Here is a 57,671-nt window from a genome sequence, read left to right on the forward strand (position 1 = left end):
CCCGGCCCCGCGGCGGCGGGCGCCCCCGCCCGCCGCGGCCCGGGGGGGTCCGGACGGCGGCGGTCAGCCGGCCGTGCGGCCCGCGTCACAACGAGCAGTGCGGCCCGCGTCGCGACGAGCCGCGTGGGCCGTGAGCAGCCGCTCCCGGGCCTGGTCGTCCTCGGCGGCCTGCACCGCCGTCCAGGCCAGTGCGACGGATGCCTGGAGCAGTGCCCGGTCGGCGGCCGGGGTCACGCAGGCCCGGGCGAACTCCGGCTGGTGGTTGACCGCGCCGCCGCTGTCGATGCCGATGCTGGGGTGCACGCTGGGCAGGACCCGGCTGACGTTGCCCATGTCGGTGCTGCCGGTGGGCATCGCGCGCTCCTCCTCCGGGGACACCAGGGGGCGGCCCAGTTCGGTCGCCGCCGCCCGGTAGGCCGCCACCAGGAACGGGTCGTGGGCCAGTTCGGCGTACGCGGGTGTCGAGCGGACCTCGTGGGTGCAGCCGGTGGCGACGGCGCCGCCCTCGAAGCAGGCCCTGACGCGTGCTTCGAGGCGCCCCAGGGACTCCATGTCGCCGGCCCGCAGGTTGTACAGGGCGCTGGTGTGCGCGGGGACGACGTTGGGCACCTCGCCGCCCCGGGTCACGATGCCGTGCACCTGCTGCCGCGGCTCGAAGTGCTGGCGGCCCACGCCGACGGCGACCTCCGCCACGGTCAGGGCGTCGGCGGCGTTGACGCCCAGGTGCGGGGCGAGTGCGGAGTGCGACTCCCGTCCGGTGTAGCGGACTTCGAGCTCAACCAGGGCGAGGGGGCGGGGAGCGCAGTTGTCCTCGGGGGCCGGGTGGACGAGCATCGCCATCGACACCTCGTCGAAGACGCCGGCCTCCAGCATGGCGATCTTGCCGCCGCCCTCCTCCTCGGCCGGGGTGCCCAGCACCATGACGGTGATGCCGAGGTCGTCGGCCACGTCCCTCAGCGCCAGGGCCGCGCCCACCGACGAGGCGGCGATGATGTTGTGGCCGCAGGCGTGGCCGAGGCCCGGCAGCGCGTCGTACTCCGCGCACAGCCCGACCGTGAGCGGGCCGCTGCCGTAGCGGGCGGTGAACGCGGTGTCCAGGCCGCCGACGCCGGGCACCACCTCGAATCCCTCGTCCCGCAGCAGGCCGCTCACCTTGGCGGCGCTGCGGTGCTCCTTGAACGCGGTCTCCGGCTCGGCGTGAATACTCCTCGACAGCGCGATCAGTTCGTGTTCGGCGCGTTCGACGCTTTCACGACAACCACGCATGATCCGAGACGAGATTCGCATCTTCTCTTTCCCCTCCGCATGACCGGGATCTCCGTCGGCCGGATGGCCGGACAATTCCCTGGCCTTTTCCTTCCTACCGGAGTCTCCGACGAAAAGCGAGACCAGTCTGGAGAATTGACATGGCGTCACCGATAACGTCACCGACAACGTCACTGGCCTGGAACGTGCGGGCGGGTGACGGGGAACTCTCGGTCGAGACGATGCCCTGGTCGCTGCTGCGCGCGACCGGCTTCCCCGCCGGGCTCCTGGACGGGCTCGCGTCCGAGGAACTGCTCGGCACCGCCGCCGGGGTGCTCGCGGCGGAGCAGGCGGTCGCCGCCGAACGTACGCACTTCCTGGACGTGCTGTGGCCGGGGCTGCGGAAGGCCGTACGGACGGTCGAACCGCGCCAGCGGTCGCTGCGGGCCCTCCAGAGCTGCCGCCGGCTGGTGGACGGCGGCGCGCCCCTGGACGAGCGGTGCGCAGCGGTCCTCGCGGCGACCGGCGCACCGGACTGGGCTCCCCGCTGGAACGCCCTGGTCGCCGCGCTCGACGAGCGGCTGGCGGCGGCCGGAGCCGAGCTGGAGGCGGCCCTGCTGCGGGCCCGGCTGCACACCGCACGGGCCGCCGGCCGCGAGGACTTCGGGCACGCCGTGTTCGTGTCGAACCCCTCGTTCCACCACACCGCCCTGGAGACACCGCCGCTGACGCACCCGGGCTGGGCGCAGGCGCGGGGCGAGGGCGGCGCCCTGCCGCAGACCCTGCGCCGCCGGGTCGACACCCTGCACCGCTATCTGCGCCGGTTCGCCACCAAGTGCGAGACCGTCTCGTTCTTCGGCCCGGTGCTGTTCGGCCGCCTGGCGCCGGAGCAGGAGGAGACCCTGCTGGTCGGCGCGCCCGGCCGCGAGAGGGTCGTGGTGGAGGCGAGCGCCTGGCTGGTGGAGGAGCTGCGGGAGCAGGCCGCCCGCGAGGTGCCGTTGACGCGGCAGCGCGTGTGGCCCAGTCCGCTGTTCCGCCGGCCCGACTCGTCCCCGGTGCTGGAACGGGCCGTGGACGGGCGCAGGTTCAAGGTCGCGGGGCCCGCGCTGGCGCTGTGGAGTGCCGCCGCCGCGGCGCCGGGGAGCCGGCTCGACTCGCTCGTCAGCGCCGCCGGCCCCGTGCCGCCCCCGCATCGGGCGGGGGCGGACGACGCGTACGCCGCCGGGCTGGTGAAGACACTCGGACCGGCCCTGGTCGTCTCCCCCTGGCGGCTGCCGGCGACCGAACTGCACGCGCTGACCAGACTGGCGGCCGAGCACCCCACGGACACGGTCGTGAACCTGGCGGAGGTCCGCGACACGTACGCGCGGGCGCCTTGGCCCGAGCGGGCGGCGCACCTCCTCGCCGTGCGGGCGGCCCGCGCGGCGGACGGCGGGCGGGTCTCGCAGGACAGCGGACGGCACTACGCCGACCGCGAGCTGTTCCACGAGGACAGGTCGAGTCCGGTGAGCGAGCGGGTCGGCTTCGGGGCGCCGGTCGTGGAGCGCATCCGGGAGGTCACCGAGGCGGTGTTCCCGCTGGTGTTCCTCGCGGCGCTGCTGGCCAGGGAGGACGCCCGCGACGCCCTGCGCGCCGAGCTGGGGGGCGCCCCGGCGCCGCTCGCCGCACTGGCCGCACGGGAGATACCCGCTCGTTCACCGCGCCGCGACCGGCTGGACGCGGTGCTGCGCCGACTGGTCGGGCGGGCCGTGGAGGCCGCGGGAACAGCCGACGGCCGCCCCCCGGTCGTGGAGCTGAGCGGCAGCGAACTGGCCGAGGCGCTGGCGCCGCTGTGGGACACCGTGACGTACGGCCCCGACGACGCCTGCCTGCCGAGCCCCGACCTGATGGTGGCGGGCCCCGACCCGGCCACCGCCGACTGGGTGCTCTCGGAGCTGCACGACGACTGCAGCTCGATCTTCGGGGGGCTGGAGCGTCCGCTGCACAGCGACCCGGACGGGCTGTGGGCCGGCTTCACCGAGCGGGTGGCGCGAGCCGTGCCGCCCGGGACCGCCGCGACCATCGTCTCGCGCCGGCGCAGCGCCCATGTGACCCCCGAACTCCCCGGTGTCGCCATCGAACTGAGCGGCCTCTCGGGCAAGGACCGGGCCGACGTGGTGCCGATCGCGGACGCCGTCGTGCCCGCTTCGGCCGACGCGGTGGTGGTGGGCGGCCGGCGGCGGCTGCTCTACCCCGGTGACCTGTCGTCGACGCTGCACCGCGCGGTGTCCAGGCCCGCGCTGGTCCCGGTGCCGGTCGACCTCGGGGCGTACACCCCCAGGATCGTGGTGGACGGTGTCGTGGTCCAGCGTGCCCGCTGGCGGCTGAGCATTCCGGAAAGGGCTCCGGAGAAGGCCGCGGACACCGTCACCCAGTGGTTGTCCGTGCAGCGGCTCCGGGCCGCCCAGGGAATTCCGCGCCACGTCTACGTGAAGCATCCGGCCGAGCCCAAGCCGCTGTACGTCGATTTCGCCGATCCGCTGTCGGTGATCGATATCGCGCGACTTCCCGGAGGGGAAGTCGTCGTGTCCGAAATGCTGCCCACCCCGGACCAGTTGTGGTGGCGCGTGGCGGACGAAACGCATTGTGCCGAATTCCGTCTCGGCTGCATCGTGCGGCCGGTGACATCCGACAATCCGCCGACCCCGGAACAACAGGAAGAGAGCGCGTCATGACCGAGGACCTCCGCATCACCTCACTGGTGAGGGACGCTTACGACAAGGCCGCCGAGCAGTACGAGTCCGCAGGTCAGATGATCTTCCACCCGCTGGGGAAGATGATCGCCGACACCCTGGAGCTCTCGCCGGGCGAACGGGTGCTCGACATCGGCTGCGGGCGCGGCGCCTGCCTGTTCCCGATCGCCCACGCGGTGGGGCCGGAGGGCTTCGTGCTCGGCATCGACCAGGCCCAGGGCATGGTCGACGCCTGCACGGCCGACATCACGGCCCGCGGCGTCGCCGGCCGGGCCCGCGCGGAGCTGGGCAACGCCCAGGACTTCGCCTTCGCCGAGCCGTTCGACGCGGCGAGCGCCGGGATGGTCCTGTTCCTGCTGCCCGAGGCGGAGAAGGCCCTGTCCTGCGCCGCCGCGGCGCTGCGCCCCGGGGGCAGGTTCGCCGCGACCACCTTCCCCACCGAGAACGGCAGGCTGGCCGCCGGCTGGGAGTCCGCCGAGATCCTCTCCGGAGTGCTCGCCAAGTACCTCCCCGAGGGTGTGGACGACCCGTGGCAGGTGGTCCTGGGCCTCGGCGGCCCGCTGGCCAGTGAGGAGTCCACGGCCGCCGCCTTCCTGGCCGCCGGCTTCAGCGATGTACGGATCCGCCACGTCCCGGCGGACTCCCGCTTCGAGACCATCGACGACTACCTGGCGTGGACCAGGACCGTGACCACCCGCGTGCAGTGGGACCTGGTGCCCGCGGAGCGGGTGGCCGAAGCGACCGACGAGGCGCGCGAGGCGCTGCGGGTGCTCGCGGGGCCGGACGGCTCCCTGGAGTTCTCCTGCCCGACCAGGACCGTGCTGGCCGTCCGCTGACGGCACGACCGCAACCGTCTACCAAGCGCTGAACACAGAGCCGAGAGGTGCGATGACATGGCTCCTGACACGACCCCTTCGCTGATCCGTCCGCTGTCCGAACTGCTCGGCGGACACGCCGCCCGGATCGGGGACAAGGTGGCCTTCGCCGACGCCCGGCGGGGCGTCGGCTACCGGGAACTGGATCTGCGGACCTCTCGGCTCGCCGGCCGGCTCGCCGCGCTGGGACTGGAGAAGGGCGGCCGCGCCGCCGTCCTCATGGGCAACAGCGTGGAGATGGTGGAGAGTTGCCTCGCCGTCATCCGGGCAGGCGGCATCACCGTGCCGCTGAATCCGCAGGCGTCCGAGGCCGAACTGGTCCACTTCCTGCGGGACTCCGGGGCGTCGGTGGTGCTGTGCGACCCGGCGCGGCTCGACGTGCTGCTGCGCGCGGTGGCCTCGTCCGGCCCGTCCCGGCCCTCGATCGTGCTCACCGGCGACTCCCCCGGCGTCGCTGCGCACGACACCACCGGGTACGACACCACCTCGGACACCACCGGGTACGACATCACCGCGTACGAGACGCTCGCGGCCACCCCGTACGACGGGCCGGCGCCCGAGGAGAGCCCGCTCGACGCTCCGGCCTGGATGCTCTACACCTCGGGCACCACCGGCCGCCCCAAGGGAGTGCTCTACTCCCTGCGCAGCTCGCTGTGGCTGGTGGAGGCCTGCCACGTGGGTGTGCTCGGGATGACGCAGGACGACCGACTGCTGTGGCCGATGCCGCTGTTCCACGGCCTGGGCCAGAACCTGTGCGTCATGGCGGTCGTGGCCGTGGGCGCCGGCGCCCGGCTGATGAGCGGCTTCGCCCCCTCCGAGGTGCTGGACGCCCTGCGCGACGACGGGGTGACCTTCCTCGCCGGGGTGCCGACGACGTACCACTACCTGCTGGACCGTGCCCGCCAGGAGCACACCCGGCTGCCGTCGCTGCGGCTCGGGTTCGTCGCCGGTTCGGCCAGCGGCGCCTCCCTCGGCAGCCGTTTCGAGGAGGCGTTCGGGGTCCCGCTGGTGGACCAGTACGGATCGACCGAGACCGGCGCGATCACCTCGAACCGGCCGACGGGCGACCGGGTCGCCGGGGCGGCCGGGCCGCCCGTCCCGGGGGTGGACATCCGCCTGGTGGACGACGGTTCCGGCGCCGAGGTGCCCGACGGCGAACAGGGCGAGGTCTGGGTCAGCGGCCCCAACCTGATGCTGGGCTACCACGGACAGCCCGACGCCACGGCGCAGGTGCTGCGGGACGGCTGGTACCGCACGGGCGACCTGGCCCGCCGGGACGCCCTCGGACAGGTGACCCTGACCGGCCGTCTCAAGGAGCTGATCATCCGGGGCGGCGAGAACATCCACCCCGTGGAGATCGAGGACGTGGTGCGCACGGCGCCGGGCGTGGCCGACGCGGCGGTGGGCGGGGAACCCCACGAGGTGCTCGGCGAGGTGCCCGTCGCGTACGTGGTGCCCGGTCCCGAAGGCATCGACGTCCAGGCGCTGTTCGAGCACTGCCGGACGCGGCTGTCCTTCTTCAAGGTGCCGGAGAAGGTGTACGCCGTCGAGCACGTTCCGCGCACCGCGTCCGGGAAGGTCACCCGGCATCTGCTGGCGGACGCGGACCCCCGGTTGCTCGGTACAGCGTCCACCGGCGGGCCCGGGGAGCACGGGGGCCTCGGGGCCGAACCCGACCGGGGCGAGTGGGCGGGCCGTCTCGCGGCGCTCACAGCGGCCGAGCGGGCCCGGACGGTGCTGGACCTGGTCCGCACCGAGGTGGCGCTCGCGCTCGGCGTCGAAGCCGAACGAGTCGCTCCCACACGGCCGTTCGTGGACCTCGGCCTCGGCTCCCTCGCCGTCGTGGCGGTAGGGCAGCGGCTGTGCGCCCTGGTCGGGCTGCGGCTCCCGCCGACCGCGGTGTTCGACCACCCGACGCCCGCCGCGTTCGCGGACCGGCTGGTCGCGGAGCTGACGGGGCCGTCGGGGCCGTTGGAGCCGTCGGAGTCGACCGACACCCGCACGGCCGCCGAAGCGTTCCCGGCCGAGCGCACAGCCCCCGCGGGCCCCGACCCGGACGGCGCCGAGCCGATCGCCATCATCGGCATGGCCTGCCGCTTCCCCGGCGGGGTGGAGTCACCCGAGCAGCTGTGGGACCTCGTCGCCGCAGGCCGGGACGCCACCTCGGACTTCCCCGCCGACCGGGGCTGGGCACTGGACACCCTGTTCGACCCCGACCCCGACCACCCCGGCACCAGCTACGTCTCGCGCGGCGGCTTCCTGACCGACCCGTCCGCGTTCGACGCCGGATTCTTCGGCATAGCCCCGCGCGAGGCGACCGCGATGGATCCGCAGCAGCGGCTGATGCTGGAGGTCGCCTGGGAGGTCTTCGAACGGGCGGGCCTCGATCCGACCGGCCTGGCCGGCTCGGAGACCGGCGTCTTCGTCGGCACCAAGGGACAGACGTACAGCACACTCGCCGCGCCCGGGTCCGAGTACGAGGGCCATCTCGGCTTCGCCACCTCGGGCAGCGTGATGTCCGGCCGGGTGGCCTACACCCTCGGCCTGCACGGCCCCGCCGTCACCGTCGACACGGCCTGCTCCGCGTCCCTGGTCGCCCTCCACCTGGCCTGCGGCTCCCTGCGCTCCGGTGAGTCGCGGCTCGCGCTCGCGGGCGGGGTCACGGTGATGTCCACCCCGGACGACATGATCACCTTCAGCAGGCACCGGGGCCTCGCCCCGGACGGCCGGGTGAAGGCCTTCGCCGGCGCGGCGGACGGCACCGCCTTCGGCGAGGGCGCGGGGGTGCTGCTGCTCGAACGGCTCTCGGACGCGCAGCGGGCGGGCCACCGGGTGCTCGCCGTGATCCGGGGCAGCGCCGTCAACCAGGACGGCGCGTCCAACGGACTCACCGCGCCCAACGGCCGGGCGCAGCAGCGGGTGATCCGCCGGGCGCTCGCCAACGCCCGGGTGGCCGCCCACGAGGTCGACCTGGTCGAGGCCCACGGCACGGGGACCATGCTCGGCGACCCGATCGAGGCCGAGGCGATCCTCGCCGCGTACGGGCGCGGCCGGGACCCTCGACGGCCGCTGTGGCTCGGCTCGGTCAAGTCCAACATCGCCCACACCCAGGCCGCCGCGGGCATGGCCGGTGTCATCAAGCTGGTGGAGGCGATGCGGCACGCCGTCCTCCCGGCGACCCTGCACGTGGACCGGCCGTCGCCGCACGTCGACTGGTCGTCGGGGACCGTACGGCTGCTCGACGAGGCGCGGCCGTGGACGGCCGCCGACGGACGGCCCCGGCGCGCCGGGGTGTCCTCCTTCGCCATCAGCGGCACCAACGCCCATGTCGTCCTGGAGGAGGCGCCGCACTCCCCCGCGCCGGAGGGGACCCCGGCCCCGGTCTCGCCCGAGGGGACCCCGGTCCCGGCCTCTCCCGAGGAGGCCCCGGCCCCGGTCCGAGCGCTCACCGCCGTACCGTGGCTGCTGTCCGCGAAGTCCCCGGCCGCGCTGCGCGACCAGGCCCGCCGGCTGGAGTCGTTCCTGCGTGCGGAGCCCGACCGGAATGCCGTGGACGTGGGGCGCACCCTGGCACTGTCCCGGGCCGGGCTCGAACACCGGGCCGCCGTCGTCGCGGACCTCGGTCGCGGGGCGAACGGCGCGGACGGGGTGGAGGGTCTGCTGCGCGCCCTCGGCTCGCTCGCGGAGGGCGAGCCCGCGGCCGGACTGACCACGGATCACGCCGGTGCCGCCCGGACCACGGCGTTCCTCTTCACCGGCCAGGGCTCCCAGTGGGCGGGCATGGCCCGTGAACTGTACGAGGCGTTCCCGGTGTTCGCCGAAGCGCTGGACGCGGTGTGCGAGCATCTGGCGCCGCAGGTACGGCAGTTGCTCCTCGCCGCCGGCGACGCGGCGAAGGACGGGCGCATCCACCGCACCGCCTTCGCCCAACCCGCCCTGTTCGCACTGGAGGTCGCGCAGTTCGCGCTGCTGCGGTCCTGGGGGGTGCGCCCCGACGCGCTCGCCGGCCACTCCCTCGGCGAGCTGGCCGCCGCGCACGTCGCCGGGGTGTTCTCACTGGCGGACGCGGCCCGGCTGGTCACCGCCCGGGGCGAGCTGATGCAGGCGCTGCCCGAAGGCGGCGCCATGATCGCGCTGGAGGCCACGGAGGACGAGGTCCTGCCGCTGCTCGCCGGCCGGGAGTCCCGGCTGGGGATCGCCGCCGTGAACGCGCCCCGGTCCGTCGTGGTCTCGGGCGACGAGGACGCCGTGGCGGAGGTCGCCCAGCTAGTGGCCGAACTGGGCGGCAGGACCAAGCGCCTGACGGTCAGTCATGCTTTCCACTCGCCCCGGATGGACGCGGTACTCGAGGAGTTCGAGGCCGTGGCCCGGACCCTCACCTACCGTGCGCCGGACCTGCCGATCGTCTCCACGGTCACCGGCGCCCTCGCCGGTGCGGAACTGCTGACACCCGCGTACTGGACCGGGCAGCTGCGCTCGGCCGTCCGGTTCGCCGCCGCGGTGGGGACCCTGCGGGAGCGGGGCACCGACACCTTCGTCGAACTGGGCCCGGACGCGTCCCTGACGGCCCTGGTGCGCCAGATCGCCGACGCCGCCGACGGGGGTGACCGGACGGACGGCCACCGTGCGCTGCCGGTGTCCCGGCGTGACCGGCCCGGTGCCGCGACCGCCGTCGCAGTCGCCGCCGCGCTGCATACCGCCGGTGTCCCGGTCGACTGGGCGGCGTTCTTCGACGGCACCGCCGCCCGCCACGTCACGCTGCCGACCTACGCCTTCCAGCGCAAGCGTTACTGGCTGCCCGCACTCACCGACCCCGCCCCGGCACCGACCGTGGTCATGGAGTCGGCGGCCGAGGAGACCGCCGCGGAGGCGGCCCCGTCCGGGCGGATGCTCAAGCCGGGTGAGCGCCCCGAGGTCGCCGCCCGCCTGGCCGGCGTGCTCGCCGGACTGGACGAGGAGAAGCAGCTCCTCCACATGATCGACCGGATCGCCACCCGGGTCGCGGCGGTGCTCGGCCACGACAGCGCGGACGCCATCGACCCCGACGTGCCGTTCCTCGAACTCGGCGTCGACTCCCTCATGGCCGTCGAGATGCGCAACCAGTTCAGCGACTTCTGCGGGGTGAGCCTGCGCCCGACGCTCGTCTTCGAGCACCCGACCCCGGCGGTGCTCGCCGACCACCTGCTCGCGAAGGTGCTGGCCGCGGTGTCCGCCACGCCGGGCGTCGACGAGGACGCGGTGGACTTCGCCGCCGAGGTCGTCCTGGCGGCGGACATCTCCCCCGCCGACGAGGTGATCCGGGTCGCGGACGACCCGCGGGAGGTGCTCCTCACCGGTGCGACCGGGTTCCTGGGCGCGTACCTGCTGCGCGACCTGCTGCGGACGACCCGTGCGACCGTGCACTGCCTGGTCCGCGGGGCCGACGAGGCGGACGCGTGGGCGCGGCTGCGCAAGAACCTGGAGTGGTACGAGTTCTGGGACGGCATCGACCCGGACCGGTTGTCCGTGGTCGTCGGCGATCTCGCCCGGCCGCTGCTGGGGCTGACCGCCGAACGCTTCGACGCCCTCGCCCGCAGCGTGGACAGCGTCTACCACGCCGCCGCGACCGTCAACGGCCTCTACCCGTACTCGGCGTTGAAGGACGCGAACGTCACGGGCACCGCGGAGATCCTGCGCCTGGCCGCACGGCACCGCACCGTGCCCGTCCACCACGTGTCGTCCACCGGCGTGTTCGCCGCGGAGGCGGTCCCCGGGCAGGCGCTCCAGGTGACCGACCCGCCGGGCCCCGCCGAGGCACTGTCATCCGGCTACCGGCAGACGAAGCTGGTGGCGGAGCAGATCATCGAACTCGCCAGGGGGAGGGGCCTGCCGGTCTCGGTCTACCGGGTGGACGAGATCTCCGGCGACTCGGAGCGCGGCTTCTGCCAGACCCACGACTTCGTCTGGCTGAGCATGAAGGGCATCGTGCAGGCCGGTGCCGTGCCGCAGGATCCCGCCGGCATCTTCCACCTGGTGCCGGTCGACCACGTCAGCGCGGCGATCCTGCGGCTGTCCCGCGACGACCGGGCGGCGGGCCGCAACCACCACCTCGCCAACGGGACGCACCTCCCGTTCTCCGCGATGACGGAATCCCTCCGCTCCCTCGGCTACCGGCTGGACGAACTCCGCTGGGACGCCTGGGTGCGGCGCATCCGCGCCGACCGCGACAACGCGATGGTCCCGATGATCGACGCGTTCGAATCGACCATCTACAGCGGGCGCAACCACTACCTGTCCGTCGACACCTCGCAGACCCGCGAGCTGCTGGCCGGTACCGGCGTCGACTGCCCGCCGATGACGCGTGAACTCTTCGAGAAGTACGTCGGGTTCTTCGTCCGCGTCGGCTACTTCCCCGAGCCGGGCGCCGGCGCCGGGGGCGGCCTCGTCGACACCGGTACGCAGGCCTTCCGGGTCCGGGAGGCGGCGTGGGAGGACCTTCCGGCGATGGCGGGCATCTGCTTCGAGGCCTTCAACACCCTCAACGCCTCGCTCGGTCTCGACCCGGAGTGGTCGTCGGTGGACGAGGTGACGGAGATGTTCCGGGACCGGCTCGCGGCCCCGGGCTGCCTCGCCTACGTGGCGGTCGACGGCGCGGACTCCGTGACAGGCTCCAACTTCCTCGTCCTGGGCGAGTCCGTCGCCGCCTTCGGCCCGCTCAGCGTCGCGCCCGGCGCGCAGGGCGGCGGCGTGGGCCGGCTGCTGATGGACGAGGTGATCGGTGCGGCCGCCCGGCACGACCGCGGCTCGGTCCGGGCCGTCCAGGTGACCAACAACCTGGGCGCGTACCGGCTCTACTCCTCGCTCGGCTTCGTCCCGCACGAGCAGCTGTCCCTGGTCGCCGGGTACGCACCGCCCACCCCGGCGAACATGGCCGGCTTCACGGTGCGCGCGATGACCGAGGACGACGTGCCCGCGTGCCAGGAGCTGTACCGCTCGGTCAACGGCCATGCGCGGGACGGCGAGATCCACATGGCGGCCAAGCGGGCCTTCGGCTGGTCGCAGCCGTACGTGGTCCTGGACCGGTCGAGCGGTACGCTCGCCGGCTACACCACGGGCCTGTCCGACCTGGGCCATCTGACGGCGGCCTCGGAGGCCGCGGCACGGGCGCTGTACACGGGCGCCGGCGAGCTGATGCGCCGGGCCGTCCCCGACGGCCCACCGCCCCGGCTGCGCATCCCGGGCCGGCTGCTGCCCGAGACCCTGAGCTGGGCGTTCCGCACCCGGGGCATCACCCTGGAACGGCTGGAGACGCTGGTGGCACGCGGCTCGTACACGGCGCCGCAGCAGGGGGTGTACTGCCCGGGACTGTCCTACTGAGGCACCGCCGCAGGCGAGGGACACGTTGGTCCAAGCCCTGTCGTCCCGACGCGAGTCGGAAGGCCGTTGGCCGGGAGAAATCTCTGGCCAACGGCCCCAGCGGTCACGGCGGCCGGGCCCCGCAGCCGGGTGTCACCGCCCGATGGACTCCTCGACAGCCCCGAGTGCGGCCTCCCACGGGTAAGCCTCCGGTCTCCCCTGGCCCGGATCGTTCGGGACGAAGCCTCCATCGCCGAGCAGCACTCGGACGCCGGAGTCACGCAGGGTGGCGACGCTCCGGGGGAACTGAGGGTGCCCGGTGAGCGCCGTGTTCGTACACGGCATCACCGACAGCGGGATTCCCTTGCCGATCGCCTCGGCCGCGAACCCTATGACCCAGGAGGTCGTGAGGCCGAGCGCCAAGCTGTTGATGCTGTTCATCGTCGCGGGAGCGAACAGAACCGCGTCGGCGGGCGGAAGCACGTCCGGCTCGCCCGGCCGACGGTACGCGAACTTCACCGGGTGGCCGGTCAGACGGTTCAGCTTGGGAAGCTCGTCCTGGAGCCAGCTCGCCGCGGTCGGGGTGAGCCCGAGCGCGACCTCCCACCCCCTGAACTGGGCGTGGCGCACGACCTGCGCCATGTTCAGGACCGGCGGGGCGGCGGAGCCGAAGAGGTACAGGACCGGGCGCGTGGTGGACATGGCAGTCATCGAACCCCGTGGGGATGGCCGGCGGCAAACCCTGCCGAATTCGATGATGCGCCTGACTACTTGGCGCTACCGTCGGACCACCGGGCCGAACTCCTCAAGGAACGCGCCATGACCGACTTCACGCCTGACACCGTAGGCAAGCGGATCAAGCAGACCCGCAAGCTCCGACACATGACCCAGACCGAACTCGCCCTGAAGGCGCGGATCTCGGCGTCCCACATGGCTCAGATCGAGCAGGGCAAGCGGCAGGCCGGCCCGGCTGTCCTCGCCTCCATCGCCAGGGCGTTGTCCGTACCCGTCGCCGATCTCGAAGGACGCCCGTACATCGAGGAGTTGCGGCGCGACCAGCTCGACGGGCTGATCCAGCCGATCCGGGAATCCCTCGACATCTTCGACCTCGGAGCCGACCCGGACGTGGCACCGCGTCCGACCGAGGAACTCGTCAACCACACCGACCGGGTCTGCCGCCTGATCCGGGCGTCGGATCTGCGGAGCGCGGCGACAGAACTGCCCGGCCTGATCACCGAGACCACGACCGCGGCGCACAGTAGCGGTGATCGACGTCTCTGGCAGGCCCTCGCCATGCAGTACCGCTCCGGCTACGACCTCGCGAGCAAGCTCGGGTTCCAGGACCTCGCGTCGATCTCCCTCGACCGCATGGGATGGGCGGCGGAGCGGGCCTCCGACGCCGTGACCGCGGCGATCAGGCAGTACAGCCGGGCGCTGGCCTATCTGCGCGCCGGCCAGTACCGGACGGGCATCCGCATTGCTGAGCTTGCCCGCCAGGCGGCCGAGCAGGCCGATCCGGGCGTCGAGCGGGATGCCGTGACCGGCCAGGTGCACCTCGGAATCGCGGTCCTTGCCGCCCGGAGTAGCGACACGGAGGCGGTCGACGGGAACCTCGCCACGGCCGAGAGGATCGCGGGGCGAACAGGTGAGGTGCCGGGGGTCTTCTGGTTGTCGTTCGGTCCGACCAACGTCGCGGCCCATCGGGCAAGCTGCCTGATCGATCAAGCGCTCTACCACGAGGCCTTGCAGGTCGCGCGGAGCATCGAGATCCCCGCGTCCTGGCCGGCCAGCCGCGCCGCGCACCACCACGCCGAAATCGCCCGAGCCCTCCTGTGGACCGGCAAGGGCGACGCCGCCTTCCGCCGCCTCCTCGACGCACGCCGCCTCGCCCCACAGCAGTCCCGCCACAGCCCCACCGTGCGCGAGACGATGGCCGGCCTACTCCGAGCGCAGCGGCGGATCCCGGAGTCGATGTCCAACTTCGCCTCCTGGATCGGGATGTGACGACGAAATGACACAGAGTTGTGTGAGTTCTGGACTTGCGACGGCTCGACCTTGTTCATGACGGATTCACCGACATGGCAGGAGCCTTCGCATGCCTCCCTCGCTCGGCACCAGCACATGGGCTCCGCCGGGAGCCCCCGGTTCCTCTGCCGCGGGAACAACCCGCGGGTCCCGACTACGAGTACCGGGGGAAACGGTGACCGACGGCAGCATCACGTTCGGTAGGTTCGTCTCGCTGCATCGCGCAGAGATGGGCTGGACGCAGCTGCGCCTGGCGACGGAGCTCAACCGCAGCGAGGACTGGATGTCGCAGGTCGAGCGGGACGTCCAGCAGGTCCAGGACATGCAGCTCCTACGGCGGATGGCCTCGACCCTGGGCGTTGAGATCGACAGGCTGATGGCCTTGCCGCAGCCCGCGGCCACGAAGCCGAGACCACCACGACGCCGTGTCAGCTCGGCTACGCTGGCGACGACTTCCGGTGCCGAGGAGGACGATGTGCGACGCCGCCCGTTCCTGTCCCTGGCGGTTGCCGCCTTCGTCACCCCGGCCGCAGGTCAGCAGGTCGCGCACGCGGAGGCGGTGTCGCCGTTGTCCGGCCTGGAGGACCTGCTGCTGTACGGGCCGGGCAGGGCCCCGGCTCCCCGTCGCGAGCCGACCCTGAAGTCCGTCGCCGCTTCTCTCGTGTCCTCGCGCCAGGAGTTCAAGGCGGCCCGGTACGACATGCTCGCGCAGGCGCTGCCCGGACGGCTCGCGGCTGCCGACATGGCCGGTACGGCGGAGGAACGTGCCCGAAACGTCGCCCGGTTCTACAACATCGCCACCAGGTTGACCATCAAGATCGGTGACAACAACCTGGTGGCCGTGACCTCGGACCGCGCCCTGACGGCCGCCCGTCTGGGCGGCGATCCGCTGATCACCGCGGAAGCCCAACGGATGGTCTCCAGCTCGTGGCGCCGCCAGGGCAGCCTGGCTCGGGCGACCGACATCGTGGTGGTAGCCGCCGAAGACCTGCTCGCCGACACCTCGGTGGCCGAGGCCGCCCGTCTGGCCACGCGCGGAGACCTGTACGCCACCGCCGCGTACACCGCGGCCAAGTCCGGAGACCGGTCCTACGCGCACGCCCTCATCCGGGAGGCCGCAGACAGCGCCGCGGCCGCAGGCCGGGCCTCCGGCCTGGTGGACGGCATCCAGGGTGTCGCCCTGCACGAGCTGTCGGTCCACTACGAGCTCGGAGACGCCGGCCGGGCGATCGAGCTGGCCAGGACGATCGACCCGAGCGCGCTGCCGACGGCCGAGCGGCAGGCCAGGTTCTTCACGGACGTGGCCCGCGCGTTCGACCAGTGGGGCAAGCACGAGAACTGCTACCGGGCACTGCTCGCCGCCGAGGAGGCGGCCCCTCAGGAGATCCGTCGGGGCGCCGTCCGCGACCTCGCCGTAGGCCTTCTGCGGTACGACCGCCGGCTTCCGGGCGTTCGCGACTTCGCCGCCCGCGCAGGCGTACAGGGCATCTGACTCGTAGTCGGACTACGGCCCGTAGTCCGACTACGGATCACGGCAACGAGCCGGCAGTTCACTGGGACAGCCAACCCGTCCCTTCGCTGCGGAGGCTCTCACATGCCGACGTCCAGCACCTCGCCGTTCCCCGCCGGTCCCCGGCTCGCCGCCCCGCAGGACCGTGACCGGCTCGGCACCTTCCTGACCGCCTCCTGGGCTGCCCTGCACCTGCCCGTGCTCGTCCTGCTGGGGTTCGCCGTCCAGCAGCAGGTCGACGCCCGGCCCGAGGCCGCGGTCGCCGCTGCCCCGGACCTGCCCATTCAGTAGGCATCCGGCTCATCACCGCCCCTCCTTCCACTCGCTCGCCCGAGAGGAGCCCCGGCCATGCACCGGCTACCCGAAGCTCCCACGATGAGTGCCGCGTTGGCGCGCATCGACTACCGCACCACCCCCGAGTACTACATCGACACCGAGCAGGTCGCCGACCCCGTCGTCGCGCGGCTGCTGAGCTGCTGTCCGACCATCTTCGGGCTCAAGAAGGCCATCGTCGACCTGCTGGCCGGACGGTTGGACATCGAGCTGCCGGAGGGAGCCGGGGTCATCGAGCCCGGCGCCGTCGTCCGCGGCGAGGTGACCGTGGCGGCCGGCGCCGTCATCGCCGAGGGCGCGGTCGTCACCGGCCCGGTACTGGTCTGCCCCGGCTCGGTGATCGACTCCGGAGCCCGCGTCCGGGACCACACCGTCATCGGTCCCGGCTGCCGGATCGGCTGGGGCGCCGAGGTCACCCGCTCGCTGCTCACCGGCGGGGTCTTCATGAAGCACACCAGCTTCGTCGGCGACTCCGTCCTCGGCCTGGGGGTCAACATCGGCGCGTTCGTGTCCACCACCGGCCTGCGCGTCACCAGCGGCCCGGTCGTCGAGCCGGCCACCGAGGAGGTCTGCGCCCATCTCGACGGCCACCGCGTCGCCACCGGCCAGACCAAGTTCGGCGCGGTCATCGGCGACGGAGTGATCGTCCCCGCCGGCACCGTGCTCCAGCCCGCCACCCTCATCGGCGCCCACTCCACGCTCTACCCCCGCACCCAGATCGGCGGATTCTTCCCCGCCGGAAGCCAGGGAAGGTGACCATGACCGCCACCACGACCCCCGACCGGCTCACCCTCCGGATCACCGGCGGCCACCCGCTGCACGGTACGACGATCGTCCAGGGCAGCAAGAACATCGCCCTGCACCTGTACGCTGCCGCGATCCTCGCCGACCAGCCGCTCACCCTCACCGGCACCCCCGCGATCCTCGACACCGGCGTGTGCGCGGAGATCCTTCACCGCACCGGCACCCGAGCCACCATCGCCGAGGGCGAGTTCGAGACCCGGCCCGCCGACTCCTACTTCCCGGTCATCCCCGACGGCCTCGGACGGTGCATCCGGACCACCGCGGTCATCGCGTCCGCGCTGCTGGCCCGCTCCGGCAAGGTCACCTTCCCACTGCCCGGCGGCGACGCCTTCTGCGCCCGGTACATCGACCTGCACCTGGCCGCCATGGAGGCCGCCGGCGCCGACGTCGAGGTCAACCGGGGCCGTGTGCGCGCCCGCTTCCCCGGAACGAAGCGCCTTCCGTTCATCACCAACGTCAGCACCAAGAAGTGGGGCCCGAGCCTGGGCGCGACGGTCACCGCGATGCTGCTGGCCGCCCGCACGCCCGGCACGTCGTCCATCCTCGGGCCGAGCATCGAGCCCGAGGTCACCGTATCCGCCGAACTCCTGGCTCGCTCCGGCGTCGGCATCACCTGGCAAGGCACGGACGCCCTGCACGTCACCGGCACCGACCACATCGCCGGCGGCGTCTTCCCGGTCCCGTCCGACCGGCTGGAGGCCGCCACACTGGCGCTCGCCGCCGCGATCACCGGCGGCACCGTCCACCTCGACGCCTTCCCGCCCTGCGGCTTCCCGCCAGGCCTGGTCTCGGTCTTCGCCGACACCGGGATCCTCCTGACCCCCGAGCGCGGCGGAACGACGGTCACCGTACCGGCCGGACTGCATGCGACGGAGATGGCCACCGGCCCCCACCCGGGTTACCCGACCGACGTCCAGCCCCAGCTGACCGCGGTCCTCACCCAGGCCGCCGGAACGTCCCGGATCGAGGAGCGGATCTACAGCCGGCGCGACACCCACCTCGCCGCGCTGCGCAAGTTCGGCGCGGTCGTCAACGCGGAGGGCCAGCTGATCACCGTCGAGGGGCCCTCCGGGCTCGCCGCCGCTGACGTGGCGGGCGAGGACATCCGGGCCGCGACCGCGCTCGTGCTCGCCGCGCTGGCGGCCGAGGGCACCTCTACGATCCGGGGCATGTACCACCTCCGGCGCGGCTACGGCGACTTGCTGCCCAAACTCGCCGCGCTCGGTGCCAGCCTGACGATCGACCGGGAGATGCCGTGACCAGCACCAAGCCGTTGAGCCCCGACACCGTCGCCGAGCTGCAGCAGTGCCTCGACCTGCTGGTCGACGACGGCGCCCTGCCCGGCGGCGTCCTCGCCCACGGCGCCCGGAACGGCCGGCCCGCGTTCGTCTCCTCCGGCGTCATCGCGCCCGAGTGCGGGAACGCCGGGCCCGGCCCGGGCACGCTCTACGACGCCGCGTCGCTGACCAAGGTGCTGGCCACCTGGCCGCTGATCGGACTCACCGACGGCATCACAGCCGAGACACCGGTGCGGCACCTGCTGCCCGACCTGCCGGACCAGGTGCCCGGCGCGAACGTCACGGTCGGGCAGATCCTCGCGCACACCTCCGGCCTGCAGCCCGAGACCCGCCTCGACCAGTACCGGGGCCGCACCGAACCCCTCGCGGAGCTGATCTGCGGCGAACCGCTGACCGCCGAACCCGGCGCCGGCCACCGGTACATCAACCGCGGGTTCATCCTCCTCGGCCTCGCGCTCGCCCACCTCCACGGCCGCCGCCTGGACGAGCTCGCCGCCGACCTCTGGCAGTCCCTCGGCATGACCCACACCACCTACGGACCCGTCAGCCGCTCCGCCGACGTCGCCCCGACCGAGCAGCGCCTCCCCGGCGGCCCGCGGCTGTGGGGCATCCCGCACGACGACAACGCCACCCTGCTCGGCGGCGTCGCCGGCCACGCCGGCGTCTTCACCACCCCGGCCGACCTGGCCACCTTCGCCGACCGGCTCCTCACCACGTACACCTCCAGCCACGGACTGGGTGCCTGGCTCCGCACCAGCATGGAACCGAAAGCCGAGATCGAGCCCGGGCTCCACCGCGGCCTGGCCTGGATCCTCGCCGACGACGGCCGGGTCGCCTACCACCACGGCTTCACCGGCACCAGCCTCTACCTCGCCCCGGACACCGGCCGCTACCTGGCCATCTGCGCCAACGCCGTCTACCACCACCAGAACAACCGCACCCGGCTCGCCCCGCTCCGCAACCTCGCGCTCAAGGCCGTCGCCGCCGACTGAGAGGACCCTGCCGTGCCCCAGGCCACGCTCGCGTCGCTGACCACCCTCCGGCTCGGCGGGCCCGCCGGCGCCGTGCTCAACCTGTCCGACCCCGCGGACTGGCTCGACGCCGCCCGTGCGATCAGCGCCCAGGAGCAGAACGGTCCCGTCGTCCTGGGGCACGGCAGCAACGTGATCGCGGCGGATGCCGGCCACCCCGGCACCGTCGTGGTCATGAACACCCGCGGCATCACCGCCAAGAAGCTCGACGACACCACGGTGGCCGTCACCGTCCAGGCCGGCCACCCGCTCACCGACCTCGTCCATTGGGCCGCTGCCGAACGGCTTGCCGGCATCGAGTGCCTGGCCGGGATCCCGGGCACCGTCGGCGCCGCGCCGGTCCAGAACGCCGGCGCATACGGCCAGCAGATCGCAGACTCCCTCCACAGCGTCACGGTCTGGGACTGGGGCATGGGCTGCCTGCGGACCTTCCCGGCCCAGTCCTGCCGCCTGCGCTACCGCAGCAGCCGCTTCAAGCGAACCCCCGGCCGCTGGACCATCCTCGCCGCCTCGCTCCACCTGACCCACACGCCGGCGGCCCCGATCACCTACCAGCCGCTCGGGGACGAGCTCGGTGTGCCCGTCGGCGCGCGCCCGACCGTTCCGGAGGTCACCGCGGCCGTACTCGCCAACCGCCGTCGGCGCGGCCTCCTCCTCGACCCGAGCGACCAGGACTCCCGGCAGGTCGGATCCGTCTTCCTCAACCCTCGAATCACCACCGCCCAGGCCACGCGCTGGTCCGACTGCGGCTGCCCGGTCCACCAGGACAGCGATGGCGGCCTCCGAGCCAGCGCCGGGTGGCTCCTGGAGCATGTCGGCTGCCGGCCCGGCCAAGCCGTCGCCGACGGCGTGCGCTGCTCGGAACGCCGGACCCTCACGGTCACCGCTCAAGGAGAGGCCACAGCGGCAGCGTTCGTCCGGGCGCTCGCTGACCTCACCGCCCAGGTCGCAGCTGCAACCGGGATCATCCTCCAGCCCGAGCCGACGCGCGTCGGCCAGTGGGTCACCGGCCCCTGATCTCCCGCTGGCCTCAGCTACTTGCCACCTCCGCCACACGCCGGTCGATCAAGGTGGCTGGGCTGGCCGAGCGCACGTTGCCGAACAGCTCTTGGCCCGCGAAATGAGGCAGTGCGATCCTCCACCGAGGGCTGGAATCTGATCAGCAGGCTTACCGTCAGCTACATCGTCCGAGTGTCCCGGTTGACCGAGGTCGCAGGCCGGATTGTTGCCCATCGGGGTGAAGGATCGACGAACAGGCCTTAGGCCTAAAGCCTTTCGCTGACCTTCTTCACGGCTGAGGAGTTGTCCCCCGGCTACGGGAAGTCCGCAGGGCGCTCACCCCGTGGCCGTGGAGGCAGGGTGAGCGCCGTCGCGCGTCCGGACGTCGCCGTTCGTCAGACCTGCGCGACCGGAAGGTCCTCGTGTGCGGGCCGTTCGCCCCTGGGTACGGCCAGCAGGGTGATCAGCACGCCGAGCACGGCGAAGCCCGCCCCGACGGCGAACGCGAGCCGGAAGCCCTCCGTCATCGCGTCGGCCATGGCCGGGCCGCCGGCCTGCTTGCCCTCAAGGAGCTCCCTGATCCGGGCGTTGGCCACCGAGGAGAGCACGGCGAGCCCGAGCGCGCCGCCGATCTGCTGGGTGGTGTTGATGAGGCCGGAGGCGAGGCCCGACTCCTGCGGTGTCACACCGGAGACGGCGACGATGGTCACGGGCACGAACGAGAAGCCGAGTCCGAGCGCCGCGACCACCGAGGGCAGGAGCACGTCCCCGGCGAACGTGCCGTTGGCGGGGATGCGGGTGAACAGCAGGAGGCCCACCGCGGTGAGCGCCAGACCGCAGGCGAGGACGGGCCTGGGCCCGACCTTGGTCACCAGCTGGGAGGCCGCGCCGGCGGCGACGATGCTCGCCACCGAGAAGGGCAGGTAGGACAGTCCGGCCTCCAGTGCGGAGAAGCCGAGCACCTGCTGGAGGTAGAGGGAGATGAAGAAGAACATCGACAGCAGCGCGGCGCCCACCAGCAGGGACACCGCGTTGGCGCTGGAGAGGTTGCGGTTGCGGAAGATCCGCAACGGCATCACCGGGTGCTTGACGAGGCGCAGTTCGACCAGGGCGAAGACCAGCAGCAGGACGGCCGCGAGGCCCAGCAGCCCGATGGTCCTGGCCGAGCCCCAACCCGCCCGCTCGGCGTCCACGAGCGCGTAGACCAGCACGCTGAGACCGCCGGTGACCAGTGCGGCGCCGGCGAAGTCGATGCCCGTGCGTTCGTGGCCGCGGCTCTCACAGACGAACCTCGGTGTGAGGACGGCGGCGACGACGCAGATCGGCACGTTGACGAACATCACCCACTCCCAGCCCGCCCACTGGGTGAGCACACCGCCGAGCAGCACGCCGATGGCGCCGCCCGCTCCGGCGAGCGCGCCCCAGATGCCGAGGGCCTTGTTGCGTTCGGCGCCTTCGGTGAAGGTCGTGGTGACGATGGACAGGGCGGCCGGCGCGATGATCGCGGCGCCGAGGCCCTGCCCGACCCGCGCGGCGATCAGCAGGCCCGCGGTCGGGGCGAGACCGCCGAGCAGTGACGTGGCGGCGAACAGGCCGAGTCCGGTCATGAACACCCGCCGCCGTCCGAGCAGATCGGCGGTCCGGCCGCCGAGCAGCAGGAAGCCGCCGAAGGCGAGTGCGTAGGCGTTGACGATCCACTGGACGTCGGAGTCGGCGAAGTGCAGGTCCCGCTGGATCGAGGGCAGCGCGACGTTCACGATCGAGGCGTCGAGCACCACCGTCAACTGGGCGACGGCCAGGACGACGAGCGCCTTCCAGCGGAGCGGATCCGGGGAGGGGGTCGAGGTCGAGGTCGATAAGGAGGAAGTGGGAGGCACGGCCATGGGAGGGATACGCTCCTGTGGGTTAAAGTGGTAACCGGAATCGGACTCACGGTTCCGTTTGGCGACGATACGGAGGCGCGGTTCCCCTTGTCAACCACCCCTTCCCCTCCCCCTTCCCGCTCCAGCACACCCACCGGCGGCAAGCTGCGCTCCGACGCCGCCCGCAACCGGCTCAAGGTGCTCGACGCCGCCCGAGCCGCCTTCTCCGAGTCCGGGCGGGACGCACAGATGGGCGACATCGCCCGCCGGGCCGGGGTGGGTGTCGGCACGGTGTACCGCCACTTCCCGACCAAGGAATCGCTGGCGGAAGCGATCGTGGAACACCGGTTCCAGCAGACCCTGGACTTCCTCAGGAACGAGGTGCTCCCCGACCCCGACCCCTGGCACGGCCTCGCCCGCTCCCTGGAGTTCTGCGGAATCATGCAGGAACAGGACCGGGGTTACGCGGAGACGGTCACCGCGATGGTCGGCGGCAGCACGTTCGACGCGGCGGCGATCGCCGAACTCAACGAACTCACCGACACGGTGCTCAAGCGCGCCCAGGCCGAGGGCTCGGTGCGAGAGGACCTGACCGTCGCGGACGTGTCACCGCTCTACATCGGCCTCTGCCACGTCGTACAGGCCGGGGTCACCGACTGGCGCCGCTACCTGGGCATCATCCTCGACGGGCTGCGCCCGCGACGGTGCGCGGACTGCTCCCGCGACTGACACCGCACATCGCCCGCCGCCGGGGGGCGAATCAGGAAATCCGCTGGCAAACCCCCCACCTCCCCAACCCCCTCGACAAGAACTGCCCCCGAAGGTGAACCCGATGGAGACCCGGCTGCGTGTCTACGTCTGTAGGGCGACTGCAGAGTAGCCTTACGTCCGCTCAGCCACCTGGTAACGAAAGGGAGACCCAAAGATGAAGATCCTGTTCGCCATCCGTGACGCGTCCTTCGCCAAGAAGAGCCTGAAGGCCAGCGCTTGGTACATCTGGTACTAAGCCGGCTGATCGGTACCTCCGGTACCTGAACAGCTGATCCGCCCCCGCCCCTGCCCCCCCCTCGCGGCCTCCGCCGGGAGATCGGGCCCGGGGCGGGGGCGGAGACCGGTCCCGGCAAAGTCTCGGAGACATCACATGGCCCTCTCCCCCGCCTCCGCCCGTTCGCGAACCACCGTGCTCTCCCCCCGACTTGAGGCCCTGCTCAAGGACCATCTGGGCAAGGACGCCGTCCGGCTCGAACCCGACACGATCGGGGTCGCCGGGCCCGAGCTCACCGACCGGATCCTCGCCGCCCGGCGCGCCACCGAGATCGAACGGCCCACCTTCAAACCGCTGCACGGACGTTCGATCACCCGCACCGAGGCGTCCTCGGTGACCCGGACGATCGGCAGCGACGTGCGCGAGGCACTGAAGGCTCCGCTGCCGCCGAACATCGACCTGTCCGGTCCGTGGCCACTCACCGGACACCTCTTCCTGCGCGACCTCATCCTCGGCCGGGACCCGCGCCGGCTGCGGATCCTGATGAGCCGCAACCTCGAACTGACGCCCCTGCTCACCTGGTTGGTGATCTCCGCCGGCGCCGCACTGCCCGGCAGGCCCAAGCCCGGCGACGACCTCACCGAACTCGGCAAGCTCACCGCGAAGGCGACCAACTACCAGGACCGCCGGTACGCGCTCGGCATGTACCGCCGAGCCGCCGCACCGGTCTGCTTCACCATCTCCACCCTGGTCGCGAACGCGCTCTGGCTCGGCGCGCCGTTCGACGACAGCACGCCGAACCGGAACATCATCTTCGAGTCGCTGCGCCTGCTTCCGCCGTCCTGGAACATCCTGCGCCGCGCCTCGCCCGAGTACCCCGCGATCGACCCGCGGATCGGCGCGGGCGACGACGTCCTCGTCCTGCCGCTGCTCTCGCACCGCGACCCGGCACTGTGGGAGGACCCCCACGAGTTCCGCCCGGAGCGCTGGGACCACCTCGACCCGGACAACACTCCCGGCTACCTGCCGTTCGGGCACACCTCCGAACGCTGCTGGGGCCGGCACATGGTGATGCCGCTCGCCGAGCTGCTGCTGGACCAGATCCGTACGGCCGGCCTGGTCGTCGACCCCGAACAGCGGACCGCCAAGGTGCCACTGCTCGGCCTGCTCGGCGTCAGCGAGATCCGCGTCCTGAAGCCACGCGGTGCACACTGATCACATGCACGATGATCACATACAAACCGAGCACGGGGATTCCGAGCACGGAGATTCCGAGCCCGGGGCTACCGAACACAGCGCCGCCGAACCGGAGTTCGCCGACGGCCAGTTCTACGCCGACCCGCACGCCGCATACCGCCGCTGGAGCACCGAAGGCGGCGCCCGCAAGGTCCGGTTCGGCGGCGCGGCCGGACTCGAAGGCTGGGTCGTCACCGGCCACGCCGAGTGCCGGGCCGCCCTCGCCGACCCCCGGCTGAGCAAAAAGGCCGTCACCGAGGCGTTCGCCCGACACGTCGGGAACTCCGAGGGCGGCCCGGGCCGCGACCTGATGACGCACATGCTCAACTCCGACCCCCCGGAGCACACCCGACTGCGCAAGCTGGTCCAACAGGCCTACACCGGGCGGCAGGTGGCGACCCTGCGACCGATGGTCGAGCGCCACGTCGGCGCACTGCTCGACCAGCTCGACGGGCCCGACCCGGTCGAGCTGATCAGCGAGTTCGCGCTGCCGCTGCCACTCGCGGTCGTCTTCGAACTGTTCGGCGCGCCGCAGGCCGAACGGGAGAACCTCCAAGTCCGGGGCAACGCGGTCGATGCCGACCCGGAGGCGGACGGCGAGGCTGACGGCGGAGCGGACGGCGGAGCAGACGGCGAAGTCTCGGTGGAGACCGCCGAAGGCATGGCGGACTACCTGCGCGCCCTGGTCGACCACAAGCGCACCCACCCGGGCGACGACCTGATCTCCGAACTCCTCGCCGCCCAGGCGGACGGCGACCGGCTGACCGAGGCCGAGATCACCTCGATGGCGTTCCTGCTCGCGATCGCCGGCCACCAGAGCACCGTCAACCTGATCACCAACGGCATCCACGCGCTGCTCCGCCACCCCGAGCAACTCGCGGCGCTGCGCGCGGATCCGGCACTGCTTCCCGGCACGATCGAGGAAGTCCTGCGCTACGAGAGCCCGTTCAGCATCGCCTCACTGCGCCGCACGACCGAGCCGGTGACCATCGCGGGCACCACGATCCCGGCCGGCGAGTTCGTCCAGATCGCCCTGCTCGCCGCCAACCGCGACCCGGCCGTCTTCACCGACCCCGACCGCTTCGACATCACCCGCCCGGACGCCACCCGACACCTCGCATTCGGCCACGGCATCCACCACTGCCTCGGCGCACAACTGGGCCGCCTCCAGGCCGAGGTCGCATTCACCGAACTGCTGCGCCGCTTCCCCGCCCTACGCCTGGCCGAACCGGCCGAGCCCGCGCAGTGGCAGGAGAACCCGAGGCACCGCGGGCTACTCAACCTGCGAGTGCTACTGCACTGACGCCGCCAGGCCCCCACCCACCCAAAGCCGGTGGGGGCCGGTCACCTCACCTGCTCGGCCCGGGTCGCGACCGCCCATCCGACACACCACGTCGAGGACCAACTCCACACACCAGAACGGTCTCCACCGCGGCAAGTGGCAACTCCCCCTGACCGTCGTGCTCCCACGCGCCGACTTCCAGGACTCACTGCGGCGGCGCTGAAGCTCTACGACCTTCCTCATTCCCGGGGCCAACTACCCGCAAGGCCAGCAACACTCCGTGGTAACCAGCTGTCTGTCCCGCCCCACTTCGCTTCGCCCAGCAACGCCCACCGCGCACCTGTCCCACATGAACACCACCCGGCGGACAGTCTCCTCAGCCGCGCATCCCGCACAACCAGCCGAACAGACGCAGCCCCCTACCTGCACCGCCCACAAGACCATCCAGACGCCGCCACGTCACCAGCGGCAGTCGGCGGCCCCGGACAATCTCGGCCACCGCCCCCAGCATGTACGACAGCAACAGACTGACCCCCAACCAGCCCCTAACCTCGAACGGATACCACTGCCAACGGTCCTCAACTCCACGTGCGGGTACGCTTCGAGAACTCAGGCCACGACACCGACAACCAGCCCTGAGGCAAGGAGAGATGGCAACAACACATCGGCTGTTCGACGGAGCCTCCACCAATCGAACTGAACCAATCAAGCCCCTCGGCCGCTAATCACCCCAGGTCAAAAAGCATCGACCCCGCACCCGCGGGGATTGCTCCTGGGTGCGGGCGGTCGTCTCCGAGGTGCTGACATCGGCCCCGCACCCGCGGGGATCGCTCCGTGACGTCCGGGTTGTCGATCATGGCTCCGGTATCGGCCCCGCACCCGCGGGGATCGCTCCGTGGTTGCCGCCAGCGCAGCGTGGTCCTCCTGATCGGCCCCGCACCCGCGGGGATTGCTCGGGATCCGTCAAGGAGTGCGGGGTTGGCTTGGCATCGGCCCCGCGCCCGCGGGGATTGCTCCAGGTAGCCCATGCCCGCCGTGCTCTCGCCGTCATCGGCCCCGCGCTCGCGGGGATTGTTCCGAGCTTGCGGCGCTGCGGAGTCGGGGCGCCCTGTCGGCCCGCGCTCGCGGGGATTGCTCCGCGATCGGGACCTGGCTCGCCGGTCTTCGGGCGTTGGCCCCGCACACGCGGGGATTGCTCCAACTACGTCGGCTTGATCAGCTGCAACCCCGAGTCGGCCCTGCGCTCGCGGGGATCGCTCCGTGGGTCAGCCGGCCCTGGACCGGGACAAGTTGTCGGCCCCGCGCTCGCGGGAGTTACTCTCCGAACAAGGCCAAGGGGACGGCTTGGGAGAGCTCGGCCCCGCGCTCGCGGGGATTGCTCCCGGTGGAAGTCCGCTTCGTGGTCGTCAGCGTGGTCGGCCCTGCACACGCGGGGATTGCTCCAGCGTTCCGCAGCGGTGCCAGCCGTACGCCTTGTCGGCCCCGCGCTCGCGGGGATTACTCCAAGGGCTCCCACCGGATCCACAACCGCTTCATGTCCGCTCCGCACTCGCGGGGATGGTTCAGGGGACCAGCCCGTCGCACCGGTGACCACCGGGAGCTGGTCTCGTCGAGGGTGCGAGCAAGGCGGACACGAGCCTGCCAGGGCCAGTCGAAGACGGTGTCCAACCGCCTTCGACCGGCACGCGGGCCCGCGCCACTGGCAACACACCACGGTGCTGCCCGACGCCCGCCGCGACACCGTCGAGTTCGCCGAACCGTCTACCAACGCCCCGCAATCGTCACCTGCACCACCGACCGGAACGGCCTCCAGGACAGCGGACAACACCCCAGAACGCGGCACCGGGACGACGAGCGGCAAGCTGGCGGGCGGGAGGCTGCCGACGGACCTGCCGCTCGGCACCGCGCCTCGGCCCGCGCGAGAGCATCCAGACCCCCCGGCGACACCAGCGGCAGGAAGCGATCCCAAACGACCTCCGCCACCACCACGGCACACAGCATCTGCGACAACAGCACGTCACCCCCGCCCACCCAGCCACCTCCTGACCTCGGGCGGATACCAACGCCAACCGCCCCCAAGCACCGCCCCGAACCTCCCCACACGAGTACGCTTCGGGAGCGCAAGACACAGCTGACAACTCCCCCACCCGCAAGAAGAAGCATGAACTCCTTCACAGACCGCCTGCCTAATCGAACTGAATCAACTGACGGCCCCTGACACGAATCACCGCAGGTCAGGAAGTATCGGCCCCGCACGCGCGGGGATTGCTCCGCCGACGCCATCCGGCCCGGAGGCGTCTCGTCATCGGCCCCGCACGCGCGGGGATTGCTCGCCAGTGGGCGCCGTCCGGTTCGCGGCGGCTGGATCGGCCCCGCACGCGCGGGGATTGCTCCGACCGACTCCACCGCGCCTACACACTCGGCGGATCGGCCCCGCACGCGCGGGGATTGCTCCAGGACGACCAGCTCCGGCCTGCGGGCGCCGGTATCGGCCCCGCACGCGCGGGGATTGCTCCGGGAGTTGAGCCGTACCGGCCTGGTGGTCGAGATCGGCCCCGCGCTCGCGGGGATTGCTCTGGTGACGCTGCGTCGGGATGCATGGGCGATGCATCGGCCCCGCGCTCGCGGGGATTGCTCCCACGTCGGCGGTGTAGCGGACGGGCTCGATGTATCGGCCCCGCGCTCGCGGGGATTGCTCCTACCCTGGCCGTGGGTCTACTGCCACTCCGGGATCGGCCCCGCGCTCGCGGGGATTGCTCCGTCGACGGTCGGTCGGTGCCGGTGCTGGTGAGATCGGCCCCGCGCTCGCGGGGATTGCTCCTGGTGCGACGACCTGCCCGGTACCTGCGTCGAATCGGCCCCGCGCTCGCGGGGATTGCTCCGCGCACCTGTCGCTGCATCACAGCGGGCAGACATCGGCCCCGCGCTCGCGGGGATTGCTCGACGGAGGAGCAGAAGCAGGCGGCGGAGGCTGCATCGGCCCCGCGCTCGCGGGGATTGCTCCAGCCGCTCCAGCTCCTTGCAGCCCGGCGACATATCGGCCCCGCGCCCGCGGGGATTGCTCCGACCTGGCCGGGCCGGTCGTCGCGGGCCTGCTATCGGCCCCGCGCTCGCGGGGATCGTTCCTTGTTCAGTGAAGCGCAGTTGAGCTCTGGAGCATCGGCCCCGCGCCCACAGGGATCGCTCCCGGGCAGCCCGGTGCAGCTCCGTCGACACTTGATCGGTCTCGCGCTCGTGGGGATCGCTCCCGGGATCCGCGCGATGGCGACGTCGATCTGCGATCGGCCCCGCACACGCGGGGATTGCTCCCGCCGCTCGATGTCCTGCTCCACCTTGTACGGGTTGGCCCCGCACATGCGGGGATTGCTCCAGCACCGGCTCGCCGGGGAACAGCACGGCCCAGTCGGCCCCGCGCTCGCGGGGATCGCTCCCGGCACTACTCCTCCTCGCCCTGCTGCACGTCATCGGCCCCGCGCTCGCGGGGATCGCTCCAGGCCGCCGATGGTGAGCGTGGTGGCGGGGACATCGGCCCCGCGCTCGCGGGGATCGCTCCTCATCCCAAGAGGCAAGCGTGTCCAACTGGCCGTCGGCCCCGCACACGCGGGGATGGTTCAGGAGACCAGCCCATCGCGCCGGTGACCACCGGGAGCTGGTCTCGTCGAGGGTGCGAGCAAGGCGGACACGAGCCCGCCAGGGCTGGCCGAAGACGGTGTCCAACCGCCTCCGCCCTGCACGCGGGCCGCGCCACTGGCAACACACCACGGTGCTGCCCGACACCTGCCGCGACGCCTTCGAGTTCGCCGGCACCGTCTGCCAACGCCCCGCAATCGACACCTGCACCACCCACCGGAACGGCCTCCAGGACAACAGACAACACCCCTGAACCCGGCACCGGGACGACGAGCGGCAAGCTGGCGAGCAGGAGGCTGCCGGCGGACCTGCCGCTCGGCACCGTGCCTCGGCCCGAGCGAGAGCATCCAGACACCCCGACGTAACAAGCGGCAGGAAGCGATCCCAAACGACCTCCATTACCACCACCACGGCACACACAGCATTTGCGACAGCAGCACGTCGCCCCCGCCCACCCAGCCGCCTCCTGGCCTCGGGCGGATACCAACGCCAACCGTCCCCAAGCACCGCCCCGAACCTTCCCGCACGAGTACGCTTCGGGAGCGCAAGACACAGCTGACAGCTCCCCCACCCACGGGAAGAAGCATGAACTCCTTCACAGACCGCCTGCCTAATCGAACTGAATCAACTGACGGCCCCTGACACGAATCACCGCAGGTCAGGAAGTGTCGGCCCCGCACGCGCGGGGATTGCTCCTCGCAGCGGTGGCCGGCGATCGTAGAGCAGATGTCGGCCCCGCACGCGCGGGGATTGCTCCGCCTCCGCCAGCAGCATCACCGTGACGCTGACGTCGGCCCCGCACGCGCGGGGATTGCTCCGCTGTACCTGATTGCGGAGTTGGTCCCGTTTTGGTCGGCCCCGCATGCGCGGGGATTGCTCCGCGACGGCCGCCGGTATACCTCGCCAGGCCCGGTCGGCCCCGCACGCGCGGGGATTGCTCCTGCGCTACACGCTGGCGGCGGACGTGGTGCTCGTCGGCCCCGCACGCGCGGGGATTGCTCCTCCACCACCGTGCCCCTGACGAATGCCGCCCTGTCGGCCCCGCACGCGCGGGGATTGCTCCGGCAGGGCGTGCCGTGGGGGCCGGGGTCGGCGTCGGCCTCGCACGCGCGGGGATTGCTCTACCCTGTGGGCGCATACATTCGCGGCTGCCGCGTCGGCCCCTCGCTCGCGGGGATTGCTCTGCCGTGATGGCTGGTCAGCTCTCGGCCGCGCAGTTGACCCCGTGCTCGCGGGGATTGCTCCTTGAGGAAACTGGCCAGGACCTCCGTGCCGTCGGCGGCCCCGCGATCCCGAGGGGGTTTAAGAAGCCACTGTCATGCGATCCGATTAGGGGGTTCGGCGTGACAACGCCGGATGCCGCTGCGCCCCACCCCGGAGACTCGGGGTGGGGCGCAGCGGTGTGTTCAGCGCATCAGTTCATCTGCAGTGGCGGGCAGTCGTATGGACCGGCCGTTCGCCACCATTTGCTGGAGGAGGGCGAACCCCTCCTGCTTCGAGACGATGAACCCGACGCAGGCGACCGCCATCACGTCCTTGGTGCGCATCGTCGGGATCCCTCTGTGTCGCGCGAGGTCCAACGACGCCTTGTCGTCGCTGATCCACGTGGCCTCTTTGAACTCCACCCGGGTGCTGATGACGTGCAGGGTTTCGGACTCCCCGAGATGCTTGAGCGGATCCGACGGGCTGCCGAAGAACACGCCCTGTCGAATCCGCTCCACGGCCTCGGGGTCGTCGACTTCGATCGGATCCCCCAGCCAGCGGGAGACGTCGGGTGGGTCCAGGGCCGGCAGATATCGAGATGATCGCTTGGCTTCGTAAGCCACTGCTTCCGTCCATCGACCCCGGCCGCTCAGTACGTTTTCCAGGATGTCGAGCCTGGAGACGGACGCGAAGTTGCACAGGACCGTGTTGTCGGGAAAGCAGATGATCATGGGCTGAACGCGAGCTCCGTTCCGGGATCGGACGGTGCCGCCTGCTGTTGCTCGGGCTCGGGCTGGGCGGGCTCCAGGAGGTCCAGGAGCACGTCCGGGTCGAGGTCCAGGAGGGCTGCCAGCGGCCGGACTGTCGTATCACCCGAAGCATAAGCCTTGATTGCCAGCTCTGTTAGTCGTCGAGGATGCCAACCCCGTTGGCTGCGCTCAGTGTTGACCATGTGCTGCTCCAGGGCACCCGCAGCGCCGGCGATTCTGGCGCCGTCGGCCGTCAACATCGCGCCCCACTGCCTGCGCTGATCGGAAGTCAGGACTCCCAGCACCTTCAACCGTGTTGCCATCGCGCTCGGCGACACGCGGTACTTCCAGGCCAGCTCCGCCACCAGGTCAACGCCGACCGTTCGGTCCCGGGCGTCGGCCAGAACAGTGGTGCGCGGCATCAGGAACTCCGCGGCGAACGCGTTCGCCTGCACTTCCATCGCGGTGGTCGACCGGCCCGGTTGCACCTTCTCGACGACCGCCTCGTCATGCGCGTCGCCGGCGAGAATGTGGCCGAGTTCGTGGGCAAGGGTGAACCGCTGGCGCGTCCACACATTGGTTTTGGCGACGAGGATGAGGTCGAAGCTGTCGGTCGACCAGGACAGGCCGTCCAGCTTGTCGGGAAGGTCGACGCCCGCGATCTCCACGCCGAAGGCCTGCTCGAAGCTTGAAGCGAGGTTCTGGGTCGAGAGGGTCCAGGGGTCGACTCCCACTGCCGCCAGGGCGGCCTGGGCGAGCTGTGGGCCGCCGATTCCCCCCGGGCGGTTGTGGGCGCGCCTCGGCAGGTCGCTCCCGATCCGCGCCAAGGCGTCGATCACCTGCTCGTACCGGCCCAGGAGTCTGCGCACTTCGTCCGTGGTGTGCTCACAGGCGCCCGTCTTCCGCGCGGCGGCACCGAGTGCTGTGCGCGGCTCGACGCCGCGCAGCAGCCAGTCAACGGTTCTGCCGCCGAAATCGGCGATCAGCGCTAGTTCGAGGGAGGTGAAGCGGCGTTTCCCGCCAAGCGACTTCGACAGCTTGTCTGGGGAGATTCCCATGCGCTCCGCCATGACGGCCTGGGTCTCACCCGTTGAGCCGATGACCTGACGCACGCGTTCAATCAGTCCGGCATCCATGCTGTGACCGTACAGTCACGTTGCGATTCTCGCAATCGACATGACCAGGTTGTGACCTGGGGTTCACCCGCCCGAGTGAGTGCGCGGCGCACACTGACAGCGAAGCCACGACAGGTGCCCTGACCTGCGGAAATGCAATCGCGGCCACACGGTGATTGGGCGCCGCCGGGCGCAGTGGCGAGCCAGGCCCGCAATGACCGCTGCAATCATTGGTACAGACCAGGCCGCCGCACGTCATTGCTTCGGGGACATGCCGGCTTGTCGAGCGGATGGCCGCGTCCGCCTCCGCCCAAGGCCTCCCCGCGCAGGCCGGGACGCGGCTGTGCCCCACTGGGCAGGGCCAGTGGGGCGCAGCCACGCAAGCGGTCAGGAGAGGCTGGTGGTCTTCAGAACTGTGACGCGGCGCGTCTCCTCGTTCGGCGGCATTCGCCCCGGCGCTCGCGGGGATTGCTCTCCGCTAGCATCAGTGCCAAGTCAGTGGCACGGGTCGGCCCCACGCTCGCGGGGATTGCTCCACCTTCGGCACCATCAAGGCGAAGGCCGCGGTGTCGGCCCCGCACACGCGGGGGTTACTCCCCGAACAAGGCCAAGGGGACGGCTTGGGAGAGCTCGGCCCCGCGCTCGCGGGGATTGCTCCTGGCCTCCTTGAGCTGAACTGACGTCGGCCAGGTCGGCCCCGCGCTCGCGGGGATTGCTCCTCCGGCGTCGAGGTCGGCCCCGCGCTCGCGGGGATTGCTCCGCCCCCTGGAGCAGCAAGATCTGGTCGAACTGGTCGGCCCCGCGCTCGCGGGGATTGCTCTGCCTCGTTCTGGATCCGGTCCTGGTAGAAGGAGTCGGCCCCGCGCTCGCGGGGATTGCTCCCCAGCTCCCCGCTGCTGCATCTCGAGTACCTCGTCGGCCCCGCGCTCGCGGGGGATTGCTCCGGGCCCGACCCGAGCTGCACGAGCGAGAAGGAACCGGCCTCGCGCTCGCAGGGATTGCTCCAGCACCGGCTCACCGGGGAACAGTGCGGCCCAGTCAGCCCCGCGCTCGCAGGGATTGCTCCTCCAGACCGGAAGACGAATCCGGACGTGCCTGATCGGCCCCGCGCTCGCGGGGATTGCTCTCCGCTGGTGCTACCGCGCGTTTAGTCCTGCTGGGGTGATTCGGCGCGATTTGGCGTGCTGGGGTCGCCAGCCGGGGACCGGATGATGGTCGCGGTACCAGCGTTGAGGTCGATTCCGGTCTTGGGGGGTGCGCCATCGTTCTCGTCATCACGGAGGACCAGCTCGATCCGGCGCTGCTCCAGTTGCACCCGCTTGCTGGCGTAGAGGAGAGCGTGAAGCTCCTCCGTCGCGGTGGCTCCGACCCCGCGTTCGCTCAGGTCGTCGCGCCGCTGCAGACGTTGAAGCACCCATGCGGGCCGCTGGGCTCGCAGCACAAACTGTCTCGCGGCGGCCAGAAGGAAGAACGCCGCGACCAGGGCAGCGGGAAACAGCAGGCTTCCCATGACGCTCACCATGCTCAGCATGCCCGGGTAACGTCCGCTCCGCCGACGGCAGTTCCGTCAACGGGCTTTGGTTCAGGCGGCTTTGAGGGGGCTGCCGTCGTAGGTCCAGCGGAAGGGGCGGGCTTCTGTCAGCCCCGCACACGCGGGGATTACTCCCGGGCCGGCGAAATGCTCCTGCATGACACCCGGTCGGCCCCGCACACGCGGGGGTTACTCTCCGAACAAGGCCAAGGGGACGGCTTGGGAGAGCTCGGCCCCGCACTCGCGGGGATCGCTCCGTTGTCCGCGCCGACATGACCATCCTGGAGGAGCCGACCCCGCGCAAGCGGGGATTGCTCCACCTCTTGCATCTTTGACGCCCCGCCCAGACAATCGGCCCCGCGCTCGCGGGGATTACTCTGCGGCTGTCAGGTCGTCCGGGTTGAGCAGTTGGCTGGCCCCGCGCTCGCGGGGATTGCTCCCGGCGGAAGTCCGCTTCGTGGTCGTCAGCGTGGTCGGCCTGCACACGCGGGGATTGCTCCTGCTCGACCGGGTCGCCGGCGGTGATGGTGCGGTCGGCCCCGCGCTCGCGGGGATTACTCCAAGGGCTGCCACCGGATCCACAACCGCTTCATGTCCGCTCCGCACTCGCGGGGATGGTTCAGGAGACCAGCCCCTCGCATCGGTGACCACCGGGAGCTGGTCTCGTCGAGGGTGCGAGCAAGGCGGACACGAGCCTGCCAGGGCCGGTCGAAGACGGTGTCCAACCGCCTTCGACCGGCACGCGGGCCCGCGCCACTGGCAACACACCACGGTGCTGCCCGACGCCCGCCGCGACACCGTCGAGTTCGCCGAACCGTCTACCAACGCCCCGCAATCGACACCTGCGCCACCAACCGGAACGGCCTCCGGGACAGCGGACAACACCCCTGAACCCGGCACCGGGACGACGAGCGGCAAGCTGGCGAGCGGGAGGCTGCCGACGGACCTGCCGCTCGGCACCGCGCCTCGGCCCGAGCGAGAGCATCCAGACGCCCCGACGTCACCAGCGGCAGGAAGCGATCCCAAACGACCTCCATCACCACCACGGCACACAGAATTTGCGACAGCAGCACGTCACCCCCCGCCCACCCAGCCGCCTCCTGACCTCGGGCGGATACCAACGCCAACCGCCCCCAAGCATCGCCCAGAACCTCCCCACACGAGTACGCTTCGGGAGCGCAAGACACAGCACCAACAACTCCCCCACACGCAAGAAAAAGCATGAACTCCTTCACAGACCGCCTGCCTAATCGAACTGAATCAACTGACGGCCCCTGACACGAATCACCGCAGGTCAGGAAGTATCGGCCCCGCACGCGCGGGGATTGCTCGCTGTCTCGCCTGCGAAGCGACTTGGGTAGGGAATCGGCCCCGCACGCGCGGGGATTGCTCCGACAGCCAGGCGTACGAGCAGGCCGGCATCGAATCGGCCCCGCACGCGCGGGGATTGCTCCGCCAGCGCGAGTACACCCCGGGCGCAGTGCGGATCGGCCCCGCACGCGCGGGGATTGCTCGTCGAAGAGGGCGACGCCCAGGAGCTCCAGGTCATCGGCCCCGCACGCGCGGGGATTGCTCCTGCTCCAGGGTCGAAGGGACGACGGTGCGTCGATCGGCCCCGCACGCGCGGGGATTGCTCCGAGCGGCTCCGCACCGCCTGGCACTCCGCCCGATCGGCCCCGCACGCGCGGGGATTGCTCCCGCATCCGGGCGGCGGTGGACTGCGGGATCGGATCGGCCCCGCACGCGCGGGGATTGCTCCGCGTCCTTGGGCCGGGAACCCTCCACCGGCCCATTGGCCCCGCACGCGCGGGGATTGCTCCTACCTGGTCATGCCGCGCGGCCTGCTGCAGTCGTCGGCCCCGCAAGCGCGGGGATTGCTCCTCAATTCGGGTCCGGAAAGCAGGCTTCGAATCGTCGGCCCCGCGCTCGCGGGGATTGCTCCTCCTTGATGGCGAGCTCCTCCCCGAGGGCGGAGTCGGCCCCGCGCTCGCGGGGATTACTCCGGGGTGGAGGCCCAGGAGAAGAATCAGGCCTTTTCGGCTTCGCGTCTCCGGGTGGGGGTTGCCGGCATCAGGAGGAAGTAGGTTGGCTCGCTGCCTGGGCGACGACTCCCGGCCTCCCGGTAGTTGAGAGTGATGCCGTCGTCGGTGGGGGCCAGGACTTTGTGGGGCTGATCCTTCGTCCCGTGTGCCACGTTTGCGTGGTCCTTGGCCAGTGGGAATGCCCGGTTGGCCTTGGGGCATGCCGTCGAGTCCCGTCGATCCTGGTGCTCGGTCAGTCATGGGCCCGGATCCGGGCTCATGGCGTGATCTCTGGGGAGACATCCGGGTCTTCGGAAACCGTCATGGTGCCCGCACGGGCTCAATCGAACGCGTGCTTCTTTCTCCTTCGAAAAGGTGTCGACCTCCAGGTCGGGGTTCGACCACCGCCGTCGCCGGCATAGGCAACTGCCCTATAGGCGAAACCATTTGGACCACCGGCCAACAGCAGCCGGGCTGCCGGCGGGAATCCCGCCTCCGGACCCCGTGGCTCCGGAGGTGGGATTCGAGGGGCCCTGTCGGGCCGGCCGTGAGGGGAGATCACGGCCGGGCCGAGGGGCCAGGGGGGATCAGTGCGGGAGGTTCCACTTCTGGTTGTCGGCGCCGTTGCAGTCCCAGATGCCGAGCTGGTTGCCGTTGTTGGTGGCGAAGCCCAGGTCGTCCAGGCAGCGGCCGGACTGCGGGTTGAGCAGCGAGCCGTCGGACTGGGCCTTCCACTGCTGGGCGCCGCTGCCGTTGCAGTCGTAGAGCTGGACCATGGTGTGGTTGGCGGTGTTGCCGCCCTGCACGTCCATGCACTTGCCGAGGGCGCGCAGCGTCCCGTCCACGCCGACGGTCCACTTCTGGGCGTTCGTGCCGTTGCAGTCGTAGATCTGGACCGGGGTGCCGTTCTTGTTCTCGGCGCCCTGGACGTCGATGCACTTGCTCGCGTAGCCGCTGATCTGGCCCTGCGGCCCGGCCACGGGCGGCGGCACCGTCCCGAGGAAGACGACCTGCGGGAACATGATGGTGTCACCGAAGTTGCACATGGCGGTGCTCATACCGCTCCCGACGACGGCTCCGCCGATCGCCATGCGCATGTACGGGCCGGTGTTGTTGACGTAGTACTGGCACTGCGCCTGCACGCGCCAGATCTGCAGGGGGCTGATGCCCGAACAGGTTCCGATGACCTGGCCGCCGCCGGCGGCGATGGCGTTACACCCGCCGGCCAGCGCCGCGCTCGAACTCGCCTGCTCCGCCTGGGCGGTGGCGGGCGCGGCCTGGCGCGCGGCGGTGGATGCGGCCTGGGCGGCGGCGGGGACGGTGAGTGCCGCGGCGGAGGCCAGCAGCGTGGTCATCATGACAACAGCGGTACGGCGCATGAGGGTTGGGCCCTTTCCGTGATGACAGGGTGATGGCACTGCTCAGATGTTGCGCAGGTTTGGTCATGAGCATTGCAGTGCCGCCTGGGGCCGTCAACGGATGTGGGCCGACAAGATGTCGCCATTCACCTCAGCTCATCCGCGACCTGCTTGTTCCTCGAGGAAAGCACCGGTGCGCGCACCGGACAGGAGTCGGACGGGAGCCGAACAGGGGCTGGATCCAGCCGAATTGACGTGATCTCAGCCCAGCGCGCGGTCGAGGTTGAACGCCGCGCTGATCAGCGAGAGGTGGGTGAAGGCCTGCGGGAAGTTGCCGAGTTGCTCGCCGGTCGGGCCGATCTCCTCGGCGAACAGCCCGAGGTGGTTGGCGTAGGTGAGCATCTTCTCGAAGGCGAGCCGGGCCTCCTCCAGGCGGCCGGCGCGGGCCAGTGCCTCGACGTACCAGAAGGAGCAGATCGAGAAGGTGCCCTCGGAGCCGCTCAGGCCGTCCGGGCTGGTGGCCGGGTTGTAGCGGTAGACCAGGGAGTCGGAGACCAGGCCCTTGGTGAGCGCGTCCAGGGTGGAGAGCCACTTGGGGTCGGTGGGCGAGATGAACTTGGCCATCGGCATCATCAGCAGCGAGGCGTCCAGTTCGCCGTCGTCCAGGGACTGGACGAACGCGCCCAGCTCGCTCGACCAGCCGCGCCGCATGATCTGGTGGTAGATCGCGTCCCGGGTCTGCCGCCAGCGGGGCAGGTCGGCCGGCAGGCCGCGGCGGTTCGCCATCCGGATCGCGCGTTCCAGCGCCACCCAGCACATCAGCCGCGAGTACACGTAGTTCCTGCGGCCCCCGCGGGTCTCCCAGATGCCCTCGTCGGGCTGGTCCCAGTTCTCGCAGAGCCAGTCCGCCACCATGCCGACGTCCTCCCAGCCGGCGCTGCTGATCGGCTGCCCCCACTTGTCGTACAGGTAGATGGAGTCGATCATGGCTCCGTAGATGTCCAGCTGGAGCTGGCCGGTGGCGGCGTTGCCGACCCGGACGGGGGCGGAGCCCAGGTGGCCCTCCAGGTGCGGCAGCGCGTACTCGGGCAGCTCGGTGCGACCGTCGATGCCGTACATGATCTGCAACGGGCCGTTCGCGGCGGTGTCGCGCATGCGCTCGAAGAGGAAGCCCATGAACGCCTCGGCCTCCGAGGTGAACCCGAGGCGCAGCATGGCGTAGACGCAGAAGGCGGCGTCGCGGACCCACATGTACCGGTAGTCCCAGTTGCGCTCGCCGCCGACCTGCTCGGGCAGGCTGGTGGTGGGTGCGGCGACGATCGCGCCGGTCGGTGCGTAGGTGAGCAGTTTGAGCAGCAGGGCGGAGCGGTGCACCATCTCCCGCCACCGACCCTGGTATCGCGACCCGGCCAGCCAGTGGCGCCAGAACCGGACGGTCGCCTCGAACTGTTCCTCCGCCTCGGCGCGCGGACACGACCGGGCCGGGACGTCGTCGCCGATCTGGTCGAGGGCGAACACGACGGAGTCGCCCTCCAGGAGCTTGAAGTGCGACCACACGTCCAGGCCGTCGGTCTCCAGCGGCGCGGTGGCGGTCAGCGCGAGCGTCAGCGACGGGGAGCGGAACACCGCGACGTGGCCTTCGAGGGAGACGGTGTGCGCCTCGGCGCCGTAGCCGAAGCGCGGGGCGATCCGCGCCCGGAACGGGAGGATTCCCCGGACGCAGATGAGCCGCCGGATCAGCCGGTGCCGGGCGACCTCGGGCGACTCGTCGGCCACGGGCATGAAGTCCTGGATCTCCGCCACGCCGTCCGCGGCGAAGAAGCGCGTGATCAGCACGTTCGTGTCGGGGAAGTAGAACTGCCGGGTGCGGGTCGGGACGTCCGCGGCCAGCTCGAACGATCCGCCCCGGTCCGCGTCGAGGATGGCCCCGAACACGCTGGGCGCGTCGAAGCGCGGACAGCAGTACCAGTCGATGGTGCCGTTCGTGCCGACCAGGGCGGTCGTCCGGAGGTCGCCGATCAGGCCGTGCTCGGAGATCGGCAGGTACCGGCCGCTGTCCGCCTGCTCGAACCCCGTCGTGTCGAACGCCATGCCGACCTCCCCGCCGCTGTGGCGCGGGCTTGGAGACGAAGCCTTCCCAGCCATGGTAGATCGCCGTCGGCGTGGGGGCCGGGCCGAGCACCGGCCGGTGCGGCTTCCGCCGCGGGCGCGGCCCCTCCCGTCCCAGCCGGACGCGAGGGGCCACGCCCCGTGGTCAGCGGGTGACGCTCCAGACCAGGCTGCGGGTGAGCGCCGGGGTCAGGGCCGGGTCGATGACGGCCGAGGTGGGGTCGTTCGCGACGGCCTTGAGCTCGTGGGCGGCGGGCTTGGGGCCGGTGGGGCCGAGGTCGGAGACGGCGATCGTCTTGCGGTCACGCAGGGCCGTCACCTCCTTGCCGTCGAGGTACCACCGCAGCTTGGTGCCGGAGACCGGGAGGTCGACGGTGAGGCGGTCGGTCGCGGTCAGCCGGGTGGTGACGGGCGTGGCGCTGGAGAGGGTGGAGGCGCGCCGGTAGAAGCCGGCGATCATCGCCTCGCGGCCGGGGAGGTTGAACTCGCGGCCGAGGGAGCGCATCACCGAGTTGTCGGTCGGCCGGTTGAGGCCGGACGGGTAGTTGCTGCCGCCCTGGTAGGCGCCGACGGTGCCGCCGTCGGGAGAGGTCTTGCCCAGCCAGCGGTACCACTTGGTCTTGTCCTGGCGCATCCGGTCGGCGCTCAGGGTGGTGATGTTGGGCTGCGTGGGCTCCGCGCCCTTGTAGGGCCCCGCCCCATCGGCCCAGTACTCGTCCGCGAGCTTGCCCAGCGAGTGGCCGGTCTCGTGCACCGCTATCTGGCCGGACGCGCTGTTGCCGCCCGCCACGGTGGCGATGCCCTCGTACCCGAGCGGCGACTGGGTGCTGCCGTAGCCGGCGCCGCCGTACTTGGCGGTGTTGGCGACGACGATCACGAGGTCGGCCTGCGGGGCCTTGGCGGCGTAGGCGTCGACGGCCTTGATGTCCACGCACAGCAGCCGCTCGATGGAGTTGCACCAGAAGTGCGAGCCGAGGGCGGTCTTGCGGACGGTGTTCTGCTTCGGGTCCCCGGAGACGCCCGACTGTTCGGAGACGGCGCCCACGGCCCACACGTTGAACAGCTTGCGGTAGGTGGCGTAGGGCTCGACGGCGCTGATGTCCTTCCACTTCGCCGCGGCGTCCTTGCGGAACTTGTCCTGCTCCGAGGCCGTGTAGCCGTCGCCGATCATGACCACGTCCAGCTTGCTGTCCGTGCTCCCGTTGTTGACGACCTTCGTGACGGCGCCGTCCCCGGCGGCAGCGCCGGCAGCGGCCACGCTCATGGACTGCTCGGCGACGAAGGGGGACGCCGCAGGGACCTTGGTCCGGCTGATGGCGCCGTCCTCGGCGAAGACCTCGACGTCCTGGTCGCCCGGGAAGGCGTCCGGGAAGGCGTCCGGGGAGTCGACGATGGCGGCCGGCTCGGACGGGGCGGCGACCGCCGGGCCGACGCCGACGGCGAGGGCCGCCAGCGTCGTGACGCCGGCCAGGAGGACCGAGGTGAACCTGCTGTTGCGCAAAGGAGTTTCTCCGAAATCGACGGGCAGCGAGGGCCGGTGGCGAGACTCCCGGCAGGGGACGTGCGTGCAGTACCGCACCGTCCCGTGCCGCGACACCGCCACCCGCCGCCACCACCGCCGCACAAGGCCGGAGCTGACGGGGCGACACCGTCCGCTCGCCACCTCACCGGTGGATACGTCCGGCTGCCCACGAACGGTTCACACCTGCCGCCACAGGCTCGGGGAGCCTCCACCCCACGGACGGCGGGACGGCCGCGCGCACCCGGTCGCCGGCGCCCCGGGTCTCGCGGTGCGTCACGCTCCCCTGGCCTCCTCGATGCCCGATCGCGCGGCGGCGTCCTGCTGTTGACGGGGCAGAGCGACCGGTCCGGTCCCGGAAGAGGCGTCAGGAGCACGGATGAGGCGCCGGACGAGCGGGTTGACGGGCAGGGTCGCGGCGAAGGCGGTGACGAGGAGAACAGTGAACAGCCGGTCGCCGATGATGCCCAGGTCACGGCCCAGGGTCAGGATGAGGACCTCACTGAGGCCCTTGGTGTTGAGCAGGACCGCCACCGTCGTGGCCTCGCCGCGCGGCACGCCGATCAGTCGGGCACCCAGCCTGGCGCCGGCGAACTTGCCGCCCCAGGTGACGGCCAGGAACACCACCACCGCGACCAGGCTTCCGGAACCCAGCCCGCCGATGTCCACGGACAGCCCGGTGAGCGCGAAGAAGACCGGCACCAGCAGCGCCCCCGCGTGGCGCAGCGGCACCTCGACGGCGTGCCGCAGCTCCTCGGCGGCGTCGCGCGGCATGGCCAGCCCGAAGGCGAAGGCGCCGATCACGGCGTGCATGCCGAGCCACGAGGTGGTCCACGCGGACAGCAGGATCCCACTGCCGAGGGTCAGCAGAACGAGCAGGGGATGCCCGTCGACGCGGGCCGGCCGGCGCAGCAGGCGCCGCAGCAGCGGGCGGACCACGAAGGCCATCGTCGCCGCGTAGCAGGCGAGTTCGGCGAACGCGAGGAGGACGTGATCCGATCCGCCGCTCCGGGCCGCGGAGGCGACGCAGGCGACACCGCACCACGCGGCGATCTCGGTGAGCGCCCCGCAGGCCGTGGCCATGGCCCCGGTGCGGGTCGTCTGCAACTGGTTCTCCCCCACGATGCGCGCGAGCACCGACAGCGCGCTGGCGGACAGCGCGATGCCCAGGAACACGGCCAGCAGCACGGGGGACGTCTCCGCACCGATGAGGTGGGGCCACCTGGCCGCGAGGACCGCCGCCAGGGCGACCGCGAGGGCGAAGGGCACGGCGACGGAGGCCGAGGTGACCGCCACCACGGTGCGGACCCGCCCGTTCAGCTGCTTCAGGTCGAGTTCCCACCCGGCGGCGAACATGAAGAGCGCGATGCCCAGTTGGGCGATCACCGACAGGTGCTCGCGGACCTGGGGCGGAAAGAGGATGTGCGGGAGGTCGCCCGGCAGCAGCCCGAGAACACTCGGCCCCAGGATCACCCCGACCGCGATCTCGCCGACCACCACCGGTTGGCGCAGGCGGGTGCGCAGCGGCGACAGGACGAGTCCGATCAGCAGGATGGTCGCGATGTCGGCCAGCGCGGTCGAGGAGGAGCCTTCCATGGTCGTGCGCCTTCCTGGGAACGGGGGCATGCGCGGCCCGGTGACGCGACCCCTGCATTATCGGGAAGGACCCGTTCGTCGACGCAGCGTTCCCCGCGTGTCGCGGTCGCGTGGCTCCTCCCCCGCGCCCCGATCCGGACCTTCACGCCCTCTCCCCTGTGGGGCGCCTTCGTCGCGGCCGTTCAGAACGGGGAGTTCCCGGTTTAGTGCACCCGGCCGGGCCGGTTACTCGTGGGGGCGGGCCAGCAGGGCTGCCGAGTTCGGGTCGCCGACGAAGGTCGCGGCCACTCCCTTGACGACGGCCAGCGCGGCCGGCAGTGCCGCCACGGCCGCCGCCTTGAACGCGCCGATCGACGTCAGGTTGAATCCGTCGGCCAGCAGCAGGCCGAGGAATGCCACGGCGTAGGTGGCGGCGGTGCGTTCGGCCAGATCGATGATGAACTTCCGCATGGTCGGGACTCCTTCGCGGTGAAGGTGCAGAGGTACACGGGGGGCGCTCGGAATTGCCGTCCCTGGTGTACACGTTCACGCTGTCGAGTTCCGACGACGGGCTCGGCGACCAGTCCGGTGCCCCGCACACGCGTGGTGTGCGGGGCACCGTCGTCGGCAGGCCGCCTGGCTGTCACCCGTCGTGCAGCGCCCACTTGCTGCTGTCGACCTGCACCGTGCCGGGCAGCGCGATGAGTTCGGGTTTGAACAGCGGTGGCGCGCCCATCGCGGGCTCCCAGGTGGCCAGCTTCTCGTCCTGGGGGACTTCGATCCGCCGGTCCGCGGTGAGGTCGGCGACCACCTTGAGGAGCAGTCGCACGCCGAGCGGTGCCAGGTGGTCGCGCCACAGGCTCTGCGCGGTCGAGCCCGGGGGCACGAACAGGTGCTCCTGGGCGGCGAGCGGGCCCGCGTCGGTGCGTTCGGTGAGGTGGTAGACGCTTCCGCCGGTCACCTTGTCGCCGTCGCGGATCGTCCACCGGATGGCGTCCCGGCCGCGGTGCAGCGGCAGCAGGCTGGGGTGGTAGCCGATGGTGGCGACGGCGGCCCGGGCGCGGGTCTGGCGGCCGAGGAAGGCGTGCGAGTGGGCGGCGACGATGATGTCGACCCCGTCCGGGATGTGTCGCGCGCGCAGTTCGGCCGAGTCCGTCCACGGGACGTCCTTGTGGTACGCCCAGGAGCGCAGGCGGTCCCAGCACATCGCGTCGCCCTCGTCGGACTTCCCCTTGCGCAGCCGGGGGGCGGCCGCGCCGACGATCTTGTGCCCGTCGTCCAGCAGGGCTTCCGCGACCGCGACCGCGAATCCCCCTTGTCCTGACATGTAGATGTTCATCCGGATCAGTCGACCTCTTTCAGTCCGCGGTGGTCGGGCTGGAACCGCACCGGCATCGTGGAGAACCCGGTCAGGAAGTTGGACCGGATCCGCAGCGCCTCCTCGGTCTGCTCGAATCCGGTGGTGAAGTCCCGCAGGGCCGTGAGCAGTTCGGCGATCTCCACCTTGGCCAGGTACGAGCCGACGCAGAAGTGCGGGCCGTAGCCGAAGGCCAGGTGCTTGTTGGGGGTGCGGCCGAGGTCGAACACCCCGGGCCGGGCGAAGACCCGTTCGTCCCGGTTGCCGGAGGCGTGCCAGAGGGTGACGATGTCGCCCGGGCGCAGCCGGACGCCGTGCAGTTCGGTCTCGCGTACGGCGCTGCGCCCGAAGTGCATCGTGGGCGAGGCCCAGCGCAGCACCTCGTCCACGGCGGTCTCGACCGCGACCTCGCCGTGTTTGAACCGCCGCCACTGCTCGGGTTGGGCGGCGAGGGTGTGGACGCAGTCGATCATCGTCAGCCGGCTGGTCTCGTCGCCGCCGATGATCAGGCTGTAGCAGTTGAGCACGACGTCCTCGTCGGACAGCGGCACGCCGTCGATGGAGCTGCCGATCAGCATGCTGATCACGTCGTCGCCCGGGGACTCTCGCCGCTCCTCGACGACGTCCATGAAGTACATCAGGATCTCGTTGCGGGCCATCTCGGAGTCGACCTCGTCGACGTCCTCGTCCTCGGCCGACAGCGCGGTCTTGGTCAGGCTGAGCAGGTAGTCCCGGTCCTGCTCGGGCACGCCGAGCAGGTTCGAGATCGTGGTCATCGGGATCCGGCTGGCGATCTCCTCGGCGAACTCGCAGCCGCCGGATTCGACGGCCTCGCGGATCCACTGCCGGGTGTTGACGCGGACGGTCTGCGCGACCTCGTCGAGCACCCTCGGCGAGAGCACCCGCTGGAGGATCTTGCGCAGTTCGTGGTGCCGGGGCCCGTCGGTGACGGCCAGCATCCGGCCGGCCCCGGCGTCGCCGCCTTCCAGGAGCGTGACGAGGACGTTGCCGCGCTCGGAGGTGAAGTTCACGTTGTCCCGGTAGGTGGCCATGATGTCGTCGTGGCGGGAGAGCACCCAGAATCCCCGGCGGCCGTCGGCGGGCGGGTTCCAGTGCATCGGGGCGGTGTCCCGCAGGGTGCGCCAGAACCCGTCGAGGTCGTGGTCCGCGAAGGTGGCCGGGTCGCCCAGGTCCACGGTGTCCGGTGGCGGCGTGCTCATGGTCACCAGTCCGTGCGCCAGAACCGGCGCGGCTGGAACGGGTAGGTGGGCAGCGGCACCCGGTGGCTGGCCTGCCCCCGGTGCAGGGCGTCGAAGTCCACCTGCTGGCCGGTCACCCAGGCGGCGGCCAGTTCGGCCAGCGCCCGCTCGTCCTGGCCGGCGGGCACGATCCCGTTGTCGGTGCGGGAGAAGGAGCCCGGGTCGGTCTGCGGGGCGGCGGCGGTCGTGGTGGCGGGGCCGCGGGCGGCGTCGTCGGACAGCGCCGCGATCAGCTCCGCGCGGCTGCGGACCACGGCCGCCCACCGGCGGGCCATCACCTTGCGGCCGAGGTTGAGGCTGAAGCAGACGTCGTCCAGGCGCAGGTCGGGGTCGGCCTCCAGCCGGTCCTTGAGCCGCGTACGCTGCCGGGCCAGCGCGTCGTCGTCCAGGGCGGACAGGGTGGCCAGCCGCGGCCGGCCCTCGTCCTCGGGGGCGCGCCCGGCGGCCGTCGGCGCCTCCTCCAGCAGCAGGTGCGCGTTGTAGCCGCCGCCACCGATCGAGGTGATGCCCGCGCGGCGGATGCCGGCCTGCGGCTCCCAGGGCGCCCCTTCGATCTGCGGCACGAAGGGGGTGCTGGGGAAGTCGAGGTCCTGGTTGACCTCGGTCAGGTTGATCGTCGCCGGGAGCGTCTTGTGGTGCAGCGCCAGCGCGGCCTTGATCGCGCCGAAGCCGCCCGAGACCACGCCGCCGTGGCCGACGTTGCCCTTGACCCCGCCGATCGAGGTGGTCGCGGTCTGCTTCCCGAACGCCATGGTCGCCGCGTGCACTTCGAGCTCGTCGGTCATCGGCAGGCCGAGGCCGTTGGCCTCGTACATGGACACGGTGTCCGGGGTGACGCCGCCGACCTCCATGGCGTTGGCGATGCAGGCGCTCAGCCGCTCGGGCTGGGCCAGGCCGTACGCCATCGCGCTGACGCCGTTGTTGTTGACGGCCGAGCCCTTGACCACGGCGTAGATGTGGTCGCGGTCGGCGACGGCGTGGCCCAGCGGCTTCAGCAGCACGGTGACGACGCCGCTGGACAGCGCGGTGCCGGTGCCGTTGGCGTCGAACGGGCGGCAGTGGCCGTCCTTCGACAGGATGCGGTTCTCCTCCCACAGGTGGCCGCGCGGGTGCGGCAGGCGGACCATCGCGCCGCCGGCGATCGCCAGGTCGGTCTGGCCGAGCAGCAGCGACTGACAGGCCAGGTGGACCGCGTAGTGGAAGCCCGCGCAGACGGCGGCGACGGTGACGGCCTCGCCGATGAGCCCCATGTAGTACAGGGCGTTGGAGGTCATGGTGTCCGGCGACCACGCCAGGCTGGCCTCGATCGCCTCGGGGCCGACCGACACCCGGTCCGGCGGGGAGCTGTAGAGCGCGGCGGTCTGCGGGTTGTTGGCGCCGTACATGCCGATCTCGGCCTTGAGCCGGTCCGGGTCGTAGCCGCCGTCCTCCAGCGTCTCCCAGGCGCTCTCCAGGAACAGCCGGTTCTCCGGGGTCATCGCGGCCGCCATCCGGTCGCTGATGCCGAACACCGACGGGTCGAACTTGTCGTACGTGTCGAGCACGCCGCAGGCCCGTACGTAGAACGGGCTGTGGATCAGGGTCTCGTCGACGTGGATGTCGTCCTTGGCCAGGAACGACACGGACTCCCGGCCGTGAACGAGGTTGTCCCAGAACTGCTCCTTGGTGCGGGCGCCGGGCGCCCGCAGGGACATGCCGATGACGGCCACGTCGCCCGGGTCGTAGTCCTGCTCGGGGTTGTCGGTCATGGGGAGGCTCCTGCTTCGTTTCGAGTGAGGGTGGCTCAGCAGACTCAGCGGCGCTTGGTTCAGCGGCCGGTGGCGCCGCCGCGGCCGCGCAGCGCGGCCCGGCGGGTGTTGGCGCGCGCACGGGCGGACTGGACCGCCTCGGGGGTGGCGCCGCTCTCGTCGTCGAGCCAGCGGGCGAGGGAGGCGATGTCGCGGAAGCTGAAGAGGTCGGGCACCCGGACGCGGCGGTCGAAGCGCCGGGTCATCAGCCGGGCGAGACGGATGAGCAGCAGGGAGTCCCCGCCGAGGTCGTAGAAGGCGGACTGCACGTCGATGCTCGACGGTTCGAGGTCGAGCAGTTGGCCCCAGATCTCCGACAGGGCGACCTCGGTCGGTGTGCCGGCGGCCGTCAGGGGCCCGCCGGTGTCGGCGGCCGGCGGCTCGGGCAGCGCGTTGCGGTCGAGCTTTCCGCCCGGCCCCAGCGGCAGGGCGGCGAGGAACACGAGCGTCGCGGGCACCATGTAGTCGGGCAGTTCGACGGCGAGCCTGCCGGTGACGGCGCTCTGGAGCGCGGCATCCAGCCGGGGCCCGCCTTGCGGCGCGTCGTCGCCGGCGGGCACGACGTAGCCGACGAGCCGGTTGCCCCGGACGACGGCGGCGGCCTCCCGGACTTCGGGGCAGCCGGTCAGCCGGGCCTCGACCTCCTCCAGTTCGATGCGGTAGCCGCGCAGCTTGACCTGGTGGTCGGTGCGGCCGAGGAAGCGGAGTTCGCCGCCGTCGGTGAACTTGACGACGTCCCCGGTGCGGTACATGCGTTCGCCGTTGCGGAACGGGTCCGGCACGAAGCGTTCGGCCGTGGTGCGCGGCCGGTTGACGTAGCCGTGCGCGAGGCCGGCGCCGCCGAGGTAGAGCTCGCCGGGCTCACCGGCCGGGAGCGGCTTCAGCTGCTCGTCGAGCACGTAGACCCGGTCACTGGTCGTCGGCGGGCCGATCGTCGGTTCGTCGGTCCCGCCCTCGGGCACCGGCCCGAACGAGCAGAAGACCGTCCCTTCGGTGGGGCCGTAGGCGTTGAACACCCGGTCGGCGCTGGTCTCCCGGTAGGTGCGGTCCACCAGCTTGCGGCGCAGGGCCTCGCCGCCGAACACGACGGTGCGCACGTTCGGCGGCAGGGCTCCGGCGTCGAGCAGGCTGTTCATGACCGAGGGGACGACGTTCAGGTGGGTGATCCTGTCGGCGTACCGGCTCTCCGGCAGGTGCACGGCGCTCTCGACGAGCACGACGGCGCCGCCGCGGCACAGCGCGTTGAAGATCTCCATCACGGACAGGTCGAAGCAGACCGAGCTCGCCGCCGAGACTCCGCTCAGGTCGCAGCCGTCGAGCGCCCGGTCCATCTCGGCGAGCATCGCCACGCAGCCGCTGTGCCGGACGGCCACGCCCTTGGGCCTGCCGGTGGAGCCCGAGGTGTAGATGACGTACGCGGTGTCGCCGGGCACGACCGCGACGGGCTTCGCGCCGGGCTCGGTCGTCACGCTCTCCCCGAGCACGACCACGGTCGTTCCGGGCGGGCAACTGGCCCGGGACGCGGGGGTGGTGAGCAGCAGGCGGGTCCCGCTGTCCTGGACCATGAAGGTCAGCCGGTCGGCGGGGTAGTTCGGGTCCAGCGGCAGGTAGCAGGATCCGGCGCGCAGGGCCGCCAGGATGCCGACGAGCAGGTCGGGGGTGCGCTCGACGCAGATGCCGACCGGGACGCCGGGGCCCGCGCCGTCGGCGACCAGCCGCTCGGCCAACGCCCGGGAGCGCTCGTTCAGTTCGCCGTAGGTCAGGACGCCGGCGTCGGAGTAGACGGCGGTCGCGTCGGGGTTCTTGAGCGCCTGCTCGACGAACGCGGAGTGCAGGGTCTCGGTCACTGGTCCGTCTCCTCGGGGAGGCCGGTCGGCGCGAAGTCGCCGAGGGCCCGGTCGGGTTGGGCGATCGCGTCGAAGAGCACGGTGCGGTACAGCGCGAGCAGTGCCGTCACGGTCTGCCTTTCCAGGTAGCTCGGTTTGAACTGGACGTGGCCGGCCACCTCGCCGTCGATGTCGGCCATCGAGATTTCGAGGTCGAACTTGGCGAGGTGCCTGCGCACCTGAAGCGGTTCGAGCGGCAGCGCGCCGTCGGGCGTGATGGTGTCGCCGATGCCGTGGAAGAGCTTGACGGACCGGGGGAACGCGTCCGAGGAAAGCCAGTTGACGACCACGTCGAACCACGGGGAGCGGCCCTCGGCCCTCGGCGGCCGCAGCTGGGAGGCCAGCAGGTCGAGGGGGTAGTTCATGTGCTCCAGGAGGCCGAGCGAGAAGGCGTGGACCTCGCGCAGCAGCTCGCGGAAGCTGCGGTCACCGGCGGGGTTCGCCCGCACCAGCACGGTGTTGAGGTAGTAGCCGATGGCGGATTCCCAGCCGGGTTCGGCGCGTTGGGCGATGGCGGTGGCCAGCACCGCGTCCTCGGTGCCGACCGCGCGGTTGAGCGTGGCGAAGAACCCGGCCAGTACGACGGTGCTGATCGACACGCCTTCGCGCACCGCGAACTCCCGCAGCAGGCGGGTCTGTTCGGCGCTCCAGCGGAAGGCGAGGTCGCGGCCCTCGTAGGTGACGCCCGGCGGCCGCTCCTTGGTGGACAGGTCGAGGTGGGCGGGCGGGTCGGCCAGCTTCTGCGACCACCAGTCCAGGGCCGCGCCGGCCGCCGGGCCGGCCAGCCACTGCCGCTCCCATTCGACGAACTCCGTGTACGGGGCGACCGGCGCGCTGTCGGCGGGGTCGGCGCCCTCGTAGTACTCCTGGAGTTCGCGGATCATGACGTCGGCCGACGCCGCGTCCGACGCGATGTGGTGGACGAGCACCAGCAGGTAGTGGTCCGCCGGCCCGCGCGTCATGAGGACGATCCGCACCAGCGGCCCGTTGTCCAGGTCGAGCGGCTCGTGCCCGTAGCGGGCCAGTTCCTCGCGGGCCTGTTCGTCGTCCAGGTCGGTGCCGTCCGCCACGACGAACTCGTACACCGGCTCGTCCAGGATGACCTGGTAGGGGCTGCCGCCCGCCTCCACGAAGAGGGTGCGCAGGGCGGGGTGGCGTTCCATCACGGCCCGGACGGCGCGGTCCAGGGCCTTCTCGTCGACGGCGGTCCGGATCCGGGCGGTCACCATGAAGTTGTAGGGCACGGCGTCCGGCGCGACCATCTGCATGAACCAGAGCGAGGCCTGGCCGTGCGAGGCCGGCGCCAGGGCGAGGCCGAGACCGTCGGCGCGCAGCTGGTCCAGCGCCGGTGCGTCGGTGGCCTCCAGCAGTCCGCGCGCGTCCAGTTCGTCGACCAGTTCCTCGGCGTCCAGTTCGGACAGCTCGTCGAGGTACGTCCGGTCCGGCTCGGCCTCGGGTGCCGGGGCGGGAGCGGGAGCGGCTGCCGGTACGGGCGGTGCCGTCGAGGGCGCGGCCGGTCCGGCGGTGAGCCCGACGAAGTGGCCGACGACCTCGGAGATGGACCGGCCATCCAGGAACACCACCGGCGACACCCGGTGCCCGAACAGCGACTGCAGCCTGTTGACGAGGCGGATCGCCAGCATCGAGTCGAGGCCGAAGTCGAGCATGCTGGCGTTCACGTCGAACATGCTCACCGGCACGCCCAGCGCGTCGGCGAGCTCGGCGAGGACGACCTCCGCCACCGGCCGGTCCGCCCGCTCCTCCACCGGGCCGGCCTGGGGCACGGGCGCGGCCACGGTTTCGACGGCCGGGGCCGTCGCGCGGGCGGGGCGGGGCTCGGTGTCGATCCAGTAGCGGTCCTTCTGCCACTGGACGAGCGGCGTCTCCACGACCTCGACGTCGTCGCCGAACAGCGGGTCGAAGGTCAGCGGCAGGCCCCTGACGTACAACGACGCGGCGGCGCCCAGCAGGCAGCGGACGTCGCTCTCGTCGCGCCGCAGGGAGTTGATCGCGTGCACCTGCGCACCGCGGGTCAGCGCGATCTCCTCGACCGCGCCGCGCAGCGTCTCGTGCGGGCCGATCTCGATGAAGGTGCCGACGCCCTGGTCGACCAGCGCGCCGATCGTCTCGGCGAACCGGACCTGGTTGCGCAGGTTGTGCACCCAGTAGTCGACGTCGGCGACCGGGTTCACCGTGTCGGCCAGTGCCGTCGAGTGGAAGTCGATGCCGGGCGTCAGCGGGGTGATGCCGTCGATGCCCGCGCGCAGCGGCTGGAGCAGCGGGTCCATGCCGGGGCTGTGCACCGGCCGTTCGACCCGGATCCGCCTGGTCGAGATGCCGTCCCGCTTGAGGTCGGCCTCCAGGGCGTCGACGGCTTCGGGCGAGCCGGAGACCGCCGCGCTGGTGGGGCTGTTGACGACGGCGACGGCCGCGTGCGCGGCGTAGGGGGCGAGCCGCGGCAGCAGCTCCGCCTCCGGCAGGTCGACCGAGATCATGGCGCCCGCGGCGGCCTTGCGCTCCAGCAGGTGCGACCGGGCGACCACCACGCGGGCGGCGTCCTCCAGCGACAGCGCGCCGGCCACGCAGGCGGCCGCGACCTCGCCCAGGCTGTGCCCGACGACGGCGGTCGGCTGGATGCCGAGTCCGAGCCAGACCTTCGCCAGCGAGACCTGGAGGGCGAACAGCACGGGCTGCTGGAAGTCCATCTCCTCGTACCTGGCCTCGTCGGCCGGGGCGGCGAGCTGGTCGAGCACCGAGCAGCCGCCGGCCGCGCGCACGGCGGCGTCGCAGGCGGTCATCCAGGTGCGGAAGCCGGCGTGCGAGCGCAGGAGTTCGCGGCCCATGCCGACCCACTGGGTGCCGCCGCCGGAGAACACCAGCGCGACCCGCCGGTCGACGTTGCCGGAGACCGTACCGGTGACGACGTCGGGGTGCGGCTGGCCGGCGGCGACCCGGGCGAGGCCGTCCAGGACGTCCTGCCGGTTGCGGGCGAACAGGGCGATCCGGTGGTTGTGGTGGGTGCGCCTGGCGGCGAGCGTGTAGGCGAGGTCGGAGACCCGCAGGCCCGCGTCGCGTTCGACGTGGTTGGACAGCTCGCGGCAGGTGTCGGTCAGCGCGCCGGCCGTCCGGGCCGTGACGGGGACGAGGTGCACCTGCTCGTCGGCGGCGGCGTCGCTGCGGCCCGGCGTGACGTGCCGCCCGCGGTCGCCCGCGAGGAACGGGTGGGCCGCGACGGGGAGTCCTGCGGTGTACAGGGCGCCGAGCGAGCCGAGCAGGGTCGAGGCCTCGTCGGCGCCGCGGCGCAGCGAGGGCAGGGTGGTCGCCGTCAGGATCTCCGACACCGACTTGAGCAGGACGGGGTGCGGGCTGATCTCGATCACCGCGTCGACGTCGTGGTCGCGCAGGTTCGTCAGGGCGTCGACCACCCGGATCTCCCGGCGCAGGTTGTCCGCCCAGTAGTCCGGCCCGAGTTCGGCGCCGTCGACGCGTTCGCCGGTGACCGTCGAGATCATCGGGATGCGGGTGGTCCGGGGCCTGATGCCGTCGAGTTCGACCTTCAGCGGGGCGAGGACGTGGTCGACCAGCGGGGAGTGCGGGGCGTGGCCCATCCGGACCCGGTGGTTGGTGACGCCCGCCGCGGTCAGCCGCTGGACGAGGTCGTCGATCTCCTGCGGTGTGCCGGTGACCAGGGTGGAGTTCAGGCCGTTGTGGCCGGAGACGGTGAGCCGGCCGGTCAGGTACGGCTCGACCTCGTCGGCGGCGGTCATCACCACGATGCCCTCGCCGCGCCCCACGGCGAGCTGCTGGAGGAGCCGGCCGTGGTGGGCGGCCAGGCGGGAGGCGTCGTCGAAGTCGAGTGCGCCGGCGATGTGGGAGGCGGCGAACTCGCCGACGCTCTGCCCCACGACGACGTCCGGCTCCACCCCCAGCGAGCGCCAGGCTTCGGCCAGCGCGACCTGGAGGGAGAACAGCAGCGGCTGGAAGACGTCCATGTCGTCGATGCGGCCGTCCGGGGACATCAGCTGCTCGACGAGCGAGAAGCCCAGCAACTCCCGCATCCGCCGGTCGGACTTCATCATGGACCGGCGGAACACGGGCATTCCGGCGAGCAGTTGCCGGCCCATGCCCACCCACTGCGAGCCGTTGCCCGAGAACAGGAAGGCCACCCGCGGCTTGCGTCCGCTCTGTTCCCCGACGCTCAGCCCGGCGGCCTTCGCCCCGCTGCCGAAGGCGTCCAGCTGGGAGCGGAGTTCGGGCATGTCGCGGGCGGTGGCCGCGAGCCGGAACGGGCCGTCGCCGGGTGTCCGGCGGCAGAGCGCGCGCAGGTCGCTCTCGTCGCGCAGCGCCCGGGCCCGCTCGGCCAGCGCCTCCCGGGAGTCCGCGGCCAGCAGGAGCAGCGAGCTCTCGGGGCGCGGCAGTTCCTCGACGGCGACGTGGCAGATCGCGCCGCCGAACCCGAACGAGCTGACGCCGCCCCGGCGGGCGTCGGAGCGTCGCGGCCACGGCGTCAGCCGGTCCTGGACGGTGAGGTTGTACTCGTCGAACATGATCTGCGGGTTCGGCGCGCTGTAGTGCAGGCTCGGCGGCAGCACGCCGTTGCGCATCGACATCGCGAGCTTGACCAGGCCGACGATGCCGGCGGCCGCCTCCAGGTGCCCGACGTTGGACTTGACGGACCCGAGCCGCAGCGGCTCCGTACGGCCGCCGCCCAGCACCGCGCCGATGGCGTTGGCCTCGATCGGGTCGCCGAGGGGCGTCGCGGAGCCGTGGCACTCGATGTAGTCCACGAGGTGCGGCGCGATGCCCGCCCGCTGGTACGCGGTGCGGAGCATCTTCTCCTGCGCCTGGGGGTTCGGCGCCGTCATGCCGTTGCTCAGGCCGTCGTTGTTGGAGGAGCTGCCCTTGATCAGGCAGTACACCGGCAGGTCGCGCTCCAGTGCCACGCTCAGCGGGGCGAGCACGACGACGCCGGCGCCCTCGCCGCGGACGTAGCCGTTGGCGCGGGCGTCGAAGGACTTGCAGCGGCCGTCCGGGGCGAGCGCGCCCATCGCGTCCATGGCGGTGTAGTAGTCGGAGACGAAGCTCAGGTTCACGCCGCCGGCCAGCACCAGGTCGCTCTCGCCCAGCCAGATCGACTGGCACCCCACGTGCACCGAGACCAGCGATCCGGCGCAGGCGGCGTCGATGGCCATGCTCGGGCCCTGGAGGCCGAGGACGTAGGAGACCCGGTTGGCGATGATGCCGTCGTGCATGCCCGTCGCGGTGTGCGGGGTGATCTGGCTATCGGGGCCGCGGTAGTGCGCCAGGGCGGCGTAGTCGCCCCAACAGGAGGCCATGAACACGCCGGTGTCGCTGTCGACCAGGCTGTGGGGCGCGATGCCCGCGTCCTCCAGCGCCTCCCAGGACAGCTCCAGGATCAGGCGCTGCTGCGGGTCCATCTGGACGGCTTCGCGGGGCGAGATGCCGAAGAACAGCGGATCGAACCGGTCGATGCCGTCGATGAAGCCGCCCCAGCGCACCCTGTCGTTCAGCAGCTCGCGTCGCGCGGCCGGTACCGGCCCGACGGCGTCGCCGCCCTCGACCAGCAGTCGCCAGAACGACGACGGGTCCGGCCCGCCGGGGAACCGGCAGCTGATACCCACGATCGCGACGGGCTCGTGCGAGGGCAGGCGGCGGCGCTCGGTGCCCGGGGCGGGGTCCGCGGCGCGCGGACCGTCGACGAGCGCACGCGCCAGCGCGTCGACGGTCGGGTACTGCCACATCCAGGTGGCCGGGACCTGCCAGCCGAGGAACTCGGACAGCGAGGCCGCGAGGGTCACCGATCTCAGCGAGTCCAGTCCGTACCGGTGCAGCGGCGCCGAGCGGTCCACCGCGCTCGCGGACACGTCCAGCAGCTCGACAACACGGGAAAGCAGGAAATCCGTTACGGCGGAAATGTCTCGCGCTGCGCGCTCTCGGGGCACGGCGACTCCCTCAACAGGGCGGATGGAATGGACGGGTGGAGCTTCACGGCCGACCGGTCGGGGGGGTCGGTCCGCACCCGGGCAGCCGGACACGGGGGGCGGTTCATGACGCGGAGGGTCCCCTTCGCCGCATCAAGTGCCTTGGTGGAGCCGACGGGTGGCGCGATGACGAGATCGGCGTTTCCGATCTCCACGTTCACAGCGAGCGCGAACTCCGGTTCGTGTGCCGCCGTTTCAGCTGGCGGCGCAGCTCGTTCTCACCGCGGGAGAAATCACGGGCGTCTCTGGGTCACATCGGTCCGCGAGTGCATCGACGACAGGATCGCGTACGCGGAATCCTCACCTGCGCGGCTACTGTCGATGGGCTCCAAGGTCCATTTGGTCAAGCGCAACGAGTATGCTGATTGAGGCAAAATGGATCGTCAGTGCTAATCCGACCGGCGGACAGCAGAGTGCCAGTTTGTTAATGGTGAGACAAGCGCCATTCGAGGGCCGGTTGAGGCAGTGGCGAGATTTGATCTCCAAGTGTCCGGTTCGAGTGGGAGCCGTCGGTGATCCGAAATGGCAGCTCGACTCGGCGGCGCGCCCCGTCACCGAGCCCCGGCCGGGATAGGCGCACGACCCCGTGAAAGGCGCGCCCCACCGGCACGCGACGGGGGTAGACAGCGGCTGAGTGACCCATGCAAGCTGACCCCCATGGCAGTTGAGAATCTTGATGCGGCGTCAGCCGGTGCCGACCGTTCCTTAGCCGGGCCCACCGGCCGCGACGTCGACGGCAGGCCCGCATGACGGACGCCCCCGGCACCACCGACACCCCCGGCACAGCGGCCACCGGCACAACGGCCAAGCCGGCGCTCCGGCCGGGACTGGCACTCGGCGTACTGGCCGGGGCGCTCGCCCTGGACGTGAGCGGCCTCGGAGTCCTCAACGCCGCCCTGCCGTCGGTCGGAGCGCGCTTCGACCTGGGCGAGACCACGCTCCAGTGGGTCATGACCGCCTACGCCGTCACGTTCGCCGGCTTCCTGCTGGTGGGCGGCCGACTGGCCGATGTCCTCGGCCGACGGCGGGTGTTCGAGGTCGGGGTCGCCCTGTTCACCGTGTCCGCGCTGGTCGGGGCGCTGGCCCCGGACACCGCGGTGCTGCTGGGTGCGCGCGCCGTCCAGGGCATCGGCGCCGCCCTGTCCGGGCCGGCCGCGCTCGCCCTGCTCACCGAGACGTTTCCGGCCGGTCCGGCCCGCAACCGGGCCTTCAGCGTGTACGCGGCGGTCGGCGCCGCGAGCTTCAGCGGCGGGGTGATGCTGGGCGGCGTACTGACCCAGTTCCTCGGCTGGCGTTCGGTGCTGTGGTTCTCGGTGCTGCTCGGGCTCGCCGTACTGGCCGCGACCCGCGCCGGACTGCCCGGTGGCGCCGGGCACAGCGGCCGACTGGACCTGCCCGGCGCGATCACGGGCACGCTCGGCCTCACCCTGCTCATCGTCGGCGTGAGCAGTGACGGCGCGACGGCGTGGATCGTCCTCGGCGCCGCAGTGGCCTTCCTGGTGCTGTTCGTCGTGCGCGAGCACCGCACCGCCGACCCGGTGCTTCCGCTCGGCCTCTTCCGGATCAGGTCCGTCCGGGCCGCGAGCCTGGCGGCGTTCCTCCAGTACATGGGATCGGTCGGGCTGCTGTTCTTCGCGCCGCTGTACCTCCAGGGAATGCTGGACTACTCCCCCTTCGAGTCCGGTCTCGCGCTGGTGCCGATGTCCCTGGCCGTGTTCCTCACCGCCAACTTCGCCACCGGACGCCTGCTGGCCCGGTTCACCCCGCGCACGCTGATGGCGGTCGGCCTCGTGCTGATCGGCGGGGGCGCCGCACTGTGGCTGGGCACACCGCACGACGGCGGCTACGTGCCGTACGTGCTGCCCGGCCTGGTGCTCAGCGGCATCGGCCAGGGGCTGAACTTCCCCTCGATGACGTCCGCCGGGCTCACCGGAGTCCCGGCGCGGCAGCACGCCGTCGCCGGGGCGGTGAACGTCGTGGCGCAGCAGATCGGCGCGAGTGCGGGCGTCGCGGTGATGGTCCTGGTCGCCGCGACCAGCACGGACCAGCTCACCGGCTACCACCTCGCCTACCTCACCGCCGCCGGCGCGTGCGTCCTGGGCGCGGCGGTCATCGCCGTACGACGGCAGGCCTGAGGGCCCCGGCCGGTCGGCGGCCCGGCGCCTGGCCGGGCCGGGCGAACTCCAAGGCGACGGCCTGCACCGGGTGGTGCAGGCCGTCGCCTTTCAGCATGCCCCGCCACACACCCGGCCGTGCGCCCCGCCAGGTGGCCCCGTCGCGCGCCTCGTCGCGCGCCCCGTCATGTGCCGTAGGCATGGGCGGCCATGGCGTCTACCCCGAGTCGTCGACTGCGTCATCGACGCCCAACTCGCGCTCCCCGCCCCATACTCTGGCTCCCGCCGATGCGGACGCATCGTGTGTCACAGGGGAGGATTTCGTGAAGTCGCTCATGGCAAAGGCCCGTTGGCTGGGCACCGCGGCATCGGTCGGCCTGCTGCTGTCCACCGGAGCCGGGATCGCCACCGCACAGCCCGCCACCACCGCGGCCCCCCAGGTCGTCCCGGTGGGGTACGCGTACCCGACGACCGCCGTCACCCCGGACGGCACGAAGGCCTACGTCGGGGTGACCGACGACCCCCGCGGCACGCCCGTGGTCAAGGTCGTCGACACCCGGACCGGCGGGATCACCGCCCGGCTCACCCTTTCCACCGCCGCGAACTCCTTCGTCAGCGCGCTGGCGATGAGCCCCGACGGCACGCGGCTGTACGCGACCGTGGGGGCGCAGCACCTGGTCACCATCGACACCGACAGCGACACGGTGGCCGCCGACGTCCTGCTCCCGGTCCAGCCGCACCCCGACGGCTACGTGGACGGCTCACCGAGCTCCCTCGTGGTCAGCCCGGACGGCGCCGGCGTCTACCTGGCCCAGAACGGGCCACGGCAGCGCTGGGGCTTCCAGCCCGCCCGGGTCCTCGCGTACTCGACCGCCACCGGTACCTTCACCGCCTCCGTCGGCGT

The 57,671-nt window shown here is 71.7% G+C and carries 32 protein-coding genes and 2 CRISPR repeat arrays (1 of these 34 running past the window's edge); of the genes, 16 read left to right on the top strand and 16 right to left on the bottom strand.

Features of this window, described 5'->3' with window-relative positions:
• Window positions 1-63: 63 nt before the first annotated feature.
• On the bottom strand, window positions 64-1,266 hold the full coding sequence (locus tag AB0R04_RS09055) for a M20 family metallopeptidase (RefSeq protein WP_363369417.1): 1,203 nt from the start codon (window positions 1,264-1,266) through the stop codon (window positions 64-66).
• Between the two features lie 140 nt (window positions 1,267-1,406).
• On the opposite strand from AB0R04_RS09055, the gene AB0R04_RS09060 reads away from it, so the two are divergent.
• The 3 genes from AB0R04_RS09060 to AB0R04_RS09070 are packed head-to-tail and all read left to right on the top strand — an operon-like array spanning window position 1,407 to window position 12,208.
• Window positions 1,407-3,959 (top strand): lantibiotic dehydratase, encoded by a 2,553-nt coding sequence (locus tag AB0R04_RS09060; protein WP_363369419.1) that lies wholly within the window; start codon window positions 1,407-1,409, stop codon window positions 3,957-3,959.
• Window positions 3,956-4,813, top strand: a complete 858-nt coding sequence (locus tag AB0R04_RS09065; protein ID WP_363369421.1) for a methyltransferase domain-containing protein — start codon at window positions 3,956-3,958, stop codon at window positions 4,811-4,813. The genes AB0R04_RS09060 and AB0R04_RS09065 overlap by 4 nt, the downstream gene beginning before the upstream one ends.
• 57 nt (window positions 4,814-4,870) lie before the next feature.
• Window positions 4,871-12,208, top strand: a complete 7,338-nt coding sequence (locus AB0R04_RS09070; RefSeq protein ID WP_363369423.1) for a thioester reductase domain-containing protein — start codon at window positions 4,871-4,873, stop codon at window positions 12,206-12,208.
• Between the two features lie 132 nt (window positions 12,209-12,340).
• Here AB0R04_RS09070 and AB0R04_RS09075 read toward each other — a convergent pair whose 3' ends face one another.
• Window positions 12,341-12,889 carry a flavoprotein gene (locus AB0R04_RS09075; RefSeq protein ID WP_363369425.1) on the bottom strand — a complete coding sequence of 183 codons (549 nt, stop codon included), beginning with the start codon at window positions 12,887-12,889 and terminating at the stop codon, window positions 12,341-12,343.
• A 117-nt stretch (window positions 12,890-13,006) separates the two neighbouring features.
• On the opposite strand from AB0R04_RS09075, the gene AB0R04_RS09080 reads away from it, so the two are divergent.
• From AB0R04_RS09080 to AB0R04_RS09110, 7 genes are all read left to right on the top strand, one after another.
• Window positions 13,007-14,191: a helix-turn-helix transcriptional regulator gene (locus AB0R04_RS09080; RefSeq protein ID WP_363369427.1), complete on the top strand. Its 1,185-nt coding sequence runs from the start codon at window positions 13,007-13,009 to the stop codon at window positions 14,189-14,191.
• A 91-nt stretch (window positions 14,192-14,282) separates the two neighbouring features.
• A complete protein-coding gene (locus AB0R04_RS09085; protein ID WP_363369429.1) occupies window positions 14,283-15,704 on the top strand; it encodes a helix-turn-helix domain-containing protein in 1,422 nt (473 codons plus the stop codon).
• Window positions 15,705-15,806: 102 nt separating this feature from the next.
• The gene (locus tag AB0R04_RS09090) at window positions 15,807-16,013 is read left to right on the top strand and encodes a hypothetical protein (RefSeq protein WP_363369431.1); all 207 of its coding nucleotides are present in this window, start codon (window positions 15,807-15,809) and stop codon (window positions 16,011-16,013) included.
• Between the two features lie 84 nt (window positions 16,014-16,097).
• Window positions 16,098-16,811: a hypothetical protein gene (locus AB0R04_RS09095; protein ID WP_363369433.1), complete on the top strand. Its 714-nt coding sequence runs from the start codon at window positions 16,098-16,100 to the stop codon at window positions 16,809-16,811.
• A gap of 2 nt (window positions 16,812-16,813) precedes the next feature.
• On the top strand, window positions 16,814-18,118 hold the full coding sequence (locus AB0R04_RS09100) for a UDP-N-acetylglucosamine 1-carboxyvinyltransferase (protein WP_363369435.1): 1,305 nt from the start codon (window positions 16,814-16,816) through the stop codon (window positions 18,116-18,118).
• The gene (locus AB0R04_RS09105; protein WP_363369437.1) at window positions 18,115-19,149 is read left to right on the top strand and encodes a serine hydrolase domain-containing protein; all 1,035 of its coding nucleotides are present in this window, start codon (window positions 18,115-18,117) and stop codon (window positions 19,147-19,149) included. The genes AB0R04_RS09100 and AB0R04_RS09105 overlap by 4 nt, the downstream gene beginning before the upstream one ends.
• Window positions 19,150-19,161: 12 nt before the next feature.
• On the top strand, window positions 19,162-20,205 hold the full coding sequence (locus AB0R04_RS09110) for a UDP-N-acetylmuramate dehydrogenase (RefSeq protein WP_363369439.1): 1,044 nt from the start codon (window positions 19,162-19,164) through the stop codon (window positions 20,203-20,205).
• Window positions 20,206-20,582: 377 nt separating this feature from the next.
• Here AB0R04_RS09110 and AB0R04_RS09115 read toward each other — a convergent pair whose 3' ends face one another.
• Window positions 20,583-22,070 (bottom strand): MFS transporter, encoded by a 1,488-nt coding sequence (locus AB0R04_RS09115; RefSeq protein WP_363369441.1) that lies wholly within the window; start codon window positions 22,068-22,070, stop codon window positions 20,583-20,585.
• Between the two features lie 87 nt (window positions 22,071-22,157).
• Here AB0R04_RS09115 and AB0R04_RS09120 point away from each other — a divergent pair, with 87 nt between their 5' ends.
• The 4 genes from AB0R04_RS09120 (at window position 22,158) to AB0R04_RS09135 (ending at window position 25,573) form a co-directional block, all read left to right on the top strand.
• Complete coding sequence (locus AB0R04_RS09120; protein WP_363369443.1) at window positions 22,158-22,778, top strand: TetR/AcrR family transcriptional regulator; 621 nt, start codon at window positions 22,158-22,160, stop codon at window positions 22,776-22,778.
• A gap of 196 nt (window positions 22,779-22,974) precedes the next feature.
• Window positions 22,975-23,055 (top strand): tryptorubin family RiPP precursor, encoded by an 81-nt coding sequence (locus tag AB0R04_RS09125; protein ID WP_224285092.1) that lies wholly within the window; start codon window positions 22,975-22,977, stop codon window positions 23,053-23,055.
• A gap of 135 nt (window positions 23,056-23,190) precedes the next feature.
• Complete coding sequence (locus AB0R04_RS09130; RefSeq protein ID WP_363369446.1) at window positions 23,191-24,249, top strand: cytochrome P450; 1,059 nt, start codon at window positions 23,191-23,193, stop codon at window positions 24,247-24,249.
• 4 nt (window positions 24,250-24,253) lie between these two features.
• Window positions 24,254-25,573 (top strand): cytochrome P450, encoded by a 1,320-nt coding sequence (locus AB0R04_RS09135; protein WP_363369448.1) that lies wholly within the window; start codon window positions 24,254-24,256, stop codon window positions 25,571-25,573.
• Window positions 25,574-27,795: 2,222 nt separating this feature from the next.
• Window positions 27,796-29,166: direct repeats of the CRISPR family, unit length 28 nt; unit sequence ATCGGCCCCGCGCTCGCGGGGATTGCTC.
• 1,422 nt (window positions 29,167-30,588) lie between these two features.
• On the opposite strand, the gene AB0R04_RS09140 is transcribed toward AB0R04_RS09135, so the two are convergent.
• From AB0R04_RS09140 to AB0R04_RS09200, 13 genes are all read right to left on the bottom strand, one after another.
• On the bottom strand, window positions 30,589-31,116 hold the full coding sequence (locus AB0R04_RS09140; RefSeq protein ID WP_363369450.1) for a hypothetical protein: 528 nt from the start codon (window positions 31,114-31,116) through the stop codon (window positions 30,589-30,591).
• Complete coding sequence (locus AB0R04_RS09145; RefSeq protein WP_363369451.1) at window positions 31,113-32,270, bottom strand: XRE family transcriptional regulator; 1,158 nt, start codon at window positions 32,268-32,270, stop codon at window positions 31,113-31,115. Before AB0R04_RS09145 ends, AB0R04_RS09140 begins: the two co-directional genes overlap by 4 nt.
• Window positions 32,271-33,396: 1,126 nt before the next feature.
• Window positions 33,397-33,780: a DUF6191 domain-containing protein gene (locus AB0R04_RS09150; RefSeq protein ID WP_363369453.1), complete on the bottom strand. Its 384-nt coding sequence runs from the start codon at window positions 33,778-33,780 to the stop codon at window positions 33,397-33,399.
• 1,303 nt (window positions 33,781-35,083) lie between these two features.
• A CRISPR array of direct repeats spans window positions 35,084-35,783; the repeat unit is 28 nt; unit sequence ATCGGCCCCGCACGCGCGGGGATTGCTC.
• Window positions 35,784-36,388: 605 nt separating this feature from the next.
• The gene (locus AB0R04_RS09155; RefSeq protein ID WP_363369455.1) at window positions 36,389-37,159 is read right to left on the bottom strand and encodes a ricin-type beta-trefoil lectin domain protein; all 771 of its coding nucleotides are present in this window, start codon (window positions 37,157-37,159) and stop codon (window positions 36,389-36,391) included.
• Window positions 37,160-37,420: 261 nt separating this feature from the next.
• On the bottom strand, window positions 37,421-39,250 hold the full coding sequence (locus AB0R04_RS09160; protein ID WP_363369457.1) for a glycoside hydrolase family 15 protein: 1,830 nt from the start codon (window positions 39,248-39,250) through the stop codon (window positions 37,421-37,423).
• 163 nt (window positions 39,251-39,413) lie between these two features.
• Window positions 39,414-40,769 carry a M64 family metallopeptidase gene (locus AB0R04_RS09165; protein ID WP_363369459.1) on the bottom strand — a complete coding sequence of 452 codons (1,356 nt, stop codon included), beginning with the start codon at window positions 40,767-40,769 and terminating at the stop codon, window positions 39,414-39,416.
• A gap of 294 nt (window positions 40,770-41,063) precedes the next feature.
• Window positions 41,064-42,383: a cation:proton antiporter gene (locus tag AB0R04_RS09170; RefSeq protein ID WP_363369461.1), complete on the bottom strand. Its 1,320-nt coding sequence runs from the start codon at window positions 42,381-42,383 to the stop codon at window positions 41,064-41,066.
• Window positions 42,384-42,608: 225 nt separating this feature from the next.
• The gene (locus AB0R04_RS09175; protein ID WP_363369463.1) at window positions 42,609-42,833 is read right to left on the bottom strand and encodes a holin; all 225 of its coding nucleotides are present in this window, start codon (window positions 42,831-42,833) and stop codon (window positions 42,609-42,611) included.
• Window positions 42,834-43,005: 172 nt separating this feature from the next.
• Complete coding sequence (locus AB0R04_RS09180) at window positions 43,006-43,701, bottom strand: formyltransferase family protein (protein ID WP_063346318.1); 696 nt, start codon at window positions 43,699-43,701, stop codon at window positions 43,006-43,008.
• Window positions 43,702-43,706: 5 nt separating this feature from the next.
• Window positions 43,707-44,945, bottom strand: a complete 1,239-nt coding sequence (locus AB0R04_RS09185) for a cytochrome P450 (RefSeq protein WP_363369465.1) — start codon at window positions 44,943-44,945, stop codon at window positions 43,707-43,709.
• The gene (locus AB0R04_RS09190) at window positions 44,942-46,726 is read right to left on the bottom strand and encodes a type I polyketide synthase (protein ID WP_363369467.1); all 1,785 of its coding nucleotides are present in this window, start codon (window positions 46,724-46,726) and stop codon (window positions 44,942-44,944) included. The genes AB0R04_RS09185 and AB0R04_RS09190 overlap by 4 nt, the downstream gene beginning before the upstream one ends.
• A 59-nt stretch (window positions 46,727-46,785) precedes the next feature.
• Window positions 46,786-48,612, bottom strand: a complete 1,827-nt coding sequence (locus AB0R04_RS09195) for a non-ribosomal peptide synthetase (RefSeq protein ID WP_363369469.1) — start codon at window positions 48,610-48,612, stop codon at window positions 46,786-46,788.
• Complete coding sequence (locus AB0R04_RS09200) at window positions 48,609-54,707, bottom strand: acyltransferase domain-containing protein (protein ID WP_363369472.1); 6,099 nt, start codon at window positions 54,705-54,707, stop codon at window positions 48,609-48,611. The genes AB0R04_RS09195 and AB0R04_RS09200 overlap by 4 nt, the downstream gene beginning before the upstream one ends.
• A gap of 692 nt (window positions 54,708-55,399) precedes the next feature.
• Between AB0R04_RS09200 and AB0R04_RS09205 the strand changes: the two genes are divergently transcribed.
• Window positions 55,400-56,788, top strand: a complete 1,389-nt coding sequence (locus AB0R04_RS09205; protein WP_363369474.1) for an MFS transporter — start codon at window positions 55,400-55,402, stop codon at window positions 56,786-56,788.
• 314 nt (window positions 56,789-57,102) lie between these two features.
• Window positions 57,103-57,671 carry the start of a hypothetical protein gene (locus AB0R04_RS09210; protein ID WP_363369475.1) on the top strand. 571 nt of this gene lie beyond the right edge of the window, so the window shows 569 of its 1,140 coding nt (coding positions 1-569); its start codon is at window positions 57,103-57,105; its stop codon lies beyond the right edge, outside the window.

The organism is Kitasatospora sp. NPDC056731, assembly GCF_040687675.1.
Taxonomy (GTDB): domain Bacteria; phylum Actinomycetota; class Actinomycetes; order Streptomycetales; family Streptomycetaceae; genus Kitasatospora.

Coding starts and splice junctions, on each gene's coding strand:
- AB0R04_RS09135 (WP_363369448.1), top strand. CDS start 24,254: ATGCACGATGATCACATACAAACCGAGCACGGGGATTCCGAGCACGGA.
- AB0R04_RS09130 (WP_363369446.1), top strand. CDS start 23,191: ATGGCCCTCTCCCCCGCCTCCGCCCGTTCGCGAACCACCGTGCTCTCC.
- AB0R04_RS09085 (WP_363369429.1), top strand. CDS start 14,283: ATGCCTCCCTCGCTCGGCACCAGCACATGGGCTCCGCCGGGAGCCCCC.
- AB0R04_RS09060 (WP_363369419.1), top strand. CDS start 1,407: ATGGCGTCACCGATAACGTCACCGACAACGTCACTGGCCTGGAACGTG.
- AB0R04_RS09205 (WP_363369474.1), top strand. CDS start 55,400: ATGACGGACGCCCCCGGCACCACCGACACCCCCGGCACAGCGGCCACC.
- AB0R04_RS09100 (WP_363369435.1), top strand. CDS start 16,814: ATGACCGCCACCACGACCCCCGACCGGCTCACCCTCCGGATCACCGGC.
- AB0R04_RS09155 (WP_363369455.1), bottom strand. CDS start 37,159: ATGATGACCACGCTGCTGGCCTCCGCCGCGGCACTCACCGTCCCCGCC.
- AB0R04_RS09115 (WP_363369441.1), bottom strand. CDS start 22,070: ATGGCCGTGCCTCCCACTTCCTCCTTATCGACCTCGACCTCGACCCCC.
- AB0R04_RS09095 (WP_363369433.1), top strand. CDS start 16,098: ATGAGTGCCGCGTTGGCGCGCATCGACTACCGCACCACCCCCGAGTAC.
- AB0R04_RS09140 (WP_363369450.1), bottom strand. CDS start 31,116: ATGATCATCTGCTTTCCCGACAACACGGTCCTGTGCAACTTCGCGTCC.
- AB0R04_RS09145 (WP_363369451.1), bottom strand. CDS start 32,270: ATGGATGCCGGACTGATTGAACGCGTGCGTCAGGTCATCGGCTCAACG.
- AB0R04_RS09160 (WP_363369457.1), bottom strand. CDS start 39,250: ATGGCGTTCGACACGACGGGGTTCGAGCAGGCGGACAGCGGCCGGTAC.
- AB0R04_RS09170 (WP_363369461.1), bottom strand. CDS start 42,383: ATGGAAGGCTCCTCCTCGACCGCGCTGGCCGACATCGCGACCATCCTG.
- AB0R04_RS09075 (WP_363369425.1), bottom strand. CDS start 12,889: ATGTCCACCACGCGCCCGGTCCTGTACCTCTTCGGCTCCGCCGCCCCG.
- AB0R04_RS09070 (WP_363369423.1), top strand. CDS start 4,871: ATGGCTCCTGACACGACCCCTTCGCTGATCCGTCCGCTGTCCGAACTG.
- AB0R04_RS09065 (WP_363369421.1), top strand. CDS start 3,956: ATGACCGAGGACCTCCGCATCACCTCACTGGTGAGGGACGCTTACGAC.
- AB0R04_RS09090 (WP_363369431.1), top strand. CDS start 15,807: ATGCCGACGTCCAGCACCTCGCCGTTCCCCGCCGGTCCCCGGCTCGCC.
- AB0R04_RS09080 (WP_363369427.1), top strand. CDS start 13,007: ATGACCGACTTCACGCCTGACACCGTAGGCAAGCGGATCAAGCAGACC.
- AB0R04_RS09175 (WP_363369463.1), bottom strand. CDS start 42,833: ATGCGGAAGTTCATCATCGATCTGGCCGAACGCACCGCCGCCACCTAC.
- AB0R04_RS09150 (WP_363369453.1), bottom strand. CDS start 33,780: ATGCTGAGCATGGTGAGCGTCATGGGAAGCCTGCTGTTTCCCGCTGCC.
- AB0R04_RS09055 (WP_363369417.1), bottom strand. CDS start 1,266: ATGCGTGGTTGTCGTGAAAGCGTCGAACGCGCCGAACACGAACTGATC.
- AB0R04_RS09125 (WP_224285092.1), top strand. CDS start 22,975: ATGAAGATCCTGTTCGCCATCCGTGACGCGTCCTTCGCCAAGAAGAGC.
- AB0R04_RS09190 (WP_363369467.1), bottom strand. CDS start 46,726: ATGACCGACAACCCCGAGCAGGACTACGACCCGGGCGACGTGGCCGTC.
- AB0R04_RS09180 (WP_063346318.1), bottom strand. CDS start 43,701: ATGAACATCTACATGTCAGGACAAGGGGGATTCGCGGTCGCGGTCGCG.